General features: G+C 62.9%; 52 protein-coding genes and 1 other RNA gene (2 of these 53 running past the window's edge). 14 read left to right on the top strand and 39 right to left on the bottom strand.

Going from position 1 to position 56361, the window contains the following annotated elements; translation table 11 throughout:
* The 5 genes from O3297_RS27895 to argJ all read right to left on the bottom strand — a co-directional run.
* Positions 1 to 384 carry the 5' portion of a hypothetical protein gene (locus O3297_RS27895; protein ID WP_305051144.1) on the bottom strand. The gene continues 33 nt to the left of window position 1, outside the view, so only the first 384 of its 417 coding nucleotides appear in the window; it begins with the start codon at positions 382 to 384; its stop codon lies beyond the left edge, outside the window.
* 3 nt (positions 385 to 387) lie between these two features.
* On the bottom strand, positions 388 to 597 hold the full coding sequence (locus O3297_RS27890) for a hypothetical protein (protein WP_034784992.1): 210 nt from the start codon (positions 595 to 597) through the stop codon (positions 388 to 390).
* Positions 598 to 717: 120 nt separating this feature from the next.
* Positions 718 to 1140, bottom strand: coding sequence for an NUDIX domain-containing protein (locus O3297_RS27885; RefSeq protein WP_305051142.1), 423 nt, complete (start codon positions 1138 to 1140; stop codon positions 718 to 720).
* Positions 1137 to 2018 (bottom strand): ATP-binding protein, encoded by an 882-nt coding sequence (locus O3297_RS27880; protein ID WP_305051140.1) that lies wholly within the window; start codon positions 2016 to 2018, stop codon positions 1137 to 1139. Before O3297_RS27880 ends, O3297_RS27885 begins: the two co-directional genes overlap by 4 nt.
* A complete protein-coding gene (argJ, locus tag O3297_RS27875; RefSeq protein WP_034784989.1) occupies positions 2015 to 3253 on the bottom strand; it encodes a bifunctional glutamate N-acetyltransferase/amino-acid acetyltransferase ArgJ in 1239 nt (412 codons plus the stop codon). The genes O3297_RS27880 and argJ overlap by 4 nt, the downstream gene beginning before the upstream one ends.
* Positions 3254 to 3758: 505 nt before the next feature.
* Here argJ and O3297_RS27870 point away from each other — a divergent pair.
* Positions 3759 to 4838: an alpha/beta hydrolase gene (locus tag O3297_RS27870; RefSeq protein WP_305051138.1), complete on the top strand. Its 1080-nt coding sequence runs from the start codon at positions 3759 to 3761 to the stop codon at positions 4836 to 4838.
* A gap of 79 nt (positions 4839 to 4917) precedes the next feature.
* On the opposite strand, the gene secA is transcribed toward O3297_RS27870, so the two are convergent.
* The gene (secA, locus tag O3297_RS27865) at positions 4918 to 7686 is read right to left on the bottom strand and encodes a preprotein translocase subunit SecA (protein ID WP_151092740.1); all 2769 of its coding nucleotides are present in this window, start codon (positions 7684 to 7686) and stop codon (positions 4918 to 4920) included.
* 279 nt (positions 7687 to 7965) lie between these two features.
* On the opposite strand from secA, the gene O3297_RS27860 reads away from it, so the two are divergent.
* Positions 7966 to 8475, top strand: a complete 510-nt coding sequence (locus O3297_RS27860) for a DciA family protein (RefSeq protein WP_034784985.1) — start codon at positions 7966 to 7968, stop codon at positions 8473 to 8475.
* Between the two features lie 146 nt (positions 8476 to 8621).
* Here the strand turns inward: O3297_RS27860 and lpxC are convergent, their stop codons facing one another.
* The 3 genes from lpxC to O3297_RS27845 form a co-directional block, all read right to left on the bottom strand.
* Complete coding sequence (lpxC, locus tag O3297_RS27855; RefSeq protein WP_070258868.1) at positions 8622 to 9557, bottom strand: UDP-3-O-acyl-N-acetylglucosamine deacetylase; 936 nt, start codon at positions 9555 to 9557, stop codon at positions 8622 to 8624.
* Positions 9558 to 9632: 75 nt separating this feature from the next.
* Entirely contained in the window at positions 9633 to 10475 is an 843-nt protein-coding gene (locus O3297_RS27850) for a DMT family transporter (protein ID WP_070258932.1), read from the bottom strand.
* 160 nt (positions 10476 to 10635) lie between these two features.
* The gene (locus O3297_RS27845) at positions 10636 to 11409 is read right to left on the bottom strand and encodes a helix-turn-helix transcriptional regulator (protein ID WP_305051134.1); all 774 of its coding nucleotides are present in this window, start codon (positions 11407 to 11409) and stop codon (positions 10636 to 10638) included.
* 104 nt (positions 11410 to 11513) lie between these two features.
* Between O3297_RS27845 and O3297_RS27840 the strand changes: the two genes are divergently transcribed.
* Positions 11514 to 12281 carry a class I SAM-dependent methyltransferase gene (locus O3297_RS27840; RefSeq protein ID WP_151092736.1) on the top strand — a complete coding sequence of 256 codons (768 nt, stop codon included), beginning with the start codon at positions 11514 to 11516 and terminating at the stop codon, positions 12279 to 12281.
* Between the two features lie 48 nt (positions 12282 to 12329).
* Here the strand turns inward: O3297_RS27840 and O3297_RS27835 are convergent, their stop codons facing one another.
* The 17 genes from O3297_RS27835 to rnpB all read right to left on the bottom strand — a co-directional run bounded on the left by O3297_RS27835 (position 12330) and on the right by rnpB (position 31419).
* Positions 12330 to 12836: a peroxiredoxin gene (locus O3297_RS27835; protein WP_034784976.1), complete on the bottom strand. Its 507-nt coding sequence runs from the start codon at positions 12834 to 12836 to the stop codon at positions 12330 to 12332.
* A gap of 297 nt (positions 12837 to 13133) precedes the next feature.
* A complete protein-coding gene (gene ftsZ / locus O3297_RS27830) occupies positions 13134 to 14342 on the bottom strand; it encodes a cell division protein FtsZ (protein WP_034784974.1) in 1209 nt (402 codons plus the stop codon).
* A gap of 154 nt (positions 14343 to 14496) precedes the next feature.
* The gene (gene ftsA, locus O3297_RS27825) at positions 14497 to 15729 is read right to left on the bottom strand and encodes a cell division protein FtsA (RefSeq protein ID WP_010394955.1); all 1233 of its coding nucleotides are present in this window, start codon (positions 15727 to 15729) and stop codon (positions 14497 to 14499) included.
* Positions 15730 to 15771: 42 nt separating this feature from the next.
* Positions 15772 to 16584 carry a cell division protein FtsQ/DivIB gene (locus tag O3297_RS27820; protein ID WP_034784973.1) on the bottom strand — a complete coding sequence of 271 codons (813 nt, stop codon included), beginning with the start codon at positions 16582 to 16584 and terminating at the stop codon, positions 15772 to 15774.
* Position 16585: 1 nt separating this feature from the next.
* Positions 16586 to 17554, bottom strand: a complete 969-nt coding sequence (locus tag O3297_RS27815) for a D-alanine--D-alanine ligase (RefSeq protein WP_052140373.1) — start codon at positions 17552 to 17554, stop codon at positions 16586 to 16588.
* A gap of 1 nt (position 17555) precedes the next feature.
* The gene (gene murC / locus O3297_RS27810) at positions 17556 to 18959 is read right to left on the bottom strand and encodes a UDP-N-acetylmuramate--L-alanine ligase (protein WP_305051128.1); all 1404 of its coding nucleotides are present in this window, start codon (positions 18957 to 18959) and stop codon (positions 17556 to 17558) included.
* A gap of 10 nt (positions 18960 to 18969) precedes the next feature.
* Positions 18970 to 20064: an undecaprenyldiphospho-muramoylpentapeptide beta-N-acetylglucosaminyltransferase gene (gene murG, locus O3297_RS27805; RefSeq protein ID WP_071653277.1), complete on the bottom strand. Its 1095-nt coding sequence runs from the start codon at positions 20062 to 20064 to the stop codon at positions 18970 to 18972.
* Entirely contained in the window at positions 20061 to 21272 is a 1212-nt protein-coding gene (ftsW, locus tag O3297_RS27800) for a putative lipid II flippase FtsW (RefSeq protein WP_176374731.1), read from the bottom strand. Before ftsW ends, murG begins: the two co-directional genes overlap by 4 nt.
* Positions 21272 to 22828, bottom strand: coding sequence for a UDP-N-acetylmuramoyl-L-alanine--D-glutamate ligase (murD, locus tag O3297_RS27795; protein ID WP_305051125.1), 1557 nt, complete (start codon positions 22826 to 22828; stop codon positions 21272 to 21274). Before murD ends, ftsW begins: the two co-directional genes overlap by 1 nt.
* Positions 22828 to 24003: a phospho-N-acetylmuramoyl-pentapeptide-transferase gene (mraY, locus tag O3297_RS27790; protein WP_034784967.1), complete on the bottom strand. Its 1176-nt coding sequence runs from the start codon at positions 24001 to 24003 to the stop codon at positions 22828 to 22830. The genes murD and mraY overlap by 1 nt, the downstream gene beginning before the upstream one ends.
* A gap of 2 nt (positions 24004 to 24005) precedes the next feature.
* The gene (murF, locus tag O3297_RS27785) at positions 24006 to 25436 is read right to left on the bottom strand and encodes a UDP-N-acetylmuramoyl-tripeptide--D-alanyl-D-alanine ligase (RefSeq protein ID WP_305051175.1); all 1431 of its coding nucleotides are present in this window, start codon (positions 25434 to 25436) and stop codon (positions 24006 to 24008) included.
* A gap of 11 nt (positions 25437 to 25447) precedes the next feature.
* Entirely contained in the window at positions 25448 to 26956 is a 1509-nt protein-coding gene (locus tag O3297_RS27780) for a UDP-N-acetylmuramoyl-L-alanyl-D-glutamate--2,6-diaminopimelate ligase (protein ID WP_176381902.1), read from the bottom strand.
* Between the two features lie 8 nt (positions 26957 to 26964).
* A complete protein-coding gene (locus tag O3297_RS27775) occupies positions 26965 to 28743 on the bottom strand; it encodes a penicillin-binding protein 2 (protein WP_034748891.1) in 1779 nt (592 codons plus the stop codon).
* Entirely contained in the window at positions 28743 to 29012 is a 270-nt protein-coding gene (gene ftsL / locus O3297_RS27770) for a cell division protein FtsL (protein WP_034748894.1), read from the bottom strand. The genes O3297_RS27775 and ftsL overlap by 1 nt, the downstream gene beginning before the upstream one ends.
* Positions 29009 to 29980, bottom strand: a complete 972-nt coding sequence (rsmH, locus tag O3297_RS27765) for a 16S rRNA (cytosine(1402)-N(4))-methyltransferase RsmH (protein ID WP_070258850.1) — start codon at positions 29978 to 29980, stop codon at positions 29009 to 29011. Before rsmH ends, ftsL begins: the two co-directional genes overlap by 4 nt.
* Positions 29981 to 29989: 9 nt before the next feature.
* Positions 29990 to 30418 (bottom strand): division/cell wall cluster transcriptional repressor MraZ, encoded by a 429-nt coding sequence (mraZ, locus tag O3297_RS27760; RefSeq protein WP_034748899.1) that lies wholly within the window; start codon positions 30416 to 30418, stop codon positions 29990 to 29992.
* Between the two features lie 661 nt (positions 30419 to 31079).
* Positions 31080 to 31419, bottom strand: an RNA gene (gene rnpB / locus O3297_RS27755) — RNase P RNA component class A.
* Between the two features lie 235 nt (positions 31420 to 31654).
* Between rnpB and O3297_RS27750 the strand changes: the two genes are divergently transcribed.
* Positions 31655 to 33358, top strand: coding sequence for a thiamine pyrophosphate-binding protein (locus tag O3297_RS27750; RefSeq protein WP_305051119.1), 1704 nt, complete (start codon positions 31655 to 31657; stop codon positions 33356 to 33358).
* 73 nt (positions 33359 to 33431) lie between these two features.
* On the opposite strand, the gene O3297_RS27745 is transcribed toward O3297_RS27750, so the two are convergent.
* The 10 genes from O3297_RS27745 to O3297_RS27700 all read right to left on the bottom strand — a co-directional run bounded on the left by O3297_RS27745 (position 33432) and on the right by O3297_RS27700 (position 43151).
* Positions 33432 to 33974, bottom strand: coding sequence for a hypothetical protein (locus O3297_RS27745; protein ID WP_070258846.1), 543 nt, complete (start codon positions 33972 to 33974; stop codon positions 33432 to 33434).
* 152 nt (positions 33975 to 34126) lie between these two features.
* Complete coding sequence (locus tag O3297_RS27740) at positions 34127 to 35242, bottom strand: porin (protein WP_305051117.1); 1116 nt, start codon at positions 35240 to 35242, stop codon at positions 34127 to 34129.
* A 975-nt stretch (positions 35243 to 36217) separates the two neighbouring features.
* On the bottom strand, positions 36218 to 36673 hold the full coding sequence (locus O3297_RS27735) for a nuclear transport factor 2 family protein (RefSeq protein ID WP_305051116.1): 456 nt from the start codon (positions 36671 to 36673) through the stop codon (positions 36218 to 36220).
* Positions 36670 to 37437, bottom strand: a complete 768-nt coding sequence (locus O3297_RS27730; protein WP_092612956.1) for an SDR family oxidoreductase — start codon at positions 37435 to 37437, stop codon at positions 36670 to 36672. Before O3297_RS27730 ends, O3297_RS27735 begins: the two co-directional genes overlap by 4 nt.
* Complete coding sequence (locus tag O3297_RS27725) at positions 37434 to 37994, bottom strand: DUF3833 domain-containing protein (RefSeq protein WP_370385453.1); 561 nt, start codon at positions 37992 to 37994, stop codon at positions 37434 to 37436. Before O3297_RS27725 ends, O3297_RS27730 begins: the two co-directional genes overlap by 4 nt.
* On the bottom strand, positions 37982 to 39262 hold the full coding sequence (locus O3297_RS27720) for an MFS transporter (protein ID WP_092612953.1): 1281 nt from the start codon (positions 39260 to 39262) through the stop codon (positions 37982 to 37984). Before O3297_RS27720 ends, O3297_RS27725 begins: the two co-directional genes overlap by 13 nt.
* Positions 39259 to 39807 carry a chalcone isomerase family protein gene (locus O3297_RS27715; protein WP_305051114.1) on the bottom strand — a complete coding sequence of 183 codons (549 nt, stop codon included), beginning with the start codon at positions 39805 to 39807 and terminating at the stop codon, positions 39259 to 39261. Before O3297_RS27715 ends, O3297_RS27720 begins: the two co-directional genes overlap by 4 nt.
* Before the next feature lie 2 nt (positions 39808 to 39809).
* On the bottom strand, positions 39810 to 41057 hold the full coding sequence (locus O3297_RS27710) for a class I SAM-dependent methyltransferase (RefSeq protein WP_370385452.1): 1248 nt from the start codon (positions 41055 to 41057) through the stop codon (positions 39810 to 39812).
* The gene (locus tag O3297_RS27705; RefSeq protein ID WP_305051112.1) at positions 41054 to 41851 is read right to left on the bottom strand and encodes a DUF1365 domain-containing protein; all 798 of its coding nucleotides are present in this window, start codon (positions 41849 to 41851) and stop codon (positions 41054 to 41056) included. Before O3297_RS27705 ends, O3297_RS27710 begins: the two co-directional genes overlap by 4 nt.
* On the bottom strand, positions 41841 to 43151 hold the full coding sequence (locus O3297_RS27700) for an NAD(P)/FAD-dependent oxidoreductase (RefSeq protein WP_305051111.1): 1311 nt from the start codon (positions 43149 to 43151) through the stop codon (positions 41841 to 41843). Before O3297_RS27700 ends, O3297_RS27705 begins: the two co-directional genes overlap by 11 nt.
* 165 nt (positions 43152 to 43316) lie before the next feature.
* On the opposite strand from O3297_RS27700, the gene O3297_RS27695 reads away from it, so the two are divergent.
* The 5 genes from O3297_RS27695 to rpoH all read left to right on the top strand — a co-directional run bounded on the left by O3297_RS27695 (position 43317) and on the right by rpoH (position 48500).
* Positions 43317 to 44297 carry a MerR family transcriptional regulator gene (locus O3297_RS27695; protein ID WP_305051110.1) on the top strand — a complete coding sequence of 327 codons (981 nt, stop codon included), beginning with the start codon at positions 43317 to 43319 and terminating at the stop codon, positions 44295 to 44297.
* A 164-nt stretch (positions 44298 to 44461) separates the two neighbouring features.
* Complete coding sequence (gene ftsY, locus O3297_RS27690) at positions 44462 to 45520, top strand: signal recognition particle-docking protein FtsY (RefSeq protein WP_034784937.1); 1059 nt, start codon at positions 44462 to 44464, stop codon at positions 45518 to 45520.
* A gap of 8 nt (positions 45521 to 45528) precedes the next feature.
* Complete coding sequence (locus O3297_RS27685) at positions 45529 to 46272, top strand: cell division ATP-binding protein FtsE (RefSeq protein WP_034784934.1); 744 nt, start codon at positions 45529 to 45531, stop codon at positions 46270 to 46272.
* Complete coding sequence (ftsX, locus tag O3297_RS27680; protein ID WP_034784931.1) at positions 46269 to 47189, top strand: permease-like cell division protein FtsX; 921 nt, start codon at positions 46269 to 46271, stop codon at positions 47187 to 47189. The genes O3297_RS27685 and ftsX overlap by 4 nt, the downstream gene beginning before the upstream one ends.
* 417 nt (positions 47190 to 47606) lie before the next feature.
* Positions 47607 to 48500 (top strand): RNA polymerase sigma factor RpoH, encoded by an 894-nt coding sequence (gene rpoH, locus O3297_RS27675; protein WP_034784924.1) that lies wholly within the window; start codon positions 47607 to 47609, stop codon positions 48498 to 48500.
* 90 nt (positions 48501 to 48590) lie between these two features.
* Here the strand turns inward: rpoH and O3297_RS27670 are convergent, their stop codons facing one another.
* Positions 48591 to 48857, bottom strand: coding sequence for a hypothetical protein (locus O3297_RS27670; RefSeq protein ID WP_034784922.1), 267 nt, complete (start codon positions 48855 to 48857; stop codon positions 48591 to 48593).
* A 179-nt stretch (positions 48858 to 49036) separates the two neighbouring features.
* Between O3297_RS27670 and O3297_RS27665 the strand changes: the two genes are divergently transcribed.
* The gene (locus tag O3297_RS27665) at positions 49037 to 49489 is read left to right on the top strand and encodes a hypothetical protein (protein ID WP_305051105.1); all 453 of its coding nucleotides are present in this window, start codon (positions 49037 to 49039) and stop codon (positions 49487 to 49489) included.
* Here O3297_RS27665 and O3297_RS27660 read toward each other — a convergent pair.
* Positions 49486 to 49833 (bottom strand): antibiotic biosynthesis monooxygenase, encoded by a 348-nt coding sequence (locus O3297_RS27660; RefSeq protein ID WP_305051104.1) that lies wholly within the window; start codon positions 49831 to 49833, stop codon positions 49486 to 49488. The two genes, O3297_RS27665 and O3297_RS27660, sit on opposite strands and share 4 nt — an antisense overlap.
* Positions 49830 to 50957 (bottom strand): cytochrome P450, encoded by a 1128-nt coding sequence (locus tag O3297_RS27655; RefSeq protein ID WP_305051102.1) that lies wholly within the window; start codon positions 50955 to 50957, stop codon positions 49830 to 49832. Before O3297_RS27655 ends, O3297_RS27660 begins: the two co-directional genes overlap by 4 nt.
* Before the next feature lie 76 nt (positions 50958 to 51033).
* Between O3297_RS27655 and O3297_RS27650 the strand changes: the two genes are divergently transcribed.
* The 4 genes from O3297_RS27650 to O3297_RS27635 all read left to right on the top strand — a co-directional run.
* The gene (locus O3297_RS27650; RefSeq protein ID WP_305051100.1) at positions 51034 to 51732 is read left to right on the top strand and encodes a helix-turn-helix transcriptional regulator; all 699 of its coding nucleotides are present in this window, start codon (positions 51034 to 51036) and stop codon (positions 51730 to 51732) included.
* 10 nt (positions 51733 to 51742) lie between these two features.
* Complete coding sequence (locus O3297_RS27645) at positions 51743 to 52474, top strand: ABC transporter ATP-binding protein (RefSeq protein WP_034784911.1); 732 nt, start codon at positions 51743 to 51745, stop codon at positions 52472 to 52474.
* On the top strand, positions 52471 to 54792 hold the full coding sequence (locus O3297_RS27640; RefSeq protein ID WP_305051098.1) for a CPBP family intramembrane glutamic endopeptidase: 2322 nt from the start codon (positions 52471 to 52473) through the stop codon (positions 54790 to 54792). The genes O3297_RS27645 and O3297_RS27640 overlap by 4 nt, the downstream gene beginning before the upstream one ends.
* 72 nt (positions 54793 to 54864) lie before the next feature.
* A protein-coding gene (locus O3297_RS27635) for a patatin-like phospholipase family protein (protein WP_305051097.1) crosses the window boundary here: on the top strand, positions 54865 to 56361 show its 5' portion. The gene runs 156 nt beyond the window's last position; only the first 1497 of its 1653 coding nucleotides appear in the window; it begins with the start codon at positions 54865 to 54867; its stop codon lies beyond the right edge, outside the window.

Here is a 56361-nt window from a genome sequence, read left to right as displayed (position 1 = left end):
CGCCGCGAAACTGTCGAGCCTGCCACTGACCACCGTCAAGCCATAGGCGATACCCATCGCCGCAATCTGCCCATCGACGCCATGCGCGTGGCCGCGCGCATGCAGGCGCGCGCACACGAGGGCGCAATCGAGGTCGAATTCCAGCAGCCGCGGCGCATATTCTGACAGCACGGCTTCCAGCCACCCTTCCAGCGCCAGTGCTTCCAGCGCCGCCTCGCGCCGCCAGCTGCGCTGTATGCCTGCGCGCAGTTGCGCAATCACCTGCACCGGCACATAGCGCATTTCCGGCGCCACCCGTTCAAAAAAATCGAGCACGCCCGCCGGCGCAGCGCCGCCCTTGCGCCCTGCAACGATCACATCCGTATCGACCAGGCAGGCGGGCATGGCTCAAGGGCGGCGCTCGAAATCCGCATCGTGCCCCACGTCGGGCATGCCGCGCAGAATATCGTCGAGCGGGCGCTTCGGCAGCGGCCGCAAGGCGCTGCGCAGGATGTCGCGATGCTCGTCCTCGATGCTGCGTCCATGCGCGCGGGCACGCTTGTGCAAGGCGGCAATCAGCAATTCATCGGTATCGGTAAAGGTCAGTGTCAGCGGCATGCGAGACTCCCCAATGCGTGATGAAAGCACTGTAGCGCAAAGCGCGCGCGATACAAGGAAAGTAACAGGAAAGCTTGCGCCAGCACGCAGCATGCTGCTGCCTGCTGGCACAAGTTGGGATCAGGCAGGCGCCTGGGATTCGCGGCGTACCTCGTCGAGCCATTCCAGCAGGGGAATGGTGGCCGGCAGCAAGGGTTCCACGCCGACCGTGCCTTGCCAGGCGAACGCCTGTCCTTCCAGGCTTTGCGGCTCGCCCCGCCACTCGCGGCTGATATAGAAATGCAGGCGCACATGGGCGTGCGGATACACATATTCGACGCCGCACCAGGCTTCGGCAGTATCGATATGCAAGCCCAGTTCCTCGACAAACTCGCGTTTCAAGGCGTCAAAAATGGCTTCGCCCGGTTCGACTTTACCGCCAGGAAATTCCCAATAGCCGTCATACGGCTTGCCGGCCGGGCGCTGGCCCAGCAGCACGTCGCCATTCGGCTTCATCAGGATGCCGACGGCGACGTCCACTGGTGTGACTTTCACTTCGCTCATTGCGGCAACTTTCCCGCAGGTAGTTTCCCAGCATAGTCGCGCGCGAATTGCCACGCCACCCGGCCTGAACGGGAACCGCGCTGCAATGCCCAGCGCAGGGCGTCGCCGCGCGCCGCGGCGATCTGTTCCGGCGTGCAGCCGAACGAAGCGAGCCAGTGCGCCGCAATATCGAGGTAATCGTCCTGCTTGAACGGGTAGAACGACAGCCACAGGCCGAAACGCTCGGACAGCGAGATTTTCTCTTCCACCGTCTCGCCCGGATGCAGGTCGCCATCGTCGTCCGTCTTGTAGCTGGTGTTGTCCGACATCCGTTCCGGCATCAAGTGACGGCGGTTCGAGGTGGCGTAGATCAGCACATTGTCCGATTGCGCGGCGATGCTGCCGTCGAGCGCCACTTTCAGCGCCTTGTAGCCGCTCTCGCCCTCCTCGAACGACAGGTCGTCGCAAAAGATGATGAAGCGCTCGGGGCGCGCCGCCACCAGGTCGACGATGTCGGGTAGGTCGGCCAGGTCCGCCTTGTCCACTTCGATCAGGCGCAGGCCCTGGTCGGCGAACTGGTTCAGACAAGCCTTGATCAGCGAGGACTTGCCCGTGCCGCGCGCGCCCGTCAGCAGCACGTTGTTGGCCGGACGGCTGGCCACGAACTGGCGCGTGTTCTGCTCGATCTGCGCCTTTTGCGTGCCGATATTGTGCAAGTCATCCAGAGCGATGGACGACACGTGCGCCACGGCCTGCAGATGGCTGGCCGCGCCCTGGCGCCGGCGCCAGCGGAAGGCAAAGCTGTTCCAGTCGGTGGCCGGCAAGGCCGGCGGCAAGATCGACTCGAGGCGCGCCAGCACCCACTCGGCGCGGATCAGGAATTGATCGAGGCTGGTCATGAGCGGTAGTCGGCGTTGATCGACACGTAGTCATGCGACAGGTCGCACGTCCACAGGGTGGCCGTGGCGTCGCCGCGCGCCAGCTTGACGCGGATGGTGATTTCGCTTTGCTGCATCACGCGCTGGCCGTCCTGCTCCTGGTAGTCCGGGTTGCGGCCGCCATTCTTGGCCACCCACACGTCGTCCAGGTACAGGTTCAATTGGCCCACGTCCAGGTCGTCCACGCCCGCATAGCCGATGGCAGCCAGGATGCGGCCCAGGTTAGGGTCGGAGGCGAAGAAGGCCGTCTTCACCAGCGGCGAATGGGCGATGGAATAGGCGATCTTGCGACACTCTTCCACGTTGCGACCGTCTTCCACCGTCACGGTCATGAACTTGGTGGCGCCTTCGCCGTCGCGCACGATGGCTTGCGCGAGAAAAGTAGACAGTTCGGTCACGGCGGCGGCCAGTTCAGCATAGTGCGGCGAATCGATCGAATCGATCACCAGGCTGCCTGCGCCCGTGGCAACCAGCATGAACGAGTCATTGGTGGACGTGTCGCCGTCGATGGTGATGCAGTTGAACGATTTGTCGGCCGCCTGTTTCACCAGCTGGTCCAGCACCGGTTGCGCCACGGTGGCGTCAAACGCGAGAAAACCCAGCATGGTGGCCATGTTCGGCTTGATCATGCCGGCGCCCTTGCTGATGCCCGTCAGGGTGACCGCGTGGCCACCGATGGTGACCGTGCGCGAACCGGCTTTCGGCTGCGTGTCGGTAGTCATGATGGCTTCGGCGGCCGAGAACCAGTTGTCCGATGTCAGCGCGGCGACGGCTTGCGGCAAGCCGGCGACCAGGCGCTGCACAGGCAAGGGTTCGAGGATCACGCCGGTGGAAAACGGCAGGATCTGCTGCGGCGTGCAGCCCAGCAGCTCGGCCAGCGCGGCGCAGCTGGCCTGCGCGTCGGCCAGGCCCGATTCGCCCGTGCCCGCATTCGCGTTGCCCGTGTTGACCAGCAGTGCGCGGATCGGCGCGGCGCCAGCCGTCACGGCGGCCAGGTTGGCTTTCGAGATTTGCACGGGCGCGGCGCAGAAGCGGTTCAAGGTGAACACGCCAGCCACGGTGGCCGTCGGCGCCAGTTTCAATACCAGCAAATCCTTGCGGTTGGGTTTCTTGATGCCGGCTTCGGCAACACCGATTTCAATGCCGGCGACGGCTTTCAAGTCGGCGGCGACGGGCTTGGGAGAATTGACGGCCATGGTGATTTCTTCTGCGAGGGAAAAGGGAAGCGCTATTGTAGCGCCTTCGCGGCTCGGGTGAACATGCGGCAAGGGAATCGTCGCGCCGGCCAGGGCAGTCGCGAAGCCGGTCGGCAACATGACCAGGCTTGCGATTTATCAGAACGCCGCCGCCTGGCGGCGCTAAGGTGTAAGAACCGACGATCACGCGTCTCGCACAAGCGCCCGGGGAGGGGATGTCATGGCGCACGGAAAACCCTACCGCATGCATCGCAGCGATTCAGGCTCGGCACGCCCGTTACGTCTATGGGGTTTATGCTTCCTGTTTTGCCTGCTGGCCTCGTTGACGGCCTGTACGCTGCCAGGTGAAGCGGCCGATCATGCCATCGGCCGCGCCACCGATCTGGCATCCACAGCGCCGCCGGCCGCTGAAACGCCGCCAGCCGCAGAATTTCCACCCACGAGCGGGGTGCGACGGCCACCGCCAACCTTTCCATGGAGCAGCTCATGGTCAGGCATCGGCGGCTTGGTCGGCAACCTGGGCAACCTGACCGGCAGCAGCGGCATGCTCACGGGCAGTAGCGGCATGGCCAAGCCTGGCAACGATCCACCGCCGGCCGGCGCCGTGCACGTCACCGTGTACTACGCCACCGACAGGCAATACCAGGCCAGCAGCCGCAGCTATGGCTGGCAGCCCAACCGCGCCGCGCCCCACCTGAGCTACGGCAGCGTCCTCGTCAGCATCCCGGAAAAAAGAGCGCCGGGCGAACTGCCGTTGCCGCCCTGGTATGCCATCCTGTCCAGCGACAATGCGCAAAAATATGTGCTGATCAAGGAAGCCACGCGCCTGTCGCGCGCGGATTTTCTCGCCACCGTCAAGGCCAGGATACAGGCCGCCCCGGAACGGCACGCCGCCTTCATCTACATCCATGGCTACAGCAACTCCTTTGACGACGCCGCGCGGCGCACGGCGCAGATGGCGGTCGACCTCGATATCGGCGCCCTGCCCGTGTTCTACAGCTGGCCATCGAAAGGCACCCTGGCCGGCTATGAATTCGACCAGAATTCGGCCGAATGGACGCAGGCGCACCTGCAAGCCTTCCTGGCCGACTTCGCGGCGCACTCGTCCGCCACCGATATCTACCTCATCGCCCACAGCATGGGCAACCGCCCGATGACCGTGGCCCTGGCCAACCTGCTGGAAAAACGCCCCGAACTACTACCGCTGTTCAAGCAGGTGGTGCTGGCAGCGCCTGACATCAATGCCGATGTCTTCCGCGACCAGATCGCCCCCCGTTTTGCCAGCCTCAAGCTCCCCGCCACCCTGTACGCTTCCGCGAACGACAAGGCCATCCGCGCTTCCTACAATTTTGCCGACTGGGACAGGATAGGCGACATCCGCGGCCCCGTCGTCAGCATCCCCGGCATGGAGCTCGTCGATGCCTCGGCCGTCATCATGAACTTCATGGGGCACGACTACTTCGCCAGCAACCGCGTCTTGCTGACCGATATCGCCACCATGATCAAGACGGGGCAACGGGCAAAAAATCGCGGCGGCTTGAAGGGCATTCCCTCGCAGGCGCCGCAATACTGGGCCTTTCCCTGAGCCGGGACCGGGCAAGACATCCGGGCATAAAAAAACGGAGACCGTGGTCTCCGTTCTTGCTCAAGCTGTCAAACCGGCTTTACGCCAATTTTCCATGACAGGCTTTGTACTTCTTGCCGCTGCCGCAAGGGCATGGGTCGTTACGGCCAACCTTGACGCCCATGCTCACGCTCATGTCGTCGACGTTGTCCATGTTGCCGCCGGCCACAGGCGCCAGCAGCTCTTCCGGCGCAGCGTTCGGGTCGAATTCAGCGTGCTGGTAGTGTACGTTTTCCACGTGCGACTGCTGCATTGCCTGTTCGGCTGCATCGACTTCTTCGCGCGACTGGATGCGTACCGTCATCACGTGTTTCGTGACGTCGTTCTTGATCATGTCGAGCATCTGGCCAAACAGTTCAAACGCTTCGCGCTTGTATTCCTGTTTCGGGTTCTTCTGCGCATAACCGCGCAGGTGAATACCCTGGCGCAGGTGATCGAGCGCCGCCAGGTGTTCGCGCCAGTGGCTGTCCACGCTTTGCAGCATGACATTGCGTTCGAAGCCGCCAAACGATTCCTTGCCGACGATATCGATCTTCGACTGGTACACGGCATCGGCCGCGGCCAGCACTTTTTCCAGGATCTCGTCGTCTGTCAGGGTCGAATCGGCTTCCAGCATCTGCTGCAGCGGCAAGTCGAGCTGCCATTCGCCGGCCAGGGTATTTTCCAGGCCCTTGATATCCCACTGCTCTTCCACCGATTCGTGCGGCACGTACTCGTGCACGAGGTCGGTGAACACGCCGTGACGCAAGGAAGCGATCATGTCGGAAATATCGGTCGTTTCCAGCAGCTCGTTACGCTGCTGGTAGATGACCTTGCGCTGGTCGTTGGCGACGTCATCGTATTCCAGCAATTGCTTGCGGATGTCGAAGTTGCGCGCTTCAACCTTGCGCTGGGCCGATTCGATCGAACGCGAGACGATGCCTGCCTCGATCGGTTCGCCTTCCGGCATTTTCAAACGGTCCATCACGGCGCGCACGCGGTCGCCGGCGAAGATGCGCAGCAGCGCGTCGTCGAGCGACAGGTAGAAGCGCGACGAACCCGGATCGCCCTGGCGGCCGGCACGGCCACGCAGCTGATTGTCGACGCGGCGCGATTCGTGGCGTTCGGTGCCGATGATGTGCAAGCCGCCCGCATTGACCACGTGGTCGTGCAGTGACTGCCATTCATCGCGCAAGGTCTGCGACTGGGCTGCCTTGTCGGCGTCGCTCAGTTCAGCATTGGCTTCGATGAACTTGATCTGGTTTTCGACGTTACCGCCCAACACGATATCGGTACCGCGACCGGCCATGTTGGTGGCGATGGTGATGGCTTTCGGACGGCCTGCCTGGGCGATGATTTCCGCTTCGCGGGCATGCTGCTTCGCGTTCAGCACGTTGTGCGGCAAACCGGCCTTGGTCAGGATGCCCGACAGCAGTTCCGAGTTCTCGATCGAGGTGGTACCCACCAGCACGGGCTGGCCGCGCTCATAGCAGTCGCGGATGTCGTTCAACATCGCGTTGTATTTTTCCGCCGACGATTTGTAGACCTGATCCTGGCGGTCCTTGCGCTGCAGCGGACGGTTTTGCGGGATCACGACTGTTTCCAGGCCGTAGATTTCCTGGAATTCGTATGCTTCGGTATCGGCCGTGCCGGTCATGCCGGCCAGCTTGGCGTACATGCGGAAGTAGTTCTGGAAGGTGATCGAGGCCAGGGTCTGGTTCTCGTTCTGGATCTTGACGCCTTCTTTCGCTTCGACGGCCTGGTGCAAGCCATCGGACCAGCGGCGGCCCGTCATCAGACGGCCCGTGAATTCATCGACGATCACCACTTCATTGTTCTGCACCACATAGTGCTGATCCTTGAAGTACAGCGCATGCGCGCGCAGGGCCGCATACAGGTGGTGCACGAGGGTGATGTTGGCCGAATCGTACAGCGAAGCGCCTTCCGGCAGCAGGCCCATCTCCATCAGGATGCCTTCCGCCTTTTCGTGGCCGGCTTCCGTCAGCAGCACCTGGTGCGCTTTTTCATCCTTGGTATAGTCGCCCGGCACGTCAACCTTGCCCTTGCCGTCCGGCGTTTCTTCGCCGATCTGCAAAGTCAGGCGCGCAGGCACTTCATTGATCTTGTGATACAGGTCCGTATGGTTCTCGGCCTGGCCCGAAATGATCAGCGGCGTACGCGCTTCATCGATCAGGATCGAGTCGACTTCATCGACGATGCCGAAGTTCAGGCTGCGCTGCACGCGCTCGCGCGCTTCGTAGACCATGTTGTCGCGCAAGAAGTCGAAACCGAATTCATTGTTGGTGCCATACGTGATGTCGGAGTTGTACGCCTGCTGCTTGGCGCTGTGCTCCATCTGCGACATGTTCACGCCCGTCGACAGGCCCAGCCAGGCATACAGGCGGCCCATGGTCTCGGCATCGCGCTGCGCCAGGTAATCATTGACGGTGACGATATGCACGCCCTTGCCCGACAAGGCATTCAGGTAGGCTGGCAAGGTTGCCATCAGGGTCTTGCCCTCGCCCGTGCCCATCTCCGCGATCTTACCGAAATGCAAGACCATGCCGCCGATCATCTGCACATCGAAATGGCGCATGCGCAGGACGCGCTTGCTGGCCTCGCGGCAGACGGCAAATGCTTCCGGCAACAAGGCATCGAGCGATTCGCCAGCGGCGATGCGTTCCTTGAAGGCAGGCGTCTTCGCTTGCAGCTCGGCATCCGACAGCTTTTCGATGGCCGGCTCGAGCGCATTGATCTCGCGTACCGTTTTTTGGTATTGCTTGAGCAGCCGCTGGTTGCGGCTACCGAAAATCTGGGTCAGTAATGACATGCTTGAATTCTTGAAAAAACGCCGTTAAAAAAAGCTCGGTAGGGAACAACGAGGTAGTAATCGCGTCACCGCACGGAGTTCGACTATGGCAAAAGACGATGATTTTATCATGCGTTCCCGACATGGTTGGGGTAATGCGCCATATAACAATATCTTAATGACAAACAAATGGCAGAAATTGCGGACATTTTCCATACTGTAAGGCAATACGGCCCGCTCGCCTGCGCCGCACCCGCCGCCGCACTCGTCATGCGCGGGCGAGTGTGCTATGTTTCGGCCATGCGAACTCCCACTTATTCTCCGGCACCGCGCCGCGGCTACGGCTTTGCCCGTTCGGGCCCGGCCGTCACGGGCGCAACCGATTTTCTGCGCGGCAACGCGACGATGGCCTCCCTGATGCCCACCGTCACGCGCCTGGCCGCCCTGCAAAAAGATTGCGCCAAGGCCTTGCCGGCCATGTTCGAGCATTGCGACATCCTGCAATTCGAGGGCGGTCAGCTCGTGCTGGCCACGCCGAACGCGGCGCTGGCGGCCAAGCTCAAGCAGCAATTGCCGAAACTGCAAGGGGAACTGGAAAGAAAGGGCTGGCAGATTTCAGGCATCAAGCTGAAAGTGCAAGTCATCAAGAGCATCGCGCCCATCGTGCATACGCGGGCGCTGGTCTTGCCGGAAAAAGCCATGTCGGCCCTGGAAGAGCTGAGCACGGCCCTGCCCGCGTCGAAACAGAACGAGCAATTGATCGCGGCGCTGCGCAGTTTAGTGCGCCACCACCGCGAACCTAAAGATTAAGACTGTCCGACGACATTTTGACACCTCAGAAAACCGTAGCGAGCGGAAGGGAGAGGTGGCTAAGAAGCGCAACCGTACGAAAGTACGGTGAGCATCGCAGGCCGCCTATACCGACGCGCAGTAGGTTTAATGAGGTGTCGCTCAGATCAGGTCAAGGACCACTCGCGTTCCATCTGGCGCAGGTAGGATTGCGGCGCCGCCTCGTTCGTAGCGAACGACACGATTTCATAGGATTCCGGCTGTTCCAGCAGCGCCAGCAGCAGCTGGTTGTTCAGCGCGTGGCCCGACTTGTGCGCCGTGTAGTACGCGAGCAGGGGATGGCCCACCAGGTACAGGTCGCCGATGGCGTCGAGGATCTTGTGGCGCACGAACTCGTCTTCATAGCGCAAGCCATCGGCGTTGAGGATGCGGTACTCGTCCATGACGATGGCGTTTTCCAGCGAACCGCCACGGGCCAGGCCCATGCCGCGCAAGCTTTCCACGTCCTGCATGAAACCGAAGGTGCGCGCGCGCGCCACGTCGTGCACATACGACACGTCGCCAAAATCCACGGAAGCGCGCTGCATCGTGCCATCGACGGCAGGATGGTTGAATTCGATGAAGAAATCGAGCTTGAAGCCATCGTACGGCGACAAGCGCGCCCATTTCTCGGCGTCGCCCTTGCCGTGACGCACTTCCACCGGCTTGATGACCTTGATGAATTTCTTTGGCGCCTGCTGCTCTTCCACGCCCGCCTGCTGCAGCAGGTAGACGAAGGACGAGGCGGAACCGTCCATGATGGGAATTTCTTCCGCATTCACGTCGATGTACATATTGTCGACACCCAAGCCGGCCGCCGCCGACATCAGATGTTCCACGGTGGAAACCCTGGCGCCATCCTTGATCAGCACGGAAGCCATGCGCGTATCGCCCACGGCCATGGCGCTGGCGGGAAACTCGACGATGGGATCGAGGTCGATGCGGCGAAACACGATGCCCGTATCGATCGCGGCAGGACGCAAGATCAGCTCGACCTTGGTGCCAGAGTGCAAACCGACACCGATGGTGCGGACCTGTTGTTTGATAGTGCGTTGTTTTAACATCTGTCGATTATATCTATTTGCCGGATTTTCGTTGCGGCGCGGCATGGCCCACGCCAGAAATACCACAACGGCTCATCACGGATGTTCGCTTTCCGCATGCACGGCTTCGCGGCGTACCAGATAAATGCCGCTGCCGATGATGATGGCCGCGCCGATCAGGGTGTATTCGTCGGGCAAGGCACGCCACAGCATCCAATCCAGGGCCATGCCCCATGCCAGGGCCGAGTATTCGAACGGCGCCACGCTGGACGCCTTGCCATGGCGAAATGCTTCCGTGATGGCCAGCTGGCCCAGGAAGCCACTCAGTGACAAGCCTGCCAGCAGCCACCAGTCTTCGCGGCGGATACTCACCCACTCATGCGCCGACAGGGCCACGCCGCCGAGGGCCATCATCACCATCAGCCAGAAGACCATGCTTTCGCTGGCGTCCGTGCGGCTCAGGATGCGTCCCGTCACAGCGGAAATAGCGTAACAGGCGGCCGAGCCCAGCACGGCCAGCCCGGCCAGCGAAAAGAATCCCGAACCGTCGGGGCGCAGCGCCACCAGCACGCCCAGCAGGCCCACGGCGATGGCGCACCAGCGCGCGAAGTCGACTTTTTCCTTGAGGATAAACACCGACAGGACGGTGATGAACAAGGGGGCAACAAAGAACAGCGCATATGTCTCGGCCAGCGACATGCGCTTCAAGCCGTAGGCGAACAGGGTGATCATCAGCACGCCCAGGGCGCCGCGCAGCAAGTGCAGCGGCCAGCGCACCTTCAGCACGTTCTTGAAGGCGCCGCGGTACAGCAGGTACAGACAGACGAGCGGCAACGACGACAGGGCGCGCAAGGCCGTCACCTGCATGGGAGGATAATGGGCGGACAACAGCTTCATGGCCGTGTCCATCAGGGAAAACATGGCGACGGCGATCAGCATCACATAGATGCTGCGCAGGTTTTGATTGCGGGGTATCAGGACAGACTCCTGGCGAAAGAGCGGGACCGTCATCATGGCGACGGCCGGAGCCAGGACAGCATGGTCTGGAAAGGCAGGGCCAGGCGGTCAGCCAGATTATAACAAGCGCGGCCGTTTTACCTTATGACACAGGCAACAGCATCACCAGTTTCAGTTCATGCTGGCGCGCCAGGTGCAGGGTCACCTGATTGAACGCCAGCAGTCCCTGTTGCGCATGCTGGAACTGGCGCAAGCCGCCATCGCGGCCCTGCACCTGCTGCGCGCCCCACCATTGGCGAAATTCAAAGCTGGCGTCAGCCAGTTCCGCGATCAGGCCGGCCAGCGGCGCCTGGTCCGCCTGCCGGCCGATATCGGCGCGGAACTCCGCCACCAGGCGCTGCGCCCGTTCGGGCCAGCCGATGACCAGGTCGCGCGCCCCCGCGTCCAGGAACATGAAGCGCAGCTGGTTCGGTGCGGCCGCATCGCCATGCAGCCAGCCGGCAAACAAGGTGGATGCCGCCCCGTTCCACGCCACGGCATTCCATGCGCGGTCGAGGATGTACGCGGGCGCGTCGATGGCGGCAACGATGGCCGCCAGCTCGGCGGCCGCAGGACCACTGCCCTCGCCCGTCCCGTGGCTGGGGTCATGCTTGTCGGCCACCTCGAACAGATAGGCGCGCTCGGCCGTGCTCAGCTGCAGCACCTGCGCCAGGCGGGCCAGCATCCTGGCCGATGCCGACACGGGCCGCCCCTGCTCCAGCCACGTCAGCCAGGTGGGACTGACATCGCACAGCTGTGCCAGCTCTTCGCGCCGCAAGCCCGGCGTGCGCCGGCGCCCGCCGCCGGGCAAGCCAGCCATGGCGGGGGTGACGGCTTCGCGCCGGGCGCGGATGAATTCAGCAAGTTTGTTCGACATGACAGCGGTGCATGGTAGTAGATATACCAGTATAACTTATGGTCTTGTTACATGATAATTTTATCCCTATTCTGCAGGAACTCACCCATCCACAGGAGAAAACCATGCAGCAGCACGATGTCGTTACCGAACAGTTTGGCAAGACGGCGAATGCCTACCTGAGCAGCGCCGTACATGCGCAAGGCGCCGACCTGGTGCTGATGCAGGAATGCGCGCGCCGCCACGGCAAGCCCGTCGTCCTGGACCTGGGCTGCGGCGCAGGCCATGCCAGCTTTGCCGTCGCCCCCGTGGCAGCTTCCGTCGTCGCCTACGATCTGGCGCAGCCCATGCTCGACGTGGTCGACCACGCCAGGGCGCAGCGCGGCTTGCACAACATCAGCACGCAGCAGGGCGATGTGGCCCGCCTGCCGTTTGCCGACGCCAGCTTCGACATGGTCGTCACGCGCTTTTCCGCGCATCACTGGAACGATGTGGCGGGAGCCCTGGCCGAAGCGTGGCGCGTGCTGCGCCCGAACGGCACCTTATTAGTGGTCGACATCGTCGCGCCGAAAACGGCCCTGTACGACAGCACGCTGCAGGCGGTGGAAATGCTGCGCGACGCTTCGCACGTGCGCGACTACCGCACCTGCGAATGGGGCGCCAAGTTCGATAACGCGGGCTTTACGCACAGCTTGCGCAGCGTGTGGAAACTGACGATGCAGTTCGACGAGTGGGTGGCGCGCATGCGCACGCCGATCGAAAGAGTGGCGGCCATCCGCAACCTGTTCGATGGCGCGCCCGAGGAAGCGCGCCGGTATTTCGCGCTGCAGGAGGATTATTCGTTCAGCATCGATGCGGCCATGTTTGAGGCGACGAAACCCTCAGTACAGTAAACGTAAAAACGGCGCCGATGGCGCCGTTTTCATGCGAACAGGAAGCGCTTAAGCCAGCTGGCCCAGCAGCGTCTCGGCATTCGACACTTCAAACTTGCCGCCCTGCTCGATGTTCAATTGCGTCACGACGCCATTGTCGACCAGCAGCGAGTAGCGCTGCGAGCGCGTACCCATGCCATGCTTGGAAAAATCGGCGTCCAGGCCCAGGGCCTTGCTGTAGGCGGCGTTGCCGTCAGCCATCATGCGCACCACGCCGGTGGCTTTCTGGTCACGGCCCCAGGCACCCATCACGAACGCGTCGTTGACGGAGATGCACCAGATTTCATCGACGCCCTTGGCTTTCAGGTCGGCAGCGTGCTTGACGTAGCCTGGCACGTGCTGTGCGGAGCAGGTCGGGGTGTACGCGCCTGGCAGGCCGAAGATGGCGATCTTCTTGCCCTTGACCAAGTCTTGCACGTTGAACGTGTTCGGGCCCAGTGCGCAACCTTCGGTTTCGCTTTCGATGAATTCGGCCAGGGTGCCTTCTGGCAGGGTGTCGCCGATCTTGATGGTCATGTTGACTCCTTGTGTGCTGTCGGTGGAAAACGCTCGCCGCCCGGCCGGGCGGAAAACGCGTGTATTCTGGTTCGGCTAGCATGATGCTGGCTCAGCGCGATAGTATGCCTGACTTGCCGTATTTGTGCAGAAAATGGCCGGAAAGGCAAAGTCAAAAATCAAAAACCGGCAAAAAAAACGGCGGCCCTCAGGCCGCCGTCATGTTTGCTGACATCAGATCACCTCCGGTCACCTAATCACATGAAAAATGCGCAGGGCAAGGCTATGCAACGCCGCCATGGGCTTTTTTCACTGTGATCAGTCGGCCTGTTTGCGCAGGAAGGCAGGAATGTCATACGTCTCCATGCCATTCTTTTCCATCGCGCGCACTTGCTCGGAAGCCGATTCGCGACGCCATACTGCCGGCGCCTTCATGCCGTCAAAACCGGCTGCCGGCGTGGCCACGCCAACCGTCGTCGTCGCCGCTTGCGCGCTACCCATGGCAGCCGACGGGGTCAACGGGCTGTTGTGGGTGCCGGTGCGCAGCACTTGCTGCGGAACCAGCTGGATGTTTTTCTTGGCGCGGCCCAGGCCCGTGGCCACCACGGTAACGCGGATGTCGTCGCCCATGGCGTCGTCGTAGGCGATACCTTGCGCGATCGACGCGTCCGGCGCGGCAAACGCGCGCACGGCAGCCATGACTTCCTTGATCTCTTTACCTTTCAAGCCACGGCTGGCCGTGACGTTGACCAGCACGCCGCGCGCGCCGGACAGGTCGATGCCATCCAACAGCGGCGAAGCGACAGCCTGTTCGGCGGCGATGCGCGCGCGGTCGACGCCGGAAGCCGTCGCAGTGCCCATCATGGCCTTGCCCTGCTCGCCCATGATGGTTTTCACATCGTTGAAGTCGACGTTGATATGGCCAGGCACGTTGATGATCTCGGCAATGCCGGCCACCGCGTTGTTGAGCACATCATCGGCGTGCTGCATCCATTCCAGCATGCTTTCGTCTTCGTAGATCTCTTCCAGCTTTTCGTTCAGGATGATGATCAGCGAATCGACGTGCAGGGACAGCTGCTCCAGGCCTTCGTCGGCGATGTCCATGCACTTCTGGCCTTCGTACGAGAATGGCTTGGAGACCACGGCCACCGTCAGCGCGCCCAGTTCCTTGGCCACTTCGGCCACGATAGGAGCGGCGCCCGTGCCCGTGCCGCCGCCCATGCCGGCAGCGATGAAGACCATGTGCGCGCCGCGCAGCGAATCGGCGATGCGCGCGCGCGATTCTTCCGCCAGCTGGCGGCCGACGGCAGGCTTCATGCCAGCGCCCAGACCGGTATCGCCGATCTGGATGATGTTATGGGCCTTCGATGTCGACAGGGCCTGTGCGTCGGTGTTGGCGGCAATGAACTCCACGCCCGACATGCCTTTGTTGATCATGTGTTGGACTGCATTGCCACCCGCACCGCCGACGCCGACGACCTTGATGACGGTACCTAAAGCTGTGTTATCGACCATATCGAACTCCATGATGTGCTCCTATCAGATGCGGTTTCCAAGCGCCAGGCCTCATATTGGTAGGAGAACTGGAGATTGAAAACTGCGGTTAAATATAAAATAAAGTTATGTGTGTGTACCTGCGATGCTGCCAAAAAACCTGTCCTGCCGGGCGAAAATCATGCCCTTAAAAATTCCCTAAAAACCATTCCTTCATGCGCTGCCAGACTGCCTTCACCGAGCCGTCCTGACGCGTCACGATGTGGCCGCGCAGGTATTGCTTCTTCGCTTCCAGCAGCAGGCCCAATACCGTGGCATAGCGCGGACTGCGCACCACGTCGGCCAGCTGTCCCCGATACTCGGGCGTGCCCAGGCGCGCCGGTTTCAGGAAAATATCTTCCGCCATTTCCACCATGCCGGGCATGATGGAGGTGCCGCCCGTGAGCACGATGCCCGACGACAGCACGCCTTCGTAACCGGATTCGCGCACCACCTGGTGCACCATGGCGAACAACTCCTCGACGCGCGGCTCGATCACTGCCGCCAGCGCCTGGCGCGACAGGTTGCGCGGGCCGCGGTCTCCCAGGCCAGGCACTTCCAGCGATTCGCCGGGGTCGGCCAGGACCTGCTTGGCCACGCCATAGCGGATCTTGATTTCTTCCGCTTCCGCGGTCGGGGTGCGCAAGGCCATGGCGATGTCGTTGGTGATCTGGTCGCCGGCGATGGGGATGACTGCCGTATGGCGGATCGCGCCATCGGAAAATACCGCCACATCGGTCGTGCCGCCACCGATGTCGATCAGTACCACGCCCAGTTCCTTCTCGTCGGGCGTAAGCACCGCATCGGCGGACGCCATCGGCTGCAGGATCAGGTCCGACACTTCCAGGCCGCAGCGGCGCACGCACTTGACGATGTTCTGCACCGCCGACACGGCGCCGGTGACGATATGCACCTTCACCTCCAGGCGGATGCCGCTCATGCCGATAGGCTCGCGCACATCTTCCTGGCTGTCGACGATGAACTCTTGCGGCACCGTGTGCAGCAATTGCTGATCGGTCGGAATGTTAACCGCTTTTGCCGTCTCGATGACGCGCGCCACGTCGGTCGCCGTCACTTCCTTGTCCTTGATGGCCACCATGCCGCTGGAATTGAAGCTGCGGATATGGCTGCCCGCAATGCCCGCGTACACATTGCGGATCTTGCAGTCGGCCATCAGCTCGGCCTCTTCCAGCGCGCGCTGGATGGACTCCACCGTGGCCTCGATATTGACCACCACGCCTTTTTTCAGGCCCTTCGATTCGTGCTGGCCCAGCCCGATCACTTCGTGGCGCCCGTCGGACATCACTTCGGCTACCACCGCCACCACTTTCGAGGTGCCGATGTCGAGGCCGACGATCAGGTTTTTCGCGTCTTTTGTCATTTCTGTCGCCTACTGTATGGGCTATAAATTAAAATTATTGGGTTAAGTCGGTTTTTTAATCGGACTGCTGTTTTTCTTCTTCATGACTGGCTTTCCATCCTTGCCTTCGGCCGGTATCACCAGGCCGGCGGAACTGAGCGCCAGGCCATTCTGGTAGCGCATATCGATCGTGTCGATATTTTCCAGCCGGCTCGCCAGCTGCGGGTAAATGCCCACCAGCCGGTCGACCCGCGCTTTCAGGGTCGTGTGATTCTGCTCGCGTCCCAGCGCCACGCTCATGCCGTTATCCAGTTTCACCGTCCACGCATAGCGGCTCGACAGCGACAGGGTTTCCGGCACCATCTTCAGCGGCGCAAACCACTTTGCCAGCTGCACGTAGGTAGCCAGTACTTCCTTTTCGCTGCCATCGGGGCCGGCAAACGCAGGCAACTCATGGTCGTCTTCGGCTTCGGCCACATTCGCCGTAAACACGTCGCCCTTGACCGACAGCAGGCGTCCATCCTCGCCCCAGGTGCCCAGCGCTTCGTGTTCTTCCAGCGCCACGATCAGCTGGTTCGGCCACTCGCGCCGCACGCTGGCACGGCGTACCCACGGCACCGATTCGAACACGCCGCGCACGCTTTCCAGGTTGGTCGTGAAGAAATTGCCCTTGATGCGGCCCAAAGTGCCGCTGCGCAGGGTCAGGTAATTCACGTGGCGCAGGCCCTTGTCGTCCGCGCTTTCCACCTTGATCGTGCGCAGGTCGAACATGGGACGCTGCGACACCCACCAGACGCCGGCGGCCACGCACACGACCAGAACCGCGGCCAGCAAGCCGTTGGCAGTCGTATTGAGGCTTTTAGCGTCATGCCACATATCAGCGCTGTCCCTTGTGCATTTTCAGACGCGCGCCAGCGACGATTTCCAGGCACAGGTCTTCATAGCTGATGCCCACCGCGCGCGCCGCCATCGGCACGAGCGAGTGGCCCGTCATGCCGGGCGAGGTATTCACTTCCAGCAAAAACAGCTTGCTGTCGGCCGCGCGCATCAGCACGTCCACACGTCCCCAGCCTTCGCAGCCGAGGGCGCGGTAGGCTGCCACGGCGATGCGCTCCATCTCCGCCACGATCGCCGGGTCCAGCTGCGGCGGGCAGAAATACTGCGTATCGTCCGTGAAGTACTTGTTCTGGTAATCGTAATTGCCTTGCGGCGCGACGATTTCAATCGGCGGCAGCGCGCGCGCAGTGGCGCCCTTGCCCAGGATCGCGACGGTGAACTCGCGGCCCTTGATGAACTCTTCGGCCAGCACCGAATCATCGAGGCCGGCGGCGATGTCGTAGGCCGCCTGGAAGGCCGAAGCTTGGTTGACCGTCGTAATGCCGATGCTCGAGCCTTCATGCGGCGGCTTGACGATCAGCGGCAAGCCCAGTTCCGCGGCGACCTTGGCCAGGTCGGAGCTGTCATCGAGCACCGCGTACTTTGGCGTTGGCAGCTGGTGCATCAGCCAGATCATCTTGGTGTAAACCTTGTCCATGCCCACCGCACAGGCCATCACGCCGCTGCCCGTGTAGGGAATGCCCAGCTGCTCCAGCGCGCCCTGCAGGCTGCCGTCTTCGCCGAAGCGGCCGTGCAGCGCGATGAAGACGCGGTCGAATTGTTCAGCGGCCAGTTCGGCCAGGCTGCGTTCGCCCGTGTCGAACGCGTGCGCGTCCACGCCGCGGCTTGTCAAAGCGGCCAGCACGCCCGTGCCGGACATCAGCGACACTTCGCGCTCGGCCGAGCTGCCGCCGAACAGGACGCCGACCTTGCCCAATTGTTTTACGTCGATAGCTGAAGCTTGGTTCACATCAGGCCTTTACAGTGTTGGATGAATACGTTGTCAGTTGTTGCGGGATACCGCTGATCGAGCCGGCACCCATGGTCAGCACGACGTCGCCGTCGCGCGCCACGCTCATGATGGTGTCGGCCATGTCTTTCATGGATTCGACGAAAATCGGTTCGATCTTGCCGCGCGCGCGCAGCGCATGCGCCAGTGCGCGGCCGTCGGCGGCGACGATGGGCGCTTCGCCCGCCGCATACACTTCGGACAGCAGCAGCACGTCGGGCGCGCCCAGCACTTTCACGAAATCCTCGAACAGGTCGCGCGTGCGGCTGTAGCGGTGCGGCTGGAACGCCAGCACCAGGCGGCGGCCAGGATAGGCGGCGCGCGCGGCGGCCAGGGTCACTTCCGTTTCCACCGGATGGTGGCCAAAATCGTCGACCAGCGCAAAAGTGCCGCCGTTCGGCAGCGCCACGTCGCCGTAACGCGTGAAACGCCGGCCCACGCCGGAAAACTCGGCCAGGCCCTGCTGCGTGGCGCTGTCGGCGATGCCGATTTCGCGCGCGATGGCAATCGCCGAGCAGGCATTCTGCACATTGTGCATGCCGGGCTGGTTCAGCACCACGTCCAGGTCCGGATAGCCTTCCTGCAGCACGGTGAAATGCATTTCCAGGCCCACGGCGCGCGCGTTGATGGCGCGCACTTGCGCGTCTTCCGCGAAACCGTAGGTGGTGACGGGCTTGGTGACGGACGGGATGATGGCGCGCACGTGCGGATCGTCGATGCACAGCATGGCGCGGCCATAGAAAGGCAAGCGGTGCGTGAACTGCACGAAAGCCTGCTTGAGCTTTTCGAAATCGTGCTCGTAGGTGTCCATGTGATCGGCGTCGATATTCGTGATCACTTCGATCATCGGCGTCAGGTTCAGGAACGAGGCATCCGATTCATCGGCTTCGGCTACCAGGTAGTCGCCCGAGCCCAGCTTGGCGTTCGCGCCGGCGCTGGTCAGGCGGCCGCCGATGACGAAAGTCGGATCGAGGCCGCCCTGCGCCAGCACGGAAGCGACCAGGCTGGTGGTCGTCGTCTTGCCGTGCGTGCCGGCGATGGCGATACCGCGCTTCAGGCGCATCAATTCACCGAGCATCACGGCGCGCGGCACCAGCGGAATCTTGCGCGCGCGCGCGGCCGCCACTTCCGGATTGTCTTGCGGGACGGCGCCCGACGTCACCACCGCATCGGCGTCGCCGATGTTCTCGGCCGCGTGGCCCAGCATGACGGTCGCGCCCAGGCTCGCCAGGCGCTGCGTCGCCGCATTGCTGCCCAGGTCGGAGCCCGACACCTTGTAGCCGAGGTTGACCAGCACTTCGGCGATGCCGCTCATGCCGCTGCCGCCAATGCCGACAAAGTGGATATTGTTTACTTTATGCTTCACAGAGCTAACCTCATGCCAGTTTTTCCAATACGTGTGCGATCGCCTCATTGGCGTCGCGCTTGCCTGCTGCCAGTGCCGCTTGCGCCATATGCTGGCAGGTATCGCGGCTCAGCGATGCCAGCAGGGTGCTCAGCGACGCCGCACTCATTTCCGTCTGCGGCAGATGAATCGCCGCGCCTTGTTTTGCCATCCATTGCGCGTTGTCGCGCTGATGGCTGGTGGTCGACGCCACCAGCGGCACGAGCACGCTGGCCACGCCGGCCGCCGTCAATTCCGACAGGGTGATGGCGCCCGCACGGCAAATCACCAGATCGGCCTCGGTATACGCCCTGGCCATGTCGTCGATGAAGTCGACCACATTGGCTTGCACGCCCGCCTGCGCATATGCGGCATGCAGGGCGTCGATATTCTTCTTGCCCGACTGGTGCGTCACCAGCGGGCGTTCGCCCTCCGGCATCAGCGCCAGCGCGGCGGGAAGATTGTCGTTCAGCGCTTTCGCGCCCAGGCTGCCGCCCACCACCAGGATGCGCAACGGTCCGCTGCGGCCCGCGAAACGCGTGGCTGGCGGCGCCATGGCGAGGATCTCGGCGCGCACGGGATTGCCCGTGACGACGGCCTTGCCGGCGGCGCTGCCGAAATCGGCGGGAAAGCCGAAGCACACCTGCTGCGCCAGCGGCACCAGCGTCTTGTTCGACAGCAGCAGCGCCGCGTCGGCATTGACCAGCACCAGCGGCACGCCCTTCAGGCGCGCCATCAGGCCGCCCGGCACGGTGACGTAGCCTCCCATGCCCATCACCACATCCGGCTTGCGGCTGGCGATGAAACGGCGGATGGCAAAAAAGCTAGCCAGCATCTTGAAGCCGCCTTTGACCGTGTGCGCCAGGCCCTTGCCGCGCATGCCGGAGAACGCGATGGCATCCATGGGAATGCCGCTTTTCGGCACCAGTTCCTGCTCCATGCCGTGGGTCGTGCCCAGCCAGCTCACTTCCCAGCCGCGCGCGCGCATGGTCTGCGCAATCGCCAGGCCAGGGAAAATATGGCCGCCGGTGCCGGCCGCCATGATCATCAGTCTTTTCGTCGTTTTCAAGTTCGTCACGCTGTTCATAGCCGGCCTCCCCGCATCAGGATCCGGTTTTCATAATCGATGCGCAGCAAAATCGCCAGGCCGATACAGTTAATCAGTACGCCCGTGCCGCCATAACTCATCAAGGGCAAGGTCAGGCCCTTGGTCGGCAGCAGACCCAGGTTCACGCCCATATTGATGAAGGTCTGCACGCCGATCCAGATGGCGATGCCTTTCGCCGTCAGGCCGGCAAAGGTCTGGTCGATGGCGATCGCCTGGCGGCCGATGTCAAATGCCCGCTTGATAATCCAGTAGAACATGCCGATCACGATCAGCACGCCCACTAGGCCCAGCTCCTCGCCGATCACGGCCAGCAAAAAGTCCGTATGCGCTTCGGGCAGATAATGCAGTTTTTCCACGCTGCCGCCCAGTCCCACGCCAAACAGTTCACCGCGTCCGAAGGCGATCAGCGAGTGCGTCAGCTGGTAAGCCTTGTTCAGCGCATTGTCTTCCTGCCACGGATCGAGATACGCAAAAAACCGCTCGCGGCGGAATTTCGACAAGGCGATGATGGTGACGAAGATCGCCGTCAGCATGGCGCCGATGCCGCCGAACCAGATGGCGTTCACGCCGCCCAAAAACAGGATGCCCATGGCGATGCAGACGATCACGCCGAAGGCGCCGAGATCGGGCTCCATCAGCAGCAGCAAGCCGACGAAGCTGACAGCCAGCGCCATCGGCATGAAGCCCTTGGTCAGCTTGTGCATGTACTCCTGCTTGCGCACCGTGTAATCGGCCGCGTACAGCACCATCACCACCTTCATCAGCTCGGACGGCTGCGGCCGCAGGCCCGGCAGGTTCAGCCAGCGGCGGCCGCCATTGACCGACACGCCCAGGCCCGGTATCAAGACCATCACCAGCAGCACCAGGGTGCCGATGAACAGCCACGGCGCCATCTTTTGCCAGCTGGCGACGGGGATGCGAAATACCAGCGCGCCAACGACGATCGAAATACCGATGAACAGCGCCTGGCGCACGACAAAATAATTGTTCGTGTAGGCGGCGAACTTGCGCGCATCCGACAGCGAGATCGACGCCGAATACACCATCACCATGCCCAGCAACATGAGCAGCAGGACGACCCACACCAGCGGCTTGTCATAGTCCATCATCTTCGACTGCCGCGCGCGGCTATCCAGCGGCTTGGCAGCCGAGCCGGAACCAAAGCTGAAGGGCAGTTGGAAGGCCATCAGATATCCTGTCCGTTTTCCAGGGCGATGTCGCGCACGGCGCCGACAAACACCTGCGCGCGGTGCGCATAGTTCTTGAACATGTCCAGGCTGGCGCACGCAGGCGACAACAGCACGGCATCGCCGGCCAGCGCCAGGCCGCTGGCGCGCTTGACGGCCTCCGGCAAGGTGGCGCAGTCGATGATCTCCACGCCGGCCGGTTCGAGCGCCGCGCGCAAGGCCGGCGCATCGCGGCCGATCAGCACCACGGCGCGCACATAGCGCGACACGGGTTCAGCCAGCGGCGAGAAATCCTGCCCCTTGCCGTCGCCGCCGGCGATCAGCACCAGGCGCTGTTCCGCGCCGCCAAACGCCTTGCCCAGGCCGAACAGGGCGGCTACCGTCGCACCCACATTCGTGCCCTTGCTGTCGTCGTAGTACTCGACTTCATTCACGGCCGTGATCAGTTCCACGCGGTGCGGCTCGCCCTGGTATTCGCGCAAGCCGTGCAGCAGCGGCGCGAACGGCAAGCCGATGGCGCGGCACAGGGCCAGCGCCGCCAGCGCGTTCGAGGCATTGTGCTGGCCGCGGATTTTCAACGCGTCGGCCGGCATCAGTTTCTTGGCCATCGTCGGCACCGGCTCCGGCGCCGGATCATTCTTCCTGCGTTTTTTCTCGATCACTTCTTCGCTGGGCACGGCTTGCGCCAGCCAGAAGATGCCCCGTTCATTGACCAGGCCAAAGCTGTCCACTTCCACGGGTTCGCCCGTGCCGAAGGTGATCGTTTCGGTCAGCGGGTCGGCCATGTGCATCACGGCCGCGTCGTCGCGGTTCAATATGCGCACGGTCTGCTCGCCGAAGATGCGCGCCTTGTCGGCAGCATAGGCAGCCATGTCGCCATGCCAGTCGAGGTGATCCTGCGACAGATTCAGGACCGTGGCCGCGTCGGCCTGCAGGCTGAACGTCGTGTGCAGCTGGAAGCTGGACAATTCCAGGATCCACGCCTGCGGCAGGGTGCTGGCGACGGGTTCCGCCACTTCAGCTTCCGCATCCACAGGCTGCGGCGCAGGCTCCGCATCGAGCACTTCGCGCAGCACGTCCAGCGCGGCCGGGCTGATATTGCCGGCCACGCGCGTGGCCAGGCCGGCGCGTTCGCACAGCAAGCCTACCAGGCTGGTGACGGTCGTCTTGCCATTCGTTCCCGTGATGGCGATGACTTTCGGCGCATAGCCGCGTTCCGCCTTGAGCGCGGCCAGGGCCTGCGCGAACAGTTCGATCTCGCCCCACACGGGGATATTTTTCTCAAGAGCGGCAGGCGCAATCTGCGCCAGTTCGCGGCCCGGCGCCAGGCCAGGGCTGACGGCGACGAAATCGACGCCATCGAGCAATTCGGCCGTGAAGGCGCCGGCGATGAACTGCGCCTGCGGCACGGCGGCCTGCAACGCTGCCAGGCGCTCGGGCGCCTGGCGCGTATCGGCCACGCGCACGCAGGCACCGCTGCGGGCCAGCCACAGGGCCATGGCCAGCCCCGACTCGCCGAGGCCCAGTACCAGTGCGGTTTTAGCGTCGTACATCATCAGCGCAGCTTCAAGGTGGTCAGGCCGAGCAGCACCAGCATCATGGTGATGATCCAGAAACGCACGACAACCTGCGTCTCCTTCCAGCCTTTTTGTTCAAAATGGTGATGCAACGGCGCCATCAGGAAGACGCGGCGGCCCGCGCCATAGCGCTTCTTGGTGTACTTGAACCAGACGACCTGGATGATCACGGACAGCGTTTCGACGACGAAGATGCCGCCCATGATGAACAGGACGATTTCCTGGCGCACGATGACGGCGATGGTGCCCAGTGCGCCGCCCAGTGCCAGCGCGCCCACGTCGCCCATGAACACTTTCGCGGGGTGCGTGTTATACCAGAGGAAGGCCAGGCCGGAACCGGCCAGCGCGCCGCAGAAGATCACCAGTTCGCCTGCGCCCGGGATGTGCGGGATGAACAGGTAGCGCGCATACGTGGCGTTACCCGTCAGGTAGGCGAACAGGCCCAGGGCCGTGCCCACCATCACGGTCGGCATGATGGCCAGGCCGTCAAGGCCATCGGTGAAATTGACGGCGTTGCTGGTACCGACGATGACGCAATAGGTCAGCGCGATAAAGCCCCATACGCCCAGCGGATAGCTGATGGTCTTGAAGAACGGAACGATCAGGTCAGCCTTCGGCGGCAAGTCCATGGCGAAGCCCGATTGCACCCAGGCGTAGATCAGATTCCATACCTGGCCAGCATTGGGCTCGGAGATGGAGACGGAAAACGCCAGGTAAAACGCGGCGGCGATGCCGATCAGCGATTGCCAGAAGTATTTCTCGCGCGAGCGCATGCCTTCCGGATCCTGGTGCACCACCTTGCGGTAGTCGTCGGCCCAGCCGACTGCGCCAAAGCCCAAGGTGACGATCAGCACGGGCCAGATGAAGCGGTTCGACAGGTCAGCCCACAGCAAGGTGGAAATGCCGATGGCGATGAGGATCAGCACACCGCCCATGGTGGGGGTGCCGTGTTTTTTCAGGTGCGTTTGCGGGCCGTCCGTACGCACGGCCTGGCCGACCTTCATGCGCGTAAGCATGCGGATCACGGCGGGACCGGCGCACAGGCCGATCAAGATCGCCGTCAGGGTGGCGAAGACGGCGCGGAACGTGATGAAGTTAAAGACCCGCAGTGGGCCAATGTCGTCCTGGAAATAATGAGCGAGCCAGAGCAGCATGATTAGTGAGCTTCCTTGTTATTGTTGTTTGAACCAATCAAATGCTGCACGGCCCGTTCCATCTTCATGAAACGGGAGCCCTTGATCAATACTGTTGCATCCGAACGGCCGGACAAATGCGCATCGAGCGCCGCCAGCAAACCGTCGAACTGTTCGAAATACTCCACGACCGTGCCTGATTCCTGGCTGGCGGCTTCCTGCGCCGGATTCACCAGATGGCGCGCCAGTCCGCCCGTCGCCAGCACGTGTTCGATGCCTTTGGCGGCGGCGTAGGCGCCGATCTCTTCGTGGAACTGCTGCCCCTGCGTGCCGACTTCGCCCATCTCGCCCAGCACCAGGATGCGTGGTGCCGCGGCCTGCGCCAGCACATCGATGGCCGCGCGCGCCGAATCCGGATTGGCGTTATACGTGTCGTCGATGATGGTGGCGCCATTGGCGGCCCGTTTTTTCTGCAGCCGGCCAGTCACGGGAGAAAACGCCTCCAGGCCCTGCTTGATATGTTCTGGCGCGATGCCGGCGCCAATCGCGCATGCCACGGCCGCCAGCGCATTGCGCACATTGTGTTCGCCCGCCGCCTGCAAGCCGACAAAAAACTGACGCAAGCTGCCATCCTGTGCCCGCACGCTGACGAACAGGTCGCTGCCAAAATCCTCGGCCGCGCGGTGCGTGCAACTCACGTCCGCCTCTTTCGACAGGCCGAAGGTGATGACTGCGCGCGCGCCTGCCAATTCGCGCCACACGGGCGTGAATTCATCTCCATGCGGGAAGACAGCCACGCCGTCATGCGCCAGGGCCGCCAGCGCGGCGCCGTTCTCGCGCGCCACCGCTTCCACCGTATGCATGAATTCCTGGTGCTCGCGCTGCGCGTTGTTGACCATCGCCAGGGTAGGCGCGGCAATCGCGGCCAGGCGGGCGATTTCTCCCGGATGGTTCATGCCCATCTCGATGACAGCCGCCTTGTGCGCGGCGCTCAGGCGGAACAGCGTCAATGGCACGCCGATTTCATTATTCAGGTTGCCGCGCGTGGCCAAACGGCCGTCTTCGCCAAAGGCCGCCGCCAGGATGGCCGCAATCATTTCCTTGACAGTGGTCTTGCCGTTGCTGCCGGTGACGCCGATGACGGGTAAATTGAAGCGACCGCGCCAATGGTTGGCGATGCGGCCCAGCGCCACCAAGGTATCGGCCACCACGATGGCGGGCACCGTGGCGCTGTCCCAGCCTTCGGGCAGGCGCTCGACCACCACGGCGGCGACGCCGCGCGCAGCCACCTGGTCGAGGAAATCGTGGGCATCAAAACTCTCGCCGCGCAGGGCAACGAAGAGCGAGCCGGCTTGGGCGCTGCGGCTGTCGGTGGAGACGCCATCAAAGGATGCGTCGCCCGTCAGCTGCGCGCCGTCCAGCGACGGCATCAGTTCAAGCAGGCTTGCGTGCATCAGGCTATCCATCAATTCGTCCTCATCATCGTCAGGCGCGCGGACAAGGCCAGCTGCGCATGGTCGGCATCGGAGAACGGCAGTTTCTTGCCCTTGATTTCCTGGTACGGCTCATGCCCCTTGCCCGCCAACAGGATCACGTCCGGCTTGGCCGCGTGCTTGATGGCCGACAAAATGGCGCCGGCACGGTCTTCGATGGCTTGCGGCTGCGGACCGTCGGCACGCATGCCGGCGACGATCTGCGCGATGATGGCGTGCGGATCTTCGCTGCGCGGATTGTCGCTGGTGACCAGCACGTGATCGGCCAGCTGCGCGATGGCGCCCATCTGCGGACGCTTGCCCGGGTCGCGGTCGCCGCCGCAGCCGAACACGCACCACAGCTGGCCACCCCGCTCCTGCGCCACCTGGCGCAAGGCAGCCAGGGTCTTTTCCAGCGCATCCGGCGTATGCGCGTAATCGATGACGACCATCGGCGCTTCCTGGCCGCCCACCTGCTGCATGCGGCCGGGGGCCGGCTGCAGGGATTCGATGCCGTCGATGGCCGCGCGCAGGCCGGTGCCGTGCGCCAGCAAGGCGCCCAGCACGGCCAGCGCGTTGCTGATATTGAAGTGGCCCACCAGCTGCGTCTTGACCAGCGCCACGCCCAGCGGACATTCCAGGTGGAAGTCGGTGCCGGCATGGCGGCTGCGGAACTGGCTGGCACGCAGCATCAGCACACCAGGCAGATCGGGCAAGCTGGCCGCATCCTGCAAGGTGTAGCCGATGACCGGGTATTCACCGGCCAGCCTGCCGTCCACGTGGCGCGCCAGGCGCAGGCCCATGGCGTCGTCCAGATTGATGACGGCTGTTTTCAAGCCGGGCCAGTCGAACAGTTTGACCTTGGCCGCCTCGTAGGCAGCCATGTCGCCATGGTAGTCGAGGTGGTCGCGCGTCAGATTGGTAAACATGGCGACATCAAAATGCATGCCGGCCGCGCGGTCCTGGTCCAGACCGATCGACGACACTTCAATGGCAACGGCCTTGGCGCCAGCGTCGCGCATGGCGGCCAGTTTGCGCGCCAGCAGCACGGCGTCAGGCGTGGTGTAGCCGGTGACGTCGAATTCGATGGCGCCGCGCGGCTTGCACAGGCCCACGCCCAAGGTCCCGATGACGGACGAGGTTTCGCCCAGGCGCGCCAGGGCTTGCGCCAGCCACAGCGCGCACGATGTCTTGCCATTCGTGCCCGTCACGCCGGCACTGAACATGGCGCTGTCGGGCATGTCGTAGAAAGCATGCGCCACGGGACCGGCCAGGCGTTTCAGGTCGCTGACCAGCAGGTGCGGCACGGCCCATGCGGCGTTCCACTCGACGGCATCATGCACGATGGCGGCGGCGCCCTGCTCGATGGCGGCGTCGATGAAATGGGTGGCGCCCGCGTAGGCGAAAAACACGTCGCCGCGTTGCACGCGGCGCGAATCGGACGTCAGCTGCCCGGACGGGGCAGCCGCTTTGATCCACAAACTGATATCTTGTATGGTCATGAGTGACTTCACATGGCCTCCGGGCCGGCATTGGCCGGGACCACGATTTCGGTAACGGAGGAATCGGGCGGTACGTTCATCGCGCGCAGCGCGTTGGTCGCAATCGCCGCGAAAGCGGGAGCGGCAACCTGGCCGCCATAGTGGGCGGGGCCGGTCGGCTCATCGATCATCACAGCAATGATGAAGCGCGGCGCCGACATCGGCACCATGCCCACGAACGAGCCGATGTATTTGCGCGGCATCGCGTAGCGGCCGTTTTCCACTTTATAGGCGGTACCCGTCTTGCCGCCCACGCGGTAGCCGGCAACCTGGGCGCGCTTGGCCGAGCCGTGCGCGCCGGAGACCACGAGTTCCAGCATGGCGCGCATTTCGGCGGCCGTCTTCGGCTTGATCACTTGCTGGCCCACGGGCAATTCATTAACCTTCTGGAATGACAGGGGAATCGTGTCGCCATCACGCGCGAACATCATATAAGAGCGCGCCAGCTGGATCAGCGACACGGAAATGCCGTTACCGTAGCTCATGGTGGCCTGCTCCACCGGGCGCCACGATTTATACGGACGCACGCGGCCGGCCACGGCGCCAGGGAAACCCCATTTCGGCTGCTGGCCGAAGCCCACCTTGGTAAACATTTCCCACATTTCCTGCGACGGCATGCCCAGCGCGATTTTCGAAGTGCCGATGTTCGACGACATCTCGATGATTTCCGAGACATTGATCACGCCGTGCGGCTTGGTGTCGGTGATCGTGCGGTCGGCGATGGTATAGCGGCCCGGGCCCGTGTCGATCAGGGTGCCCGGCTTGACGCGGCCCGTGTCGAGCGCCAGTGACACCGTGATCGGCTTCAGGGTCGAACCGGGCTCAAAAGTATCGGTCATGACGCGGTTGCGCAGCTGCTGGCCCGTCAGCTTGCGGCGGTCGTTCGGGTCGTAGCTTGGATAGTTGGCCAGGGCCAGCACTTCGCCCGTGTGCACGTCGAGCACCACGGCGCCGCCGGCCTTGGCATTGAATTTCTCCACTGCTTCCTTCAACTGCGTGAAGGCGATGTACTGGATTTTACTGTCGACGGACAGGGTCAGGTCCTTGCCGTCATGCGGTTCGTGGATGAAGCCGATGTCTTCGACGATGTGGCCCAGGCGGTCCTTGATCACGCGGCGGCTGCCGGTGGTGCCGACGAGGGTTTTCTGCTGCGCCAGTTCCATGCTTTCCTGGCCCACGTCTTCCACGTTGGTAAAGCCCACCACGTGGGTCATCACTTCACCCTGTGGATAGAAGCGCTTGTATTCCTTGCGCTCGTCGATGCCGTCGATGCCCAGCTTGGAAATCTTGTCGGCCACGTCCATCTCGACCTGGCGTTTCAGGTAAACGAAGCTGCGGTCCGAATCGAGTTTCTTGCGCAATTCGTTGACATTCATTTCCAGCAGGCCGGCCAGCGCATTGATTTTTTCGGGCGATGCCTGCAGCACGTCGTCGGGAATGGCCCAGATGGCTTTCACGGGGACGGACGAGGCGAGCACCTGGCCATTGCGGTCGGTGATCTTGCCGCGCGTGGCCGGCAATTCCAGGGTGCGCTCATAGCGCGCCTTGCCCTGCTTTTGCAGGAACTGCGTCGATACGCCCTGCAGCCACAGCGCGCGCGCGCCCAGGCCGGCGAAAGCGAAGAACAGCAGGAACAGCACGACGCGCGAACGCCAGACGGGCAGACGCACCGCCAGTACGGGGTTCTTCGAGAATGGCACGCCTTTCGATGCCGCCACCCGGCCGTTGCTATTACCGCCCAACTTCATTATTCGCCCTCCGTCAGGTATTGCGTACGCGCCGCCGTCAGCGGCGTCATGCTCAGGTCGCGCCGCGCGATCGATTCGATGCGTTCATGCTTGCCCAAAGTGGACTGGTCCAGCTGCAGTTGCGCCCAGTCGATGTCGAGCTGGCGCGACAGCGCTTGCGCGCGCTCCAGGTCGATCAGCAAGTGGCGCGACTGATACTGCGCATTCACCAGCGACAGGCCGCAGCACACCAGCAGGGCCGACAGCACGACACACAGCTTGCCAGTCATCGGGCGCCGCCACGAACTGGAATGGGCAAACGCTGCGCCACGCGCATCACGGCCGAACGCGAGCGCGGATTGCCCTCGATCTCGGCGTCGGACGGCTTCATCTTCGAAATCAGCTTCATTTCCGGCTGCGGCAAATCGACCGCGCGGATCGGCAGACGGCGGTCAGGCTGCTCCACGTTCGCCTTCGAGGCGAAGAAACGCTTGACCATGCGGTCTTCCAGCGAGTGAAAACTGATCACGGCCATGCGCGCGCCGGGCGCCAGGCAGGCATACGCCTGGCTCAGACCGATCTCGAGATCCTCGAGCTCTTTGTTAATGAAAATGCGTATGGCCTGAAAGGTGCGGGTAGCGGGGTCCTTACCCTTCTCGCGGGTCTTGACGGCGCCTGCCACGATGCCGGCAAGCTGTCGTGTGCTTGAAATTGGCTGGACTGCCCGGCCAGCAACAATCGCCTTTGCAATCTGAAAAGCAAACCGTTCTTCCCCATAATCGCGTATCACTTTCTCTAAATTCTGCTCGGTTTCCACCGCCAGCCATTCGGCCGCGGAGATGCCGCGCGTGGTATCCATGCGCATGTCCAGCGGTCCGTCGTTGCGGAAGCTGAAACCGCGCGCCGCGTCGTCGACTTGCGGCGACGAGATGCCCAGGTCAAGCAGGATGCCATCGACCTGCTGCACGCCGCGTTCGGCCAGGCTGGCCGTCATGGTGGCAAAACTGTCGTGGACGATTTCAAAGCGGGGGTCGCCGATCTGTTCGGCCGTGGCGATGGCTTGCAAATCCTTGTCGAAGCCGATCAGGCGCGCGTCGGGCGCCAGGCGCGACAAGATCAATCGGCTATGGCCGCCGCGGCCAAACGTGCCATCGACATAAATGCCGTGCGCGCGGTCGCCCGACAGGTCGAGCGCATCGACCGCTTCATCGAGCAGCACCGTGCGATGCTGAAATTCCGGCACCGTGAGTTGTGTCATTACGGAGCCTTAGAAAGAAAAATTGGAAAGTACATCGGGGGTGCCGGCATCGATCGCCTGCTGTTCTTTGTCGGCCAACTTGGCGGCATCCCATATTTCAAAGTGGCTGCCCATGCCGATCATCATCACTTCGCGCGCCAGTCCGACGGCGTTGCGCAATTCGGGCGAGATCAGCACGCGGCCGGCCGAGTCCAGCTCGACGTCGACGGCGTTGCCGAGGAAGATGCGCTGCCAGGCGCGCGCCGACATGGGCCAGGCGGCGATTTGCTGGCGGTGGCTTTCCCACACGGGACGGGGAAAAAACAGCAGGCAGCCATCGGGGTGTTTGGTGAGTGTCAAGCGACCTTCGCATTGAATCGCCAGCGCGTCACGGTGCTTGGCAGGGATAGACATCCTGCCTTTGGCATCGAGATTGATTGCGGACGCGCCTTGAAACACGGAAGACCTTTTTGAGCTTGGGTTGCGACGCTTGCGCATCGCGATGAAAAGGGAAAATTTCCCACAAAAACACACTTTTTCACACAGTTGCCCACTTTAGAGGAAGCAAAGATAGTGGTCAAGCGGTTTCCGATTGGCAAAACAGGAATTTTATTAATGAAATTAAGGACTTAGCGCATATCGTTGAAGGAGTCTCAAATAAAAATATATCGATAAATTAGATACTTATGAAAGATAGTGAATGTGCTACCTCATCTGCACACATGTGTTTTCCTACCGTAAACATCGAAAAAAACGAAATCAAAAAATTGAATTTTTTACAGTTAGTTGACGCATGACAATAGTTTCGTCATCCGGACACAACAGCAATCAAGCCTCGGAAAAGACTTGGTTTAAAGCAAAAGAAAATCATCCTTGGCGCGTATCGCCCCTATTTTCCGGGCCTGGCCTGTCGCAGGAAAACTATTTTTGCAACGCAGCAATTAATTGTAAACAGGAAACTTTAACCAATTGTTCATTTTTAGTTGTCTATACAACTTTATCGCGGATGCTATATTTTTAGATACAAAAAAAGCCCCGTTGCGGGGGCTTTTTGGGCGGCGCGCCGCATGAAAAACGCTGCGGGCGATACGCTCCCTGGCAAGCCAGGAAACAGGAATTCAAGTGAAGCAGGCCGGTAGGCCGGATTTTGTTACGGCGCCTTCCCTTGCAGGTTGGCGCTATGACAGTCATTCCTCTAGGCGCCAGATTACTCGGGCGCTCAAGCTTTCTACCCGCACGCTCCGCGAGCAGCATCATCGCGTGCCTATTTGAAATTGCACCAGGTGGAGGTTACCGCGTTTCACCGTAACTTAATACGCTCGTCTCTGTGGCCCTATTCCTCGCCTTATACCTTGCGGCTTTCGACGGACGGCCGTTAACCGTCACCCCGCTCTATGGAGTCCGGACCTTCCTCCCGCCAGCGCATTGCTGCGCCGGCCAGCGACTGTCTGGCCTGCTTCACCCGCCATTGTACCGCGCCGCAGCATGTTTCTGCAAAAAGGCCTGTGCACGCGCGACACCGCTCGCCGGGCCCCTCGTCGGGTCCCGGCCCGGGGGATTGTGTAATTCGGTGTCGCCATTTCAAAAGCCGGGCCAAATCGGCTCACATAGAATGAGGCAAGCTGCTTGCATGCAGGCGCATGCGCACCGCTTGCCCCATTTCTTTGCCACCCACTAGAATATAAAGAGCCGAACATGACGCAACAACCCCGTACCGGCGGCCAGATCCTGGTCGATGCCCTGCAGATCCACGGTGTCGACACCGCCTTTGGCGTGCCTGGCGAAAGCTACCTCGACGTGCTTGACGCCCTGCACGATTCGGGCATCCGCTTCATCATCAACCGCCAGGAAGGCGGCGCCGCCTTCATGGCCGAAGCCTACGGCAAGCTGACGGGCAAGCCGGGCATCTGCTTCGTCACGCGGGGACCGGGCGCCACCAACGCCTCGATCGGCGTGCACACGGCCTACCAGGATTCCACGCCGATGATCCTGTTCATCGGCCAGGTGGGCAATGATTTCGTCGACCGCGAAGCATTCCAGGAAATCGACTACCGCCGCATGTACGGCCAGATGGCCAAGTGGGTGGCGCAGATCGACCGCGCCGAGCGCATTCCCGAATACCTGGCGCGCGCCTTCCAGGTTGCCACCAGCGGCCGTCCCGGCCCCGTCGTGCTGGCCCTGCCGGAAGACATGCTCATTGCGCTGGCCACGGTGGCCGACACGCGCGCCTACCAGCCCGTGCAGGCGGCGCCATCGGATGCCCAGCTGCAGCAGTTGCGCGGCATGCTGGCGACCGCGAAGCAGCCGCTGGTCTTGCTGGGCGGTACCACCTGGACGCCGCAAGCGTGCGCCGACCTGCAGCAGTTCGCGGAAAGCAACCACCTGCCCGTCGCCTGCGCCTTCCGCTTCCAGGACTTGCTCGACAATGCCCACCCGAACTACATCGGCGACGTCGGCATCGGCATCAACCCGAAACTGGCCGCGCGCGTGAAAAACGCCGACCTGGTCATCGCCATCGGCCCGCGCCTGGGCGAAATGACGACAGGCGGTTACACCCTGTTCGACTCGCCCGTGCCGCGCCAGCGCCTGGTGCACATCCATACGGATGCCGAGGAACTGGGCAGCGTTTACCAGGCCGAGCTGATGATCAACAGCGGCATGCCGCAAGTATGCGCCATGCTGGCCGCCATGGCGCCCGTCGATGCGTCCGCCTGGCAGCATACGCCAGCAGAAGCCAAGGCCGAGCTGGCCGCCTACCAGGAGCGCCCGCCCATCTTCCAGGATGGCCAGGCGCCGCTGGACCTGTGGCAAGTCACGCAAGAGATCATGGCGCAGGCCCCCGCTGACACCATCCTGACGAACGGAGCCGGCAATTACGCCTCGTGGGCGCACCGCTTTTATCGCTACGGCGGCATGCGCACCCAGCTGGCGCCAACGAATGGCGCCATGGGCTACGGCGTGCCGTCCGGCGTGGCGGCGAAGATCGCGCACCCGGAGCGCACCGTGATCACGTTCGCCGGCGATGGCGAATACATGATGAATGGCCAGGAGCTGGCCACGGCCGTGCAATACCAGGCGGGCGTGGTCATCATCGTCTTCAATAACCAGATGTTCGGCACCATCCGCATGCACCAGGAGCGCGACTACCCGGGCCGCGTGTCGGGCACGACCCTGCACAACCCGGATTTTGCGGCGTTGGCGCAAGCGTATGGCGCGCATGGCGAAGTGGTGAATACGACAGAAGAGTTCGCCCCTGCCCTGCAACGGGCGCTGGCGCACGCCAAGGCCAACAACTTGCCGGCCTTGATCGAACTGCGCTACGACGGCAACCTGATCACGCCGAACGCGACGCTGGCCACCATCCGCGCCACGGCGGAAAAGGCGCAGGCCGCCAAATAAGCCTCCTGCAAGGCGAGAAATAACAAAGGCCCGGTCGATACCGGGCCTTTTTCTTTTTAACCGCAGCAATCGCTCAGGCGGCGGGCACGGGCGCGCTTTCCTCGGCAGGCGCTGCCTCGGCGGGCGCTTGCGGCACCGGCGGGCATGGCGTGCAATGCTTCAGGGGACGGCCGAAATCGCGCACGCGGCTCAGTTTCATCGGCATGCGCACGTTGCCGCCGCAGTAATCGCCTTCCAGGGTCAGGGTCTGGCCATCTTTGGAAAACTTGCCGACGATGGTGCGCTCTTCGCTGTCGGCGCCGGCGATGGTGAAATCGAAGGCGCCCGTGGCGGCGTCCAGGTTGACGTCGTTGGCCACGATGGGCCAGCTCAGGGCGCCGGCCGTGAATTCATAGATGACGGAATCGGCTTCGGCAAAGCGGTGCAGCGTCACGCGCTGGCCGCCGATTTCGCCGCTATCCTTTTGCAGGCACAGGTCGGAGTAGACGGCCACGCCGTAGCGCTCCAGTCCAGCCGGCTTCTTGCCCTTGACGGCAGCGACAGCGGCGCCCGTGGCGCCAGCAAGCAGCAGCGCGGCCAGCAAGGCGGCCAGGCGCGGCGAGGTGAATGAATACATGGCATTCCTTTACTTGAGTAACGGCGTCATTATAACTGGCGCCGCACATGCAAAAACGCGCCGCCAGGCCGAAGCCAGACAGCGCGTTTCCTTGCTTATCAGCATCCCCGAAGGGATGCTGGCAGCGGTACTAAGCTTCGCTTGCGCGAATATTAGAACGAGTGACGAACACCAACGTTGAAGGCTTTGTCGCCCGAACCGATGTTGCTGTTGTTACCAACGGTGTAAGCTGCGCCGTTTTTGTTCTTGATCTTGGCGTACGAAGCGTAGGTGCTCGTGCGCTTCGACAGAGCGTAGGAGTAACCCAGTGCCCATTGATCAGCATCAGCGTTAGCGATGCCTTTGTCGTTGGTCTTGATGTACGAAGCCATCACGGTGCCAGCTGGGCCAACTGGTACGGTTGCGCCGACCAGCAGGTTAGCGCTGTCGGTGCTAGGAGCAGCGGCGCGGTAGCCGTAGGCGTTCAGGCTGCCGGTGGTGCCGAAAGCTTGACCAGCAACACCTGCGTTGGTGTTGCTCAGACCCGAGTTGTAGGTTGCGCTGTTGTCGCCTTTGTTGACGCCGTATGCCAGGAAAGCCTTGGCAACTGCGAAGTCGTAGTTAGCTGCAGCCAACCAGTTACGTGCGCTACCTTTGTTGCTGATAGCGGATTCGTTGCTGGTGGTGTTGTAAGCCAGACGTGCGTTCAAAGGACCGTTCGAGTAGCCAGCCGACGCGCCGATTTGACGGCCGTATTTGTTCGAATCAGCTTGTTCGCCGAAGGTGTAAGCCACATCAGCGTCAAAGCCGTTGAAGTTTGGCGAGGTGTACAGCACGGTGTTGCTGGTGCGGGTGTTCGCTGGGAACAGGTTCTTGGCGGAACCAGCGTAGCCCACTGCGAATGGATCAGCAACTTTCGACAGGGTGTTGTACCAAGGCGTGTATTGACGACCCAGGGTCAGGGTACCGGTCGTTTTGCTGCTCAGACCTACGTACGATTGACGACCGAACAGGGCTTCGTTTTTACCTTGCGAGCCGCTGTCAACACCGAAACCAGCTTCCAGAACGAACAGAGCCGACAGGCCGTTGCCCAGATCTTCGGTGCCTTTGAAGCCCAGACGGGAAGCCGAAGCAATGCCGCTGTCTACTTTGTTGGTGGTGCCGGCTGCGCCGCCGCGCTCGCTGACGAAACCAGCGTCAACGGTACCGTAGATAACAACGCTCGATTGAGCTTGGGCTACGCCAGTGGCTGCTGCCAGAACTGCCAGGGTGATCAGAGTTTTTTTCATTGCGATTTCCTTTAATTTTGAAGCAAAAAGTAATACAGCCTATGCATCTCGAGCTGCGCTCTAACAGAGCGCTTTTTATGAGTGAGGGCAAGGTCTCCACCTGCCACATTGCTGTTCCGGTCAGGGGAACAATTCACATCGGTATCGGCACGCTATTGCACCGATAAGCTTGAAGGCTGCAGAGCGACCGTATTTTGATGCGCCGGTTCGGTGCTCAAAGGGCACCGGAAGCGGCACTATAACGACCGTTTCACATTCCATCAAGTTCCAACATGTTACTTCCGGTACCAGGCCGAGGGCTTTTTCAGGCATCCCGACCATCGCCAACCGTACTACGCGACAGAGCCAGTGCCCCTTGCCAACCAATGCATTGGCCTGATTGACCATTCCATCATAGCGCATGCCTTGTCGACACCCGTTGTATTAGTGCAACAGTATCAGGCGCGTGATTAAAACATCAACATGCTTTACCCATCATTTACCCTGCATGATTTACGCGACAAAGCGCACAATTTGTCAGGCGATAATGGATAAACGGAACGAAGCATACACGGCATCGCCAATGTTTGCTGCCGGATGCCCAAAAACGGGAAATATCACGCCCTGTTTTGGTGCGTTGCCGCATTATTCAGGGGCGTAGACGCCATTTTTGACGTCGGCGCGCGCGTCAGGAAAATAGGCAGAGTACCAACACAATTACTGACTTTCCGGTAATTTAAATTGCTCACATAGAAATGTTTTTCATGTTTTCCGGCTAACTCTTCAGCCACCCGCCTAGAACCGATGAGGACGACTCTTGCTTGCAAATTGCGCATCAGTTGAAACAAATTCTTACAATGTTGCCTTCTCAATATTTCGACATATTTGTGTCTAAAAAACGACACATTGACCGAAATCAAGTTTTCGCCGCCCCGATATCACACAATTTACTTTTTCTTTTTCGCATTTTTTGCTTATAAGCATCAAGAATCAGCCTTAACGCTGGCTTGCGCGGCGGAGCATGCGCATGAAAGGGCCCAGCACCGGCAGTTTTTCATACAATTCTTCCGCCAAATCCCAATAATCGCGGTGCATTACCACCCGTCCCTGCCTATCGAAACGCACATGGGTTGCGCCACGAATGCACTGTTCGCCAGATACCAGGCGTTTCATGCGGAAGCGAAACTCCCACGTCAGGAACGCTTGCTGTCCCTGCCCCAGGCTTTCCAGCACGACAAACCGTGGTGCATCGACTTGCACGAACATATGCTCGAAGATGGCCAGGATGGCGGCATGCCCCACCACCTCGTTGAACGGGTCCTTGAAATGGGCGTCTGGCGCATACACGGCGCCCAGCTGGGCCAGGCCCTCCAGGCTCAGGTGTTCGTAAAACGCCACCAGGCGCACCAGCGCCTCTTCCATGCCTTCCGGGTCCAGCATGCTTGTACTCATACGCCCGTCACCTTGCGGATCAACCAAAAATAGGCGCGGTAGGGCAACAGCCGCGCCAGGCGCATGACATTGGTAAAGCGCTTGGGAAAGTGGATGTGGAACTGGCCCCGCTCTATGCCGTCGAGCATGGCGGCGGCCGCGTCACGCGCCGTCATCAGGGCCGGCATGGTGAAATCGTTGTCCGCCGTCAGGGGCGTGGCGACAAAGCCGGGATTGATCTGGTACACGCCGATGCCGCGCGGATGCAGGTCCAGGTACAGCGACTCCGTCAGGTTGATCAGCGCCGCCTTGCTGGCGCCGTACGCGAGCGCCTTGGGCAAGCCGCCATAACCGGCCACCGAAGCGACGATGCCGATGCCGCCACTGCCCTGGCGCAATAGCCACGGCAAAGCCTGCTCCAGGCAATTGAAGACGCCGCCCACATTCAGGGCCAGCAAGCCCTGGGCCGCCTCGAGGTCGAAGCTATCGGCGCGCATGGCCTGATAGCCGCCGGCGACCACCAGTATCAGGTCGATATGCGTCCACTGCTGCTGCAATTCTACGCAAACGGCCCGCAGCTGCGCGTGCTGGGTGATATCGAGCGGCAATGCCTGCGCCAGCGCCTGTCCCTCGCACAGCCGCTCAAGGCTGGCACGATGGCGGGCTGACAAGGCCACGCTGGCGCCCTGCTCCAGCAACAAGGTGGCGCACGCGGCACCGATGCCGCTGGAAGCGCCGATGATCCATACGCGCTTGCCGGCCCAGCTGGTAACCTTGCGATTCATGGGGCCGCCTGCGGACGCTTGCTGAACGATAAAGTGACGGCGCCCAGGCTGAAGCCGAACTTGCTCATGGCGGCGCGGTTCAGCATGACCTTGTCATCCATCAGGAACATCCAGTCCTCGAAGTCGACGTGGTAAACCGTGCCGTCGACGGGCAACGCCAGCACGTATTGCCAGCGCAGCGCATTGCCGGCCACTTCGCCGACAGCTTCCCCGATCACGTCGGGCGCCGTGCCGATGAAGCGCCCGGGCGCCGTCTTGCACAAGGTCCACACGCGCCGTTGGCGGCTGCCGTCCGAATACGTGAAGTCTTCATCCAGGGTGCCCGTCTCGCCCACCCAGCTGGCCCGCATCACCACGGTGAAGCGCTTGACCACCTTGCCGGAGCGGTCCTGGAAGATGCCGTGGGCATCGAGCGTGCCATTGAAATACTGTTGCAGATCCAGTATGGGCAATTCCTGCGCATACGTGGCCGGCGTGGGCGGCGTGGAGCAGGCGGCCAGCGCCAGCATCAGGACCGCCAGCGGCAAACGGCGTTTGCAATAACTCATGAAGCGCATGCGCGATTCTCCAGGTGGTCACTATATATATGTTGCAAGGGTGCACGCCACAACAGTAACGCCGCCAGCAGTTTCAAGGCGCAGGGCAGCAAGGCGTAGGCGGCAGCCAGGGCCGGCAAGCCTTTGCTGCTGCCCGGCACATAGCCGAGCCAGGCCAGCAGGGGCAAGGCGATGCCGGCCGCCAGCGCCAGGCTCATCTGCACGCCCCAGTTCCACCAGCCGAAATACGCCGCTTCGTGCCGCCCGGCATGGCCGGCCGCGCCGATCAGCCCTGCCAGCAGGGCCGGCGGCAAGGCCAGGTCGGCGCCCAGCGCCAGGCCCGACAGCAGACAGATGGCGGCAAAGCCCCAGGCGGCACCCGCGCCCAGGCCATACGCCCAGACAAACACGGTTGCGGCCAGCAGCATGGCACCACACCAGGCACGGGCTTCGCCAAAGCGTCGCGCCAGGGCCACCCACACGGGCATCGAGGCGGCCGCCGCGCAAAAGTAGACGATCAGGAACGGCCCTGCGTAATGGCCCAGGCGCAGGTAGTCAGTGGCAAAGAACAGGAACAGGGTGGCGGGAATGGCGGCCGCCACGCCATTGACGAGCAAGACGGCAAACAGCCAGCGAAAGGCGCGCTGGCGAAACGGCAGGCGCCAGGCGCCAGCGGGCAGCGCCTGCGGGCCTTGGCGCAACACCGGACGCGGCGCGCGCGCCAGCAGCAGCGCACCCGCCGCCAGCAGGCAAACGGCGAAGGCCAGCGACAAGCCGTCATAGCCGAGCACGGAAGTGAGCCCCGCTGCCAGGATCACGCCGAGCAAGCCGCAGCCTTCGCGCACGGCCGTCACCCGCGCCCGCTGCGCGCGCAGCTGGCTCAGGGCCGCGCCCCAGCTCTGGTGCGCGATACCAGCCAGGCCATAGGCGGCATACACGAGCAGCAAGGCGGCCAGGAACCAGGCCAGGGTGGCAGCTTCCCGCATGGCCGGCGGATGGAACAGGGCAGCAAAGCCCAGCAACAGCAAGGGCAGCGAGGCGCCAACATATATTGCATAGCTGCGCCCGCCACGCGCCATCCAGACACCGAGGGCAGGATCGATGAAGGCAGCGGCGATGCGTGCCGCCAGCAGTACGGCACCGATTTGCGCCAGGTCAAGACTGCTGCGCTGCGCATAAAACGGCGCCACATATATATAGATGGGCAGCGCCAGCATGGCCAACGGCAGGCCGAACAGGCCATAACTGAACAAGGCAGGCAAGGTCAAGGCGCTGGCCCCGGCGTTCATGGCAGCGGCGCCGCACTCTGCAGCAAGGCCGCGCGCAGCTTCGGCGCCGTGCTCGACGGCGACAGCCAGATGGCAAAGAAGGCGCGCGCGAAGTCGCCATCCGTCACGTCGGCCAGCACCTTGCCATCGAGATAAAAACGCACACCGGGCGCGATGCCCGCCCGGTAGGCGCCTGCGATGCGCTGGTCTTCCTTGACGTCAGGAAAGATGCGCTGCATGGTGGCCAGCCAGGCCAGGCGCTGCTCCGGCGTACCCGCGCCGATTTTCTGCATCTGTTCGTAGCTGGCTTCGGCGATTTTCTTGCCGTCGAGCGCGCGCGCGTAGCGCAGTTCCAGTACAAACGGCGCCGTTTCGGATGCCGCACCCTGGTAGCCTTGGGGTCCCACCCACAGTTGCGCGCGGTAAATACGCATGCCGAACCACGTGTATTCTCCCTCGCCCGCCAGGCGGGCCTCGGGTACGTCGGCAGCGATGAAGGCTGGCGGCGCGGCAGCGGCGCCCAACATGGTCAATGACAGCACAACAGTGGCAAGCAGGCGGCGCATGGTCAGTCCTTGATCAGGGTAAATTGCATCACATCCGTGTTGTGCGCCTGGAAGGCGGCCTCGCAATACGCGAGGTAAAACTCCCAGGTCAGCAGGAAACGGCCATCGAAACCCTGCTTTTCCAGCGCCGCGCGCTGGGCCAGGAAGCTGGCGCGCCACTGGCGCAAGGTTTCCGCGTAATCGAGGCCAAAGCTGAAGGCGTCTTCCACGCGCAAGCCCTGCGCCTCGGCGGCGCGGCGGAACCCGGCCGGCGAAGGCAGCATGCCGCCCGGGAAAATGTACTGTTGAATGAAATCCGTGCTCTTGCTGTAGCGCTCGAACAGTTCGTCGGCAATGACGATGGTCTGAATGCAGGCGCGTCCGCCCGGCTTCAGGTTGCGCGCCACGCACTCGAAATAGCCGGGCCAGTAGCTTTGTCCCACGGCTTCGAACATCTCGATCGAGGCGATGGCGTCGTACTGGCCATGGCTGTCGCGGTAATCGCACAGCTGCAGGTCGGCCTGCCCTGCCAGCCCCGCATCGTGCAGGCGCTGGTGCGCATACGCGAGCTGTTCGGTCGACAAGGTCAGGCCCGTCACGTGGGCGCCGTAGCTGCGCGCCGCCGTTTCCGCAAAGCCGCCCCAGCCGCAGCCGATTTCCAGCACGCGCTGGCCCGGCTGCAGTTGCAACTGGTCCGCGATGCGCCGGTATTTGGCACCTTGCGCCTGCTCCAGGCTGGCGCCTTCGGAAAACAGCGCGCTCGAATACGTCATCGACGGGTCCAGCCACAGCTGGTAAAAGGCGTTGCCGATGTCGTAATGGGCGTGGATATTCTTCTTGCTGCCGGCACGCGAATTGCGGTGCAGCAAATGGCGCACCTTATAGATCAGATTGCCCCACCAGTTGCCGTAGATCAGGGATTCGATGTGCGCACGGTTGCGTATCATTAATTCGATCAGGCCCGGCAAATTGTCCGTGCGCCAGTCCCCCGCGATAAACGTTTCGGCAAAGCCGATGTCGCCCGAGCGCAGGACGGCCGCACACAGGCGCCAGTTGTGCAAGTCCAGCGTGACAGGGTGGCTGCCATCGCCGTACAGCAAGATGCTGCCATCAGACGTACGCAGGCGCAAAGCGCCATATTGCAATTTTTCCAGCAGGCGCACAATCATGCGCCCGGCAGCGGGCATGTCACGATGGTCATGCACATGCACATGCACGGGAGTGGAACTGCTGCGCGCATGCAGGCCGGTCGGCAGGGAATCGGAGCTCATCGGGACACCTTTTCTTGTGGAGGGTGGGGTTTGCTGAAAAACGGCACGCGGCGCAGCCACAGGCGCAATGCCTGCCAATGGATGCGCGCCATCACGCCAAACGTCATCAGGGGATAGCGCAGCAAGGCCCAGGCGATGGCGCCATCGCGCAGCGGCTGCGCCGTGCCGGACAAGCTCGTCCGCAGCAGCGGGCCGTCGAGGTCGTCGTAATCGACCCTGGCCAGGTGGCGCTCGCCGCTCTGAGCCTGATTGCGCAGGAAACGGAAGCGGTACTGGCCTTCCACCTTGCAAAACGGCGACACGTGGAAAATTTTCTTCGCGACCAGTTCGCTGCCAAAGGCAATCGCGCCGCCCTGCTCGAGCAAGTACAAATGGCGCTCGCCAAAGGTATTGCGCACATCGCAGAGCACGGCCCGCAGCGCGCCGTCAAGCCCGTGGCAAAACCAGAAACTGACGGGATTGAAGACATAGCCGAACATGCGCGGCATGGTTTGCAGCCAGATTTCGCCGCCCGCGTCGACCACGCCATGCTGGTGCAGCAAGCCGTCGATCCAGTCCAGCAGCGGCGTCGTGCCATCGCCGTGGTCGCTGTCGCGGAAGGACAGCACATTGGCGCTGTTGCGCGAAATCAAACGGGCAGCAAAATCGTGCGCGCCCAGGCTGCGCAAGGGCAAACGCAAATAAAACATGCCGTAAGCAAAGGCATGCGCTCGCGGACGCAGCCGCGCATGGCGCACCCGTCCCAGGCACAGCTGGGGCTGCGGCCGGAGCGGCTGCGTGGGATCACGCGGCATGGCCAAACTCCGCCGACGCCAGGCCATTGAGTGCTTCCGCCACGGCCAGGCCCGACTTCAAGCCGTCTTCATGGAAGCCGTAGCCCGTCCAGGCGCCCGCGAACCACGTGTGCTGCGCGCCCTGGAAGCCGGCCAGGCGCGCCTGGGCCGCAATGGCCGCGCCATCGAACACGGGATGGGCATACGAAAACTCGTCGATGATAGTCGCCGGATCGGGCTCGTCGAGCGGATTGAGCGAAACGATGACAGGCGTAGTGAAGGGCAAAGGCTGCAACTGGTTCAGCAAATAATGCACGCACACTTGCGGCGCATCACCGTGCGCGGCCGGCCGGCCCTGGTAATTCCAGGCCGACCAGGCACGGCGGCGCTGCGGCAGGCAGGACGCATCCGTATGCAGTACCGCGCGGTTGGGCTGGTAGCGCACGGCTTCGAGCACGGAGCGCTCGTCGTCGCGGATATCTCCCAGCAGGGCCAGCGACTGCTCGCTATGGCAAGCGAGCACGACGTGGTCGACATGGTCGACGCCGGCGGCCGTCTGCAGCTCGACCATGCGCGCGCCACCGTGCGGCTGGCGGCGCACGGCCAGCACGGGGCAAGCCAGGCGCTGCTGTGGGATGCCTGCCAGCAATTTTTCCACGTACACGCGCGAGCCGCCCCGCACCGTGCGCCATTGCGGCCGGTCGCTCACTTGCAGCAAGCCATGGTTGTGGCAGAAACGGATGAAGGTAGCCAAGGGAAAGGCCAGCATCTGGCGCGCCGGACACGACCAGATGCAGGCGGCCATCGGCAACAGATACCAATGGCGGAACTCGTCGCCATAGCCGTGCAGGTCGAGGAATTCTCCCAGCGACAGGGCCGGCGCCGGCAAGGCGGTCGTGGCCAGAGCGCTGGCCTGGCGGTTGAAGCGCACGATATCGCGCAACATGCGCAGGAAGGCGGGGCGCAGCAGATTGCTGCGCTGGGCAAACACGGTGTCCAGATTGGCACCCGCCCATTCCAGCACGCGGGCGTCCGGCGTCGCGCCCAGCGGCATCTTCACGGAAAACGACATGTCGCTGTCGGCCGCCTCGACGCCCAGTTCCTGGAACAGTTGCACCAGGTGCGGATACGTGGCGTGGTTAAACACGAGAAAACCCGTGTCGACGCCATGCGTGACGCCATCGAGCGTGACATCTACCGTATGGCTGTGGCCGCCAAAATAGTCGCCCGCCTCGTACAAGGTGACGTCCCGGCCCGATTGCGCCAGGCGATAGGCACACGACAAACCTGCGATTCCTGCTCCGACGACGGCAATTTTCATGAGTACACCTGCATTAAGTTTGTCCTGGACAAAATCAGCTTCATGGATAATCGATGAAATATTGATTCATGTCAATGAGTGTGCGAGCCGCTCCAAAACTCATACGCCCGCGATTTCCAATCGGATTCAGCTATTTGGTATGGGGCGGCGGAAGGCGTAAAATGCATGCCACGTTCTTCCGCAAGCGAGCAAAGCCACCCTGGTATGGATACTGACCTGCAACCCACTTCCGCCTTCAGCATCAGCGATGTCGAACGCGATACCGGACTGGCCAAGGAAACCTTGCGTGTGTGGGAGCGCCGCTACGCCTTTCCCCAGCCCCAGCGCGACGCCTTTGGCGAGCGCAGCTACCCGGCCGAGCAAGTGCAGAAGTTGCGCATGGTCAAGCGCTTGCTGGACCTCGGATTCCGTCCGGGCAAAATCATGCAGCACAGCACCGTGCAATTGCAGCAGCTGGCCAGCGCCAGCAGCGCGGCGCCGTCAACGCCGGCCCCCCAGCTCGAACACTACCTGTCCCTGTGCCGTGGCCACCAGATGGCCGAACTGGGCGACGCCCTGCGCCAGGCGCTGGCCGTGCTGGGCCTGAAAGCGTTCACCATCGACGTCATCGCCCCCCTCACCGGCATGGTGGGCGAAGCGTGGGCTTGCGGCGAACTGGCCGTGTATGAGGAGCATCTGTATAGCGAAACCTTGCAAACGGTGATGCGCCACGCCATCTTTTCCCTGCCACAAGCAAGCATCCCCTCCACGCGCTCCCCACGCATCGTCCTCAGTACCTTGCCGCAGGAGCGTCATGGCCTGGGGCTGCTGATGGCCGAGGCGCTGTGCGCGGCGGCCGGCGCCCATTGCATGTCGCTGGGCGTGGAAACGCCGCTGACGGACATCGTCGCGGCCGCCCGCGCGCAACGGGCGGACATCGTGGCGCTGTCGTTTTCCAGCGCCAGCAAGCAACGGCAGACGCGCGACAGCCTGCAGCAGCTGCACGCAAGCTTGCCGCCCAACATGGAATTGTGGGCCGGCGGACGCAGTCCTGTGCTGACCAGGCAGCCGCCACACTTTTTGCATGTGCTGGACCTGCGGCAAGTGGACGAAAGCATCGCCGACTGGCGCCGCCGTCACCAGGCACTGGCCCTGCAAACCCACTGAACCGGCTGAAAAGCGCGGCAACTGCGGCGATCTCCGTGGATAGCCGCGCAATGTTGCCAATCGAACAGTAAAGCATGAAGGGCCGGGCGCGCTCTGGTAGAATAGCCCGTAACACAGTGTCCGGCGCCGCCGGGCCTTAGGTCAGCACCCGCCACCACACATCCATGTTTAGTTTCTTCAAGAAAAAACCCATCGCTCCCGAGGCTGCACCAGCCGAGCCTCTCGTCCTTCCCGCCGCCACGCCGCCTGCCCCGCAGCCTGCCGCTACGCCCCTGAGCGGTGCGCCGGCCGAGCTCGTGCCCGTGATCGTGGCCGCCGAACCCGAGAAAAAATCGTGGATGACGCGCCTCAAGGCGGGCCTGTCGAAAACCTCGAACACCCTGTCCGTGCTGTTTGTCGGCGCGAAGATCGACGACGCCCTGTACGAAGAGCTGGAAGCGGCGCTGCTGATGTCCGACGCCGGCATCGACGCCACGGAATTCCTGCTGACGGAACTGAAGAAGAGAGTCAAGGAAGACAAGCTGCTCGACGCGGCCGCCGTCAAGGCCGCCCTGAAGGTGCTGCTGATCGACCTGCTCTCGCCACTGGAAAAGCGCTTCGAGCTGGGCCGCCACAAGCCGCTGGTGATGATGATTTCCGGCGTGAATGGCGCCGGCAAGACCACCACCATCGGCAAGCTGGCCAAGCACATGCAGTCGAACAACCAGTCCGTGCTGCTGGCCGCGGGCGACACCTTCCGTGCCGCCGCGCGCGAGCAGCTGATGGTCTGGGGCGAGCGCAACAACGTCACCGTGATTTCGCAGGAATCGGGCGACCCGGCCGCCGTGGCTTACGACTCCGTGCAATCGGCGAAAGCGCGCGGCATCGACGTGGTCATGGTCGACACGGCAGGCCGCTTGCCGACGCAGTTGCACCTGATGGAAGAATTGAAGAAAATCAAGCGCGTGATCGGCAAGGGCATGGATGGCGCACCGCATGAAACCTTGCTCGTCATCGACGGCAACACGGGCCAGAACGCCCTCACGCAAGTGAAGGCCTTCGACGATGCCCTGCAGTTGAGCGGTCTGGTGATCACCAAGCTGGACGGCACCGCCAAGGGCGGCGTGCTGGCGGCAATTGCCCGCGTGCGTCCCGTGCCCGTGTATTTCATCGGCATCGGTGAGAAAATTGAAGACTTGCAGCCTTTCGTGGCTGCCGAATTTGTCGAAGCGCTGCTCGGATAAGCCCATACATGATTGAATTTCAGCACGTCTCCAAGCAATACTCCCCCGATGCCGTGGCGCTCAGCGACATTTCGCTCAGTATTGCCAAGGGCGAGCTGGTGTTCCTGGCTGGCCCGTCCGGCGCCGGCAAATCCACCTTGCTGAAAATGATCGCCGCCATGGAACGCCCCACGTCGGGCAAGCTGATCGTCAATGGCCAGGACATGGCGAAGATCAAGCCGGCCGGCGTGCCGTTTTTGCGCCGTAACATGGGCCTGATCTTCCAGCAGCAAAAATTGCTCAACGACCGCTCCATCCTGGCCAACGTCATGCTGCCGCTGCTCGTCGTCGGCGCCCACAAGGCGGCCGCCGAACAGCGCGCGCGCGCCGCGCTCGACAAGGTGGGACTGCTGGACCGCGCCATGGCGCGACCGCTGTCGCTGTCGGGCGGGGAACAGCAGCGCGTATCGATCGCGCGCGCCATCGTCAACCGGCCGCAGATCATCCTGGCCGACGAACCGACGGCCAACCTGGACCGCGCCAGCGCCAACAAGGTGCTCGACGCCCTGAAAGCATTCCACTCCGTGGGCGTGACCTGCCTCATTTCCAGCCATGACGAACAGATGCTCGACGCCGCCGCCCGCGTGATCCACCTGAAAAACGGCCAGCTGGTCGCCATCGACAAGGCCACGCAGGCGCCGGTCTTCGCGCCGCCCGATCCCGATTTTGCGCCCTCTCCCGACCAGGACGACGCGCAGGGAGAGCAGGCATGAGAGGCTGGTTCCGTCAACACCGCTTCGCCCTCGGTTCGGCGCTGATTCACTTGCGCAAGTCGCCGGGCGGCTTTCTATTGAACGTGCTCGTCGTCGCCATCGCCCTGTCGCTGCCGTTCGCCGGCTTGACCATGCTCGACAATGTCCGCCCCATGTCGGAACAGATGTCGGTCGACCCGGAAATCAGCGTCTTCCTGAAGATCGACACGCCGCGCGAGCAAGCCGTGGCCCTGGCGAGCGCCATGCGCAAGATCGTGGGCCCGCAAAAGGCAAAGATCGTCTTCATCCCGCGCGAACAGGCGCTGGACTCGCTGAAAAACAAGAGCGGCCTGGCCGATGTGCTCAGCACCTTGGGCGACAATCCCCTGCCCGACAGCTATGTGCTGAAACTCGATGCCTTCAGCAGCGCCAGCGAAGCGCAGGATGTCGATGCGGTGGCGGAACAGTTGCGCCAGCTGCCATTCGTGGAATCGGCGCAAGTCGATTCGGCCTGGGTCAAGCGCCTGGCGGCCCTGCTGGGTGTGCTGCGCCTGGTGCTGCTGCTGCTGGCGATCACGCTGGGCGTGGCCGTGATCGCCGTGGTCTTCAATACCATCCGCCTGCAGGTGATGCAGCAGCGCGATGAAATCAGCATCTCGAAATTGATCGGCGCCACCGATACCTTCATCCACCGCCCCTTCTATTACACGGGCGCCCTGCTGGGCCTGTGCGCCGGTGCGCTGGCCCTGGGCGCCGTGGCGCTGGCCTTGCAGCCGCTGAATACCGCGATTGCCGAGTTTGCCCGCCTGTATGCGTCCGAATTCCAGCTGGTGCCGCTGGCGCCGCTGCCGATGGCCGGCTTGCTGGCCCTCAGCGCCGGCCTGGGTCTGATCGGCGCCTTCCTCTGCGTGCAGCGCCACCTGGCGCGCCTGAACTGATCCTCTTTCGCATGGCGGCGCCTCCGGTGCCGCCATGCGCCCTCCCCATACTGCTGTTATCTTGATAATAAGCAAGTATTCTTAAGGCTCGCTTCAGCCAGAGGCCGTAGACTGGCCATGTTGTCGTAAAGCGGCCTGCGGCGCTGTTCAGATCGCTTTTTAAAGATGTATATCAAGCATTCATTCGCCATAGCATTTAGGCTATCAGGTCGATTAAATGTGCTGATTGGCACTCTCAAGCAGAGAGTGCTAATATAGGGACATACCAATAGCAGAACCGCCATGGACGCCAGATCAAGATGGTGCCGCGATCTGCAAAGTGCAAGACCGAATACGCAAAAACGAAGATACGAGCTGCCACGTCGCGTGACGTGGCCAACTGGAACAAAGCAAGACTACGAGGGAGAAAACATGACTATGATGTCCGCAACGTCCGCATTGGTTCCGACCAAAAGTAATGCGCTGGGCCTCGGGTTCACTGGCAATCTGGGCAATATCGACGCCTATATTTCGGCCGTGAACCGCCTGCCCATGTTGACCCATGACGAAGAAATTTCGCTGGCGACACGCCTGCGTGAAAAAAATGACCTGGCCGCCGCGCAAGAACTGGTGCTGTCGCACCTGCGCCTGGTGGTCTCGATTGCCCGCGGCTACCTGGGCTATGGCTTGCCGCACGCCGACCTGATTCAGGAAGGCAATATCGGCTTGATGAAAGCCGTGAAGCGTTTCGATCCGGACCAGGGCGTGCGCCTGGTGTCGTACGCCATGCACTGGGTGAAAGCCGAGATGCACGAGTACATCCTGAAAAACTGGCGCCTGGTCAAGGTCGCGACGACGAAGGCGCAGCGCAAGCTGTTCTTCAACCTGCGCAGTCACAAGACGGGCCTGGACGCGATGACGCCAAAGCAGATCGATGCGCTGGCCAAGCTGCTCGACGTGAAGCGCGAAGAAGTGATCGAGATGGAAACCCGCTTGAGCGGCCGCGACATCGCGCTGGAATCGCCGACCGACGATGAAGACGACAAGTTTTCGCCGATCGCCTACCTGTCGTCGGAGCAAAGCGAGCCGACCAAGGTACTGGAAGCGGAACAAGTGACGCGCCTGCAATCGGAAGGCCTGGAAACGGCACTGTCGAAGCTGGACGCCCGTTCGCGCCGCATCATCGAAGCGCGCTGGCTGGCCAACGACGACGGCTCCGGCGCCACCCTGCACGCGCTGGCAGAAGAGTTCGGCGTATCGGCCGAACGCATCCGCCAGATCGAAGTGGCGGCGCTGAAAAAAATGAAGGGCGCCCTGGCCGCCTACGTGTAATCGCAAGCAATGCCGCAATGCAAAAGGCGCCGCAAGGCGCCTTTTAGTTTTATAACTTGATATTTATCAACAGATAAACATTGTCAGCCCTTACGCTGCAGCCAAGCCCTTGGTGATCAGCTCGGCGACCAATTCATTCAGATCCGCGCCGCGCTCCTTGGCCAGGGTCTGCAATTGCAAGACCAGATCGCTGTTCAGCTTGACGGCGAATGGCACCAGGCCCAGGGCCTGATCGCGCTTGCGCTGCTCGCGGCGGTCGATGACCACCGCTTCCTTACCGAATGCACCGGCGCCGGGAACATTCATCTTTCCCATCAGTTTCTTGGCATCGCTTTTGGCCAGGTCGGTTTTTTTCATGGTTGTTTCCTGATTTTCAAAACAGCCATTCTACGCAGTAATCGGCGCGCCGCGTGGCTGGCGCATCAATTCACCGGCAGCACGCCAATAGTGCGCCGTAAAAATATCATTTTGTTACTATCATTTTCATCCCACACGTGAACAAGCACGCCGGGGACGCTCCACCTGAAAGGAAAAACATGCATTATCTGACCCGCTCTTACCGTACCGTGCTACTTCCCCTGTTCTTCGCCTGCCTGGCCGTGCTGGCTGGCTGCGGCGCGGCCGGCAGCGCTGGCGACGCGGAAAACACGCCGCGCAGCGTCACCCACGTGCTCTCGCCGGGCGAACAGGTGGCCATCACGGCCACCGATACCCTGAAACTCGAACGTGTCAACGACAGCCGCTGCCGCAAGGGCGCCGTGTGCGTGTGGAAAGGCTACGTCAGCTACAGTTTCAGTTTGCTCAACAGCGCACGCGCCACGGACATCGTCTTGTCCGACTCCATGCCCGGCGCCGCCAGTTCCGTCACCGTCAACCACCTGACGTTTACCCTGCTCGACGTCGATCCGGCCACGCCGCCCGCCCTGAATGCGGCCGAGCCCACGTACCGGGTCAAAGTGAAAATCACGCAGGGCGCACTGCCCCGCTAAACGCTGTGGCGCCGCCGGCTGTCGGCCGGCGCCTGCTGCCGGTCCAGCATGCCGTAATCGCGCACGACGGCGGCAATGCGCAGCCGGTAGTCGTCAAACACGCCCTGCCGGCCGGCCGATTGCGCCGCGCGGTGCGCTTCCAGCTGCCGCCATTGCGCCAGCGCCGCCTCGTCGCGAAAGAAGGATAGCGACAGCAATTTGCCTGGCTCGCTCAGGCTGCTGAAGCGCTCGATGGAAATGAAACCGTCCACTTCATCGAGCAAGGGACGCAGCGCGGAGGCCAGGTCCAGATACTGCTGGCGCCCTTCCGCGCCGGGCCAGACTTCGAAAATCACGGCAATCATTTCATTTCTCCCAGGCTAAAAACAGGGATGCGCGCGTTCAGCGACGGCAGATAACGCCACGCCAGCGGCATGCGGTCCAGCCCGTCGGCCCACGCCTGCAGGCAAGCCGTGGCGATGGCCTGCGCGATGGACTGGCCCGGACAGGCGTGGCGGCCATGGCCAAAGCCGCACTCCGCATGGCCGGCGCTGGCCAGCACGACGACGATCATCTGCCCGGCCGGCACGCGCACGCCATCGAACTCCACGTCTTGCGCCGTGTAGCGGCGCGTGTTGTGGATGGAGGGGTCATGCCGGCTGACCTCGCGCAGCAGGGCTGGCCACAGCCGGGGGGCGGCACGCACTTGCGTGGACAACTCCGGTTGCGTGCGCAAGGCAACTATGGCATTGCCCAGCAAGCCGGCCGTGGCATCGCAGGTCTGCGACAGCAGGCCCACGAGGTTGGCCAGCACGCCGCCCGAGGCCTGCCAGCCCAGCGCTTCCGCCTCGGACACGACCCTGGCCAGCAAGCTGCCGGGCAATGCATCCGCCTCGCGCAGCAACCCGGTAAAACCTTGCAGCAAGGCGTCGGCTGCCACTTGCGCACCGGCCAGTTGTTCTCCATTACTCAGCGGTGACAGGCAGGCGACGAAATCGCGCGTCCAGGCAGCCAGCGCCGGCCATTGCGCTGGCGCAAAACCCAGCAAGTCCGCCATGGCAAGCAGGGGCAGTTCGAACAGCGCGCCGTTCAATTGCGCAGCGCTGGCAGGCACGCGGTCGCTGGCCATGCGCCACGTCCGCGCCTGCAGGTGCGCCAGGTCCACCTGTCCCAGCGAACGCGCCAGCACCTGCTTCGGCACGGCATGCCGTTCGCCTTCATTCATGCGCACCAATTCCGCAAAAATCGCACCGCACGGCGTGCCCGCCAGGGTATCCGGCACCGGCTGGCCGGTCGGGCGCACGTGGCAATCGGGATGCTCGAGCACGGCGCGCACGCCGGCCGCGCCCGTCGCCAGCCAGCAGTCGAGCCGCGCATCGAAACGCAGCGGCGGGCCGTCCGCCAGGCGGCGATAGTAGTCATACGGCGCCGCGTGGGTAACGGCTGAAAAAGGGTCGGCGGGGTCGATAACAAAGTCGGCGAGCGGCATGCGCATTCCATTGCAGTGAGGTGGGGACACGAGTATGCTGCTCCTTCCACCACAACACTTCGCCCTGGAACGAATCATGGATGACAAGCTTCCCTCGGCCGACATGGGACTGGCGCAACTGGCCGGCGCCATCGCCGAACCGGCCCGCGCGCGCATGCTGTGCAGCCTGCTCGACGGCCATGCGCGCACGGCCACGGAATTGGCGGCGCTGGCCGAGGTGGGCGCCTCGACGGCCAGCGCCCATCTGGCGCGCTTGCGCGACGATGGCTTGCTGTCCATGCTGGCGCAGGGCAAGCACCGCTATTACCGCCTCGCCAGCGCGGAAGTGGGCCAGGCCCTCGAAGCGCTGCTGGTGGTGGCCGGCGTGGCGGCAACGCCGTTTACGCCCACCACGCCGGACCGCTTGCGCCATGCGCGCACCTGCTACGACCACATGGCCGGCAGCGTCGCCGTCACGCTGCACGACCAGTTGCAAGCGCAAGGCTGGCTGCTGGCCGATGGCGGCGAAGGCGAGTATCGGCTGTCGGTAGAGGGCGCGGCCGGCATGGCGGCCCTGGGCATCGACGTGCCGCAATTGCAGCGCCAGCGCCGCCGCTTCGCCTGCGCCTGCCTGGACTGGAGCGAACGGCGCGCCCACCTGGGCGGCGCGCTGGGGGCGGCCATCCTGCAGCTGGCCCTGCGCCAGCGCTGGGCCGAACGCGAACTCGACAGCCGCGCCCTGCGCCTCACGCCGGCCGGTGAACGGCGCCTGCTGGCCGCCTTCGGTGGAAGCTGAAGGGCACACGATGATCACATTCCAGGACCTGGCCAAACAGTACGGCGCGTTCGAGGCCGTCAAGCCGCTGACCTTGCAGGTAGGAAAAGGAGAGGTCTTCGGCTTCCTGGGCCCGAACGGGGCGGGAAAAACCACCACCATCCGCATGCTGATGGGCATCCTCGTGCCCAGCGCCGGGCGCGTGCTGGTCGATGGCCTCGATTGCCACCGCGATGGCGCCGCCGTCAAGCGCAAGGTGGGCTACCTGCCCGACAATCCCATCTTTTACGATTATTTGCGCGGCCGTGAAATCCTGCAATTCGTGGCCGAAATGCATGGTTTTTCGCACACGGAAGCGGCCGCCCGCGCGGCTCGCCTGTTGACGGAGTTCGGCCTGGACGAAGCGAGCGAGGATTTCGCCGTCAATTACTCGCTGGGCATGAAGAAAAAACTGGGCCTGGCCTGCGCGCTGATCCACGATCCGGCCGTGCTGATCCTCGATGAACCGATCAACGGCCTCGACCCGCGTGCCTCGCGCGACGTGCAGGAACGCTTGCTGCGCCGCGCCGCCGCCGGCGCCACCATCTTCGTTTCCACGCATTTGCTCGATATGGCGCAAAAGCTGTGCAGCCGGGTCGCCATCATCCACCGGGGCGCCCTGGTCGCCACGGGCAGCCTGGACGATATCCGCCAGCAGTTGTCCAGCGATGGCAGCCTGGAAGAGCTCTTCTTGCAACTCACCGATGAAACGTCGACGGCATGACAGCGGCGCCGCCCACCGCCTGGCGCGCCGTCTGGCTGCTGACCCGCTTGCGCCTGCAGCGCCTGCTCAACATCAGCGGCCGGGGGCTTTCCTTCAAGAAAAACAGTAAAAGCCGCCCCGCCACGCCGGGCAAGCGCGGCGGACGCTGGCTGCTGGGGGCACTGCTATTGCTGCCCATGCTGTTTTCCTTTGGCAGCATCGCCCGCCACAGCGTGCTGAACATGCATTGCTTGCTGGACCAGGTCGCCGCCTGCCAGGCGCGCGGCAGCCTGCACACGGACAGCGGCCTGCTCGACCCCGTCATCACGCAACTGATGGCCACGCCGTTCAGCGCGACGCTGATCGGTGGCCTGACCCTGCAGCTAACGCTGTTGTGGCTGGTCAGCGTCCTGCTGCCGCTGGGCATGGGGGAACTATCGAAGCCGGACTGGGACCTGGAATGGCTGGTCACCCTGCCCGTCAGGAAAAGTACCCTGCTGTGGGCGCGCGTGCTCGAACGCACGCTCGTCAATCCGGCCGGCTTGCTGGCCCTGTGGCCCAGCACGACCGTCATCGCCTGGTATTCGGGCCAGGGCTGGTTTTCGCCACTGTCCGGCCTGCTCGCCAGCCTCGTGCTGCTGGCCCTGGCCGCCATGCTGCGCACCCTGGTCGACACGGGTTTGCGCCTGTCGCTCACGCCATCCCGGCTGGGCAACCTGCAGGCAGTGATTTCCCTGGCCGGGCTGTTGCCCATGTATATCGGCATGTCCTTCGGCATGGGCACGGGCGGCTTCGCGTATGCCTGGGCGGCGGCCATGCCCGCCTGGAGCAGCTGGACGCCGCCAGGCCTGCTGCTGCGCCTGCTCAATGCCGATGGCGTGGCCGCCTTGCTGCCCGCCATCCTGCTGCTGGCGCAATGCTTGTGCTTGATGCTGCTGGGCATGGCCATCCTGCGCCGCCAGTTGCGCCATGGCGTCGTGGGCGCGGGCCAGCGCGAAGCCGCGCGCAAGCCGGCAGCTGCGCCATCGCCCACGCAGCGGTGGCGCCCGCGCATCGGCACGGCGATCCAGCGGCGCGAGCTGACGTTGCTCTTGCGCGACCGCAATTTTCTCGTGCAAGCCCTGCTGATGCCCTTGCTGATCCTCGGCGGGCAGGCCCTGTTTACGGGCCAGGTGCGCGACGTGCACGCTCTGCTGGCCAGCCCCGTCTTGCTGGCCTCCACCGGCTTTTTCCTCGGCACCTATGTGCTGCTGATGTCGGCCTTCCAGACGCTAAACAAGGAAGGCGGCGCGCTGTGGCTGCTGTACACGTTTCCCGTCTCCATCGAACAGGCGCTGCGGCAAAAGGCGCAGCTGTGGGCCATGCTGGCCCTGCTGTATCCATTGATCCTGTTCGGCGCGGCGCTGGCCTGGCTGCCCGCGTGGTCGTGGCAAACGGCGGGCCTGATGCTGCTGGCCCTGGCCGGCATCCCCTTGTATGCGCTGATCGCCGTGGCGCTGGGCGTGTTTGCCAGCGACCCGCTGGCCACGGAAACCACGGCAAAGGTGCGCCCCACGTATATGTACCTGTATTTGCTGCTCACCGGTCTGTACATCGCCGCGCTGGCCGCCGGCAGCCTGGTGCAGCAACTGGTTTTTGTCGTGTTCACGGGCGCGCTGGCCGTGGCCCTGTGGCAAAAGGCGCGCGACGCGCTGCCCTGCCTGCTCGATCCCGCCGCTTCGCCGCCAGCCACGGTAGCGGCGGCCGATGGCCTGATCGCCGCCATGCTGTTTTTCGTCTTGCAGACACTTTCCTTGATCTTGCTCAAAGGGAGCAGTGCGACGCCGCTGGCGCAGCTAGCCCTCGCCTTCGGCGCGGCCGGTGCCCTCACGTATGCGCTGCTGCGCCTCGTCTACTGGCGCGCCAGGACGGCCGGCGTGCCGCGCATCGGACAGGGCCGCCAACCGTGGCGCCGGGGTGCTGCCGGCGCGGCCGTGGCAACGCTGTTCGGCATCGGCTGCGCGGCCCTGTTGCCGCCGCCCGCTGCACCATTGATGAAGATCAATGGCGACGGACTGTGGCTGCTGGCCGTGGGCGTGCTGGCCGCGCCCCTGTGCGAGGAATTCATCTTCCGCGGCTTGCTGCAGGGCGGCTTGCGCCGTTCTCTGCCCGCCTGGCAAGCGATCGGCATCGCCGCCGCGCTGTTTGCCATCGTGCATCCACCGGCCGCCATGCTGCCCGTCTTCGTGCTGGGCCTGTGCACGGGCATCGCATACGAGCGCAGCGGCGCGCTGCTGGCGCCCATGCTCACACACGCGCTCTACAATGCCGCCATGCTCGGCTATCAGATGAATAGCTGATTGTTGCCGGGTTTGCTAGAATCCCACACGTTTCCGTCCGTATCCCAACCAATGACTACGCACAGATCACGCATGAATCCACGCTTGTTCGTCCCATTTATCCTCGTTGCGCTGCTGAGCGGCTGCACGGTACTCGCCCTGCGCCCCAACCGCGGCGTCGAAAACCGCACGTTTACCGTGCAGGAAACCCCGCGCCTGCGCATCGACGCGCCCAAGGCGCGCATCCAGAACCCCATGCCGAATGACCACTTCATCGGCATCGCCTTGTCCGGCGGGGGCAGCCGCGCAGCTAATTTCTCGGCCGCCTCGCTGGAACAGCTGGAACAGTTCGGCCTCGTCAGCGGCGCCTCGGCCATTTCCGGCGTGTCGGGCGGCGCCATCGCGGGCGGCTACTATGCGCTGCATGGCAAGCAGACGGACTGGCCCTTGCTGCGCAGCAAGCTGAAAACGGATTTCTTTGGCCAGACCATCTTGAAACCCGCCAACCTGACAACGATGTTGTTGACGAACAAGACGCGCACCTCATTCCTGTCCGACGTGCTGGACGATGTGCTGTACGACAAGAAAACCTACCAGGACTTGCCGCACGACGGCCCCATCTTCCTGGCAAACGCAACGGACGCCACCGATGGCGGCAAGCGCGTGGTGTTTTCCTACGAGTATTTTTACAGCACCCTGCATTCGCCGATCCAGGATATCCGCCTGGCCACGGCCGTGGCCACCTCGGCCGCGTTTCCCGGCGTGTTCGATTCCGTCACCTTCGAGCGCTTCCGCCCGAAAAACAGTTTCGTGCCGGAACTCGGCTCCGAATCGCGCGAATCGCCGTCGTACGTGCATTTGTTCGATGGCGGCGCGGCCGACAACCTGGGCGTGGAAACCCTGTGGGACGTGGCCCTGACGCAGCTGTACGGCAACGACATGGCCGTCGTGCCGCCGCGCCTGAACAGCAAGCCCTTCATCCTCATTTCCATCGATGCCAACGCGCCCAATTCCAGCGCCGTGTTTGAAAAGATGTCGGACGAGCGCCAGCCGCTGGACCGCATCTTCAACAAGAATATCTACGATGCCGTCGACGCCCTGTTCTCGCGCCAGCGCAAGGAAAACCTCGTCAAGATGGGCTTTGGCCAAGCCCGCTTCGATACCATCACGCATGAAAACTTTGGCGACCTGAGCCAGAAATTCGTGAAGGGCAAGCGCACCTCGGCCTTTGCCATTCCCGTGCTGTGCCGCCCCCACCTGGGCCAGTACCGCTGCGAAGTCGATGCGGCCGATCCCTTGCCCGGCCAGATCCGCACGCGGCTGGAAGGCTTTGCCTGGCATATTTCCATCGACCAGATCGCCTCATTGGCGCTGCGCCTGGCCAGCGAAGACGTGCACGTCGACAGTGCGCGCAAGGAAGAGCGCGCCGCCCTCGTCAAGCTGCAACGCCTGGCCACGCAAACGAAAACCCATCTGAAGCTGACGGGTCCGGAAAATTGCAGCCCGGAAGTACTGCAATCGGCCCTGTACAGCGCCGCGCGCGTGCTGATCCTCGACGACGAAGAATCGCGCTTTGCCCTGTGCGACTAC

It is taken from the genome of Janthinobacterium sp. SUN128 (assembly GCF_030587275.1).
Lineage (GTDB): Bacteria > Pseudomonadota > Gammaproteobacteria > Burkholderiales > Burkholderiaceae_D > Janthinobacterium > Janthinobacterium lividum.
The sequence above is the reverse complement of the archived record's forward strand: the minus strand, read 5'-3'. Positions and strand labels throughout refer to the sequence as shown.

What these genes read in the sequence shown, in the direction of transcription:
- O3297_RS27860 (WP_034784985.1), top strand. Translation starts at nt 7,966, where the DNA reads ATGCGAACTCCCACTTATTCTCCGGCACCGCGCCGCGGCTACGGCTTT.
- lpxC (WP_070258868.1), bottom strand. Translation starts at nt 9,557, where the DNA reads ATGTTAAAACAACGCACTATCAAACAACAGGTCCGCACCATCGGTGTC.
- O3297_RS27775 (WP_034748891.1), bottom strand. Translation starts at nt 28,743, where the DNA reads ATGAAGTTGGGCGGTAATAGCAACGGCCGGGTGGCGGCATCGAAAGGC.
- murG (WP_071653277.1), bottom strand. Translation starts at nt 20,064, where the DNA reads ATGAACAGCGTGACGAACTTGAAAACGACGAAAAGACTGATGATCATG.
- O3297_RS27890 (WP_034784992.1), bottom strand. Translation starts at nt 597, where the DNA reads ATGCCGCTGACACTGACCTTTACCGATACCGATGAATTGCTGATTGCC.
- O3297_RS27780 (WP_176381902.1), bottom strand. Translation starts at nt 26,956, where the DNA reads ATGACCATACAAGATATCAGTTTGTGGATCAAAGCGGCTGCCCCGTCC.
- ftsA (WP_010394955.1), bottom strand. Translation starts at nt 15,729, where the DNA reads ATGACAAAAGACGCGAAAAACCTGATCGTCGGCCTCGACATCGGCACC.
- O3297_RS27850 (WP_070258932.1), bottom strand. Translation starts at nt 10,475, where the DNA reads ATGCTGATCGCCGTCGCCATGTTTTCCCTGATGGACACGGCCATGAAG.
- secA (WP_151092740.1), bottom strand. Translation starts at nt 7,686, where the DNA reads ATGTCATTACTGACCCAGATTTTCGGTAGCCGCAACCAGCGGCTGCTC.
- O3297_RS27640 (WP_305051098.1), top strand. Translation starts at nt 52,471, where the DNA reads ATGACAGCGGCGCCGCCCACCGCCTGGCGCGCCGTCTGGCTGCTGACC.
- ftsZ (WP_034784974.1), bottom strand. Translation starts at nt 14,342, where the DNA reads ATGGAGTTCGATATGGTCGATAACACAGCTTTAGGTACCGTCATCAAG.
- O3297_RS27750 (WP_305051119.1), top strand. Translation starts at nt 31,655, where the DNA reads ATGACGCAACAACCCCGTACCGGCGGCCAGATCCTGGTCGATGCCCTG.
- O3297_RS27820 (WP_034784973.1), bottom strand. Translation starts at nt 16,584, where the DNA reads ATGTGGCATGACGCTAAAAGCCTCAATACGACTGCCAACGGCTTGCTG.
- O3297_RS27685 (WP_034784934.1), top strand. Translation starts at nt 45,529, where the DNA reads ATGATTGAATTTCAGCACGTCTCCAAGCAATACTCCCCCGATGCCGTG.
- rsmH (WP_070258850.1), bottom strand. Translation starts at nt 29,980, where the DNA reads ATGACACAACTCACGGTGCCGGAATTTCAGCATCGCACGGTGCTGCTC.
- argJ (WP_034784989.1), bottom strand. Translation starts at nt 3,253, where the DNA reads ATGGCCGTCAATTCTCCCAAGCCCGTCGCCGCCGACTTGAAAGCCGTC.
- O3297_RS27840 (WP_151092736.1), top strand. Translation starts at nt 11,514, where the DNA reads ATGCAGCAGCACGATGTCGTTACCGAACAGTTTGGCAAGACGGCGAAT.
- O3297_RS27705 (WP_305051112.1), bottom strand. Translation starts at nt 41,851, where the DNA reads ATGCCGCGTGATCCCACGCAGCCGCTCCGGCCGCAGCCCCAGCTGTGC.
- rpoH (WP_034784924.1), top strand. Translation starts at nt 47,607, where the DNA reads ATGATGTCCGCAACGTCCGCATTGGTTCCGACCAAAAGTAATGCGCTG.
- O3297_RS27695 (WP_305051110.1), top strand. Translation starts at nt 43,317, where the DNA reads ATGCCACGTTCTTCCGCAAGCGAGCAAAGCCACCCTGGTATGGATACT.
- ftsY (WP_034784937.1), top strand. Translation starts at nt 44,462, where the DNA reads ATGTTTAGTTTCTTCAAGAAAAAACCCATCGCTCCCGAGGCTGCACCA.
- O3297_RS27715 (WP_305051114.1), bottom strand. Translation starts at nt 39,807, where the DNA reads ATGCGCCGCCTGCTTGCCACTGTTGTGCTGTCATTGACCATGTTGGGC.
- O3297_RS27665 (WP_305051105.1), top strand. Translation starts at nt 49,037, where the DNA reads ATGCATTATCTGACCCGCTCTTACCGTACCGTGCTACTTCCCCTGTTC.
- ftsX (WP_034784931.1), top strand. Translation starts at nt 46,269, where the DNA reads ATGAGAGGCTGGTTCCGTCAACACCGCTTCGCCCTCGGTTCGGCGCTG.
- ftsW (WP_176374731.1), bottom strand. Translation starts at nt 21,272, where the DNA reads ATGGCCTTCCAACTGCCCTTCAGCTTTGGTTCCGGCTCGGCTGCCAAG.
- O3297_RS27700 (WP_305051111.1), bottom strand. Translation starts at nt 43,151, where the DNA reads ATGAAAATTGCCGTCGTCGGAGCAGGAATCGCAGGTTTGTCGTGTGCC.
- O3297_RS27845 (WP_305051134.1), bottom strand. Translation starts at nt 11,409, where the DNA reads ATGTCGAACAAACTTGCTGAATTCATCCGCGCCCGGCGCGAAGCCGTC.
- ftsL (WP_034748894.1), bottom strand. Translation starts at nt 29,012, where the DNA reads ATGACTGGCAAGCTGTGTGTCGTGCTGTCGGCCCTGCTGGTGTGCTGC.
- O3297_RS27655 (WP_305051102.1), bottom strand. Translation starts at nt 50,957, where the DNA reads ATGCCGCTCGCCGACTTTGTTATCGACCCCGCCGACCCTTTTTCAGCC.
- O3297_RS27660 (WP_305051104.1), bottom strand. Translation starts at nt 49,833, where the DNA reads ATGATTGCCGTGATTTTCGAAGTCTGGCCCGGCGCGGAAGGGCGCCAG.
- murF (WP_305051175.1), bottom strand. Translation starts at nt 25,436, where the DNA reads ATGCACGCAAGCCTGCTTGAACTGATGCCGTCGCTGGACGGCGCGCAG.
- O3297_RS27745 (WP_070258846.1), bottom strand. Translation starts at nt 33,974, where the DNA reads ATGTATTCATTCACCTCGCCGCGCCTGGCCGCCTTGCTGGCCGCGCTG.
- O3297_RS27835 (WP_034784976.1), bottom strand. Translation starts at nt 12,836, where the DNA reads ATGACCATCAAGATCGGCGACACCCTGCCAGAAGGCACCCTGGCCGAA.
- mraY (WP_034784967.1), bottom strand. Translation starts at nt 24,003, where the DNA reads ATGCTGCTCTGGCTCGCTCATTATTTCCAGGACGACATTGGCCCACTG.
- O3297_RS27735 (WP_305051116.1), bottom strand. Translation starts at nt 36,673, where the DNA reads ATGAGTACAAGCATGCTGGACCCGGAAGGCATGGAAGAGGCGCTGGTG.
- O3297_RS27880 (WP_305051140.1), bottom strand. Translation starts at nt 2,018, where the DNA reads ATGACCAGCCTCGATCAATTCCTGATCCGCGCCGAGTGGGTGCTGGCG.
- O3297_RS27650 (WP_305051100.1), top strand. Translation starts at nt 51,034, where the DNA reads ATGGATGACAAGCTTCCCTCGGCCGACATGGGACTGGCGCAACTGGCC.
- O3297_RS27740 (WP_305051117.1), bottom strand. Translation starts at nt 35,242, where the DNA reads ATGAAAAAAACTCTGATCACCCTGGCAGTTCTGGCAGCAGCCACTGGC.
- O3297_RS27645 (WP_034784911.1), top strand. Translation starts at nt 51,743, where the DNA reads ATGATCACATTCCAGGACCTGGCCAAACAGTACGGCGCGTTCGAGGCC.
- O3297_RS27885 (WP_305051142.1), bottom strand. Translation starts at nt 1,140, where the DNA reads ATGAGCGAAGTGAAAGTCACACCAGTGGACGTCGCCGTCGGCATCCTG.
- O3297_RS27670 (WP_034784922.1), bottom strand. Translation starts at nt 48,857, where the DNA reads ATGAAAAAAACCGACCTGGCCAAAAGCGATGCCAAGAAACTGATGGGA.
- murD (WP_305051125.1), bottom strand. Translation starts at nt 22,828, where the DNA reads ATGATGTACGACGCTAAAACCGCACTGGTACTGGGCCTCGGCGAGTCG.
- O3297_RS27720 (WP_092612953.1), bottom strand. Translation starts at nt 39,262, where the DNA reads ATGAACGCCGGGGCCAGCGCCTTGACCTTGCCTGCCTTGTTCAGTTAT.
- O3297_RS27710 (WP_370385452.1), bottom strand. Translation starts at nt 41,057, where the DNA reads ATGAGCTCCGATTCCCTGCCGACCGGCCTGCATGCGCGCAGCAGTTCC.
- O3297_RS27730 (WP_092612956.1), bottom strand. Translation starts at nt 37,437, where the DNA reads ATGAATCGCAAGGTTACCAGCTGGGCCGGCAAGCGCGTATGGATCATC.
- O3297_RS27725 (WP_370385453.1), bottom strand. Translation starts at nt 37,994, where the DNA reads ATGCGCTTCATGAGTTATTGCAAACGCCGTTTGCCGCTGGCGGTCCTG.